This window comes from Labrenzia sp. 011 (assembly GCF_003075075.1).
Classification (GTDB): domain Bacteria; phylum Pseudomonadota; class Alphaproteobacteria; order Rhizobiales; family Stappiaceae; genus Roseibium.
Genome location: NZ_QCYM01000022.1, coordinates 1 through 57,671 on the forward strand (window position 1 = coordinate 1; position 57,671 = coordinate 57,671).

A 57,671-nucleotide genomic window follows, 5' to 3' on the forward strand; every position below is an offset into this window, starting at 1 on the left:
AGATCAGCGTACCTGCGTAACCCTTACTTAAAAACCAAACTCCGAACACAAGTGCTCAAAGCCAAGCTTCCCGCAAGGCCAACGCCGCCTACGCTTCCCTTCCTTCAAAATCAAATTGTCAATGAACAGAGAAACAAAAATCTCTCTCGGGAAACGCCCCAACCCCGGCGAAAACCAGCCACCTCCGAACCTTGCAGCCCGGAACACGATGTCCGATTTTCAGGAATTTAGGACGAAAAACCCTCTCGCCAGCGACGTTGCCGCCGTCGATGAGCCGCGTTATACGCAGCACACTCCACACCGTCAACTCCTGAAATGAATTTTCTTGAGAAAAAAAGCGTCCTGCCTGCAGCAGTGGATATTAACCATTCGCAAACCCGAGCAGGACCCTGCGTTTATCCGATCGGAGAATTGCCGAAGCCCATCAGACGCTGGCCTGCATCCACGACCAGCGTATGCCCGGTCACCTGTTTCGCACCGACCAGATAGCGCACCGCGGCAACGATATCTTCCGGGCCGAGGCCGGGCCCGAGCGGCGTGAGTTTCTGTCGGCTGTCGAAATTTTCCTGGCTCTGGCCGCTGGGAAGCACCAGCCCCGGCGCGACCGCATTCACCCGGATACCCTTCGGCCCCAGCTCGAAGGCAGCCAGCCGCGTCGCCCCCTCCAGGGCGAACTTGCCGCAGAAATAGCTGAAGCGCTCCGGCGACGCCGAGGCCATCTGGGTATCGAGCAGATTCACGATGGCGCAGCCTTCCGGCAGCGGGTCCTGATCGGCGAAGGCCTTCATCAGAAAGACGGGGGCGGCGGCATTCACGTTCATGAGGAACTGCCATGTGTCCCAGGTCATGTCGGCAAGACTGTCCGTATCGAACGCCGAGGCCGAATTGACCAGCACAGAAACCGGGCCGCCCAGGGCCTCCGACGCCTCCCGGATCAGCGCCCCGGCCGTCTCCGGCCGGCTGAGATCCTTCTGCAGAAGCACCGCCCTGCCACCGGAGGCAAGAATCTCGTCATGAAGATCCTGCGCGCCCCCCGCCGAGGAATTGTAATGCAGGGCAAGCGCATGACCCTCCTCCGCAAGACCGCGGGCGATGGCCTTGCCGACCCGTTTTCCCGCTCCCGTCACCAGGGCAATCCGGGCAGCTGTCATGTCTTTTCTCCCCAAGGGCTTTCCGTCAAAAGAACGAAAGCCACGTTTCTCCGGCACATCGTCCCCGTGACGTCAGGCATAGTCCTGCAGGTTCAGCACCGGCTGGACCCGCGGCACCTCGTGGCTGCGCACCAGATTGGCCTTCGACATCACCGCCAGCGTCGCCGCGCTGGTCTGCGCGACCCGGACTTCGTCGCGGAACAGATAGACGGCCCCGGTCAGTTGCACCGTCACCGGCCAGCCCAATTCGCGCAGACGGAAGGATTGCAGGATACTGTCGGTCTGATAGCGGATCCTGTCCGGCCCGTCCGGCAGATGAAGGGCAAACCCGAAACCGGGATCGACCCACAGGCGCTCCACTCCGGCGTCGGTCGCAAGGGCGATCCGCTCCCTGAAAAAGGCAAGCTGATGATCGAAGATCTCCGTCACCGGCGGCAGGGTGTCCTTCGAGCGGGCGTTTTCGCCCGGCGTATAACACATCACCACGCCGGCCTGATGCGAGGCCACCGCCTCGAAAAACGCCCGGTCGTCGACCCGGCCCGTCAGATTGACCACCCCGGCCCCCGCCTCCAGCAGCGCGATCCCGACCTCCGGATAATAGGTCTCGACCGAGACCAAGATCCCCTCCTCCGCAAGCGCCCGCACAACGGGGCGCATGCGGTCGATCTGCCTTTCCGCCGCAACGAGATCCGCGGCTTCGCCTGTCGACTCCGCGCCGATATCCACCATCGCTGCCCCTTCGAGCGTCATCCGGCGGCCCCGGTACAGGGCTGCCTCGAAGGTATGGCAGACGGTCTCCCGATAACTGCTGTCCGCAGACAGGTTCAAGACCCCCATCTGATAGGTACGGTCCTCGAAACGGCGCCCGAATTTCGGAAACTCGAACGTCCGGATCGGCGCGTCCAGCGCATCCCGGTATTTGAGCCACAGCGGAAGGAGGCGGTCTGCGGATATCATGAAAGGCGGGACTCCTGGGACAGGTGCGGCGATCGGCACATTCGCGAAGAGGGGCCCCCGCGCGTCTTGCGCAGGTTCCCGAAAAGATAGGAAAGAGCAGCGGTCCGGCAAGGCCCACGGTCCCGGTGCTGACGGTTTGCGCTCAGACGGACCGCTTGCGACAGATCCGGATGCCCACGCCGGCCGCCTCGTCGAATATGTCCAGCTTGGTCACCTTGACCGTTACCCGGTCGGCGAGCGGATTGGTCAGGACGAACGCGGCAACGGCCTCGGCCCAGTCCTCGACCAGCTCCGTATGCCCGCCCGAGGCCGCCTTGTCCTGAATGAATTCCACCGTATCGGCATAGGATACGAAGGTACCGGTCTCGCGCACGATCCTGCGGTAGCCCGGCACGGTGCGGATCTCCACATCGAAGCAGACCGACTGGGTCCGCCCCTTTTCGCTCTCGAAAACGCCGATCTCCGCGGGAACGAGCAGACCTTCGATCAGGATGAGGTCCTGGCCGTCCTCCGTCAGGGCGGTCTCGTCGTGCGGGTTGCCGGCGTGGCCGGCCGAAGGTCTGGAGGACATGGATCTATCCTGTTGCCTGACAAACGGTTGCATTCCGATAGACGGGTGTAACGACATCCCGCGAAGGGTCAAGACGTCTTGACGGCCGCCCCGGTCTCCGCCTGTCAGAAATCCCCTCGGGCCACGGAAGGCCGGAGAGGGCTCTCCGCGGCATGGCGCGCGGTCCGGAGCTGCCGCCCGCAAGGGCAGCCTTCCCGGTGGCCTTGCTGACATGGATCTGCCGGCAGCTATCAGGTCCGTCACCTCCCGTCAGTCCAGGTGAAACACGGTTTCGAGCGGCACTGTGACCGGCTCGTTGCCGGGCTGGGTCACCATGAGGTCGGCCATATGGGCCCACCACCTGCGCATGACCGGATGCGCGGGCAGGTCGTCCATTCCATGCCCGTCCCGCCGCCAGAGCACCGCGAACAGGATATGGGTCTCCCGGTCCAGATGGATGGAATAATCGCTGATACCGGCCTCCTTCAGAAGGCCCGTCAGCTCCGGCCAGATCTCCTCGTGGCGTTTCCTGTATTCCGCTTCCATGCCCGGATGCAGCATCATCTTGAAGGCGATCTTTTCCATGGTGTCACACCTGTATTCCTTGTCCGTGTTGGTGGTGCTGACGGAAAGACGAGAGAATGACGACCGGCAGCATGTGTTCGGCTATCGCCGGATCGGCGGACCATGAGGCTGACGGTGCCGCTCAATCTCTGCGGAGTCCTGGCAGAACTGAGCCATGGACTCACCGCTATCGCCCGCATCGGCACTCACTCCTCGAAATGGTCGGAGTTTTCCGCGCGGATCCGGCCGAGAATGTTCTCGATCCGGCCGAGATGTATCGTCAGCCGGTCAGCGGCGCCCGTGCCGTCCCGGTCGCGAATGGCGGCGAGGAGCAAGACATGATCGTCAAGGGCGGTCTGCGCACTCGAGGCGAGCGAGAGGAAGCGCACCCGGTCCATATGGGCCTTCTGCTCGCGGATCAGGGCCCAGACATAGGCATGGCCGGAGATTTCGCAGATCCGGCGATGAAAATCGTCGTCCAGCCTGTGAAACACCTGGCGCTCGTTCGCCGAGACCGCCGCCTGCTGCTCCTTGATGAGCTTTTCCAGATCCTTGATATCGTCGTTCGTCGCGACCTCCGCAGCGACCCGCAGGCAGGCGATTTCCAGCGCCGTGCGGACGAAGCGCGCCCGCAGCACCGCCGTTTCCGAGATCTTGGTGATCACCGTGGCGCGCTGTGGCCGGATCATCAGGAAACCGAGCTGCGACAGACGATAGAAGGCATCCCGCACAGGTTGACGGGAAACGCCGAATGCCCTGGCGACCTCAACTTCCGACACACGGGTGCCCGGCGCGAGTTCCAGCGAAAGAATCTGCTGATGCAATTCCTCGAAGACCGCATCGGCCACCGAAGGGATCCTTATCGGTTCCAGCGCCTTCAGGGCGCTTGATGCTGTCATCTGGTTTCTCTCTTCGTTGACTCAACTACTCAACTAGCATATCAGTTGACCAGTCGCAACACGGACCTGCCGTAAGGTCCACCGGGGGAGAGAAAGATGGCATTGGGGAGGGAAGACGCACCGGGAGCTTCACGGAACGGACTTGATCCGCATCGCCTTCTTCCGGCCGATCCCGCCTCGCGCACCCTGGCCCTGAGCCTGTACGCTTCGGTAAAGGACCTGCCGATCGTCAGCCCGCACGGCCATACGGACCCGCGCTGGTATGCTGAAAACGAGGCCTTTCCGGACCCCGCACAGCTGATCATTGTTCCCGACCACTATGTCTTCCGCATGCTCTTTTCCCAGGGCATCGATCTTTCCGCGCTCGGCGTGCCGAGGGTTGACGGCGGCTGGACGGAAAGCGACAGCCGCAAGATCTGGCGGACGTTCGCCGAAAACTACCACCTTTTCCGCGCGACCCCGTCGCGCATGTGGCTGGATCACTCCTTTCAGGAGGTCTTCGGCTGGACAAAGCGGATCAGCGCGGCAACCGCCGACGAATCCTACGATCACATCGCCGATTGCCTGACACGGCCGGAATTCCGGCCGCGCGCGCTTTTCGAGCGCTTCAACATAGAAGTCATCGCGACGACGGAATCGCCTCTGGACGATCTGCAATGGCACCGGCAGATCCGCGACAGCGGCTGGAGCGGACGCGTCGTGACCGCCTACCGGCCCGATGCCGTGGTCGATCCCGAGTTTGAAGGCTTTCGCGACAACATCGAAAAATTCGGCGCGCTGACCGGTGAGAACACCGGGACCTGGCAGGGCTATCTGAATGCGCACCGGGCCCGGCGCGCCTTTTTCAGGTCTTTCGGCGCCACCTCCTCCGATCACGGTCACCCGACGGCGCGAACGGAAAACCTGTCTGCTGCGCAGGCCGACACGCTGTTCCAGAAAGCGATGAAGGGCGATTGCACGGCCGAGGAAGCCGATGCCTTCCGCGGCCACATGCTGACCGAAATGGCGCGCATGAGCCTGGAGGACGGTCTTGTCCTGCAGATCCATCCGGGCAGCCACCGGAACCATTCCAAGGCGATCATGCAGTCCTTCGGTCGCGACAAGGGCTTCGATATCCCGACCCGGACCAATTACGTCGATGCGCTCAAGCCGCTTCTGGACGCGGTCGGCCTGGAAAGGAACCTGAGTGTCATTCTCTTCACCCTGGACGAAACCGCATATGCCCGGGAACTGGCGCCGCTGGCCGGGGCCTATCCGGTCCTGAAGCTGGGGCCCGCCTGGTGGTTCCACGACAGTCCCGAAGGAATGCGCAGGTTCCGCGAAATGACCACGGAAACCGCCGGTTTCTACAACACCGTCGGCTTCAACGACGACACAAGGGCGTTTTGCTCGATCCCCGCCCGCCACGATGTGGCCCGCAGGGTCGACAGTGCATACCTCGCATCACTCGTCACATCCGGGAGGCTGGACGAGGACGAGGCATTTGAGGTCGCACAGGACCTCACCTACAGGCTTGTGAAGCAGGCCTACCGGCTCTGAGGAGCGAATTCTGGGAGGAATATCATGGACGTTCACGTCATGCCCTCCGGCATCTTCGTCGGCAGGATGACTGCGCCCCGTGCCAATACGGCCCGGGCGCCTTGCGTTGCGCTCTATGGCCCATCCGGACCGGCCTCATCGACGGCGCCGGGAAGACCGTGCGGGCCTGCGCGTCCCCGGGCCTCGCGAAGGCAGGCAACGGCGTCCTTTTCCTGTCACCTGCCTGCATTCCGGCATTCTCACCCTGCCTGCCGTCCCTGTTCCACCGAGGCTGAATAGCATGTTCGTAAAATCCTTCCCCGAAGTCGCCGCCGATCCCGGCGTTCGCCGCCAGGTGCTGTCCGACAGTCCCGAGCTGATGGTTGTTGCCTTCCGGTTCCGGGAAACCGGCGCGCAAGGCAAGCTGCACAACCACCCGCACGCGCAATCCACCTACGTCGAGAGCGGCAGGTTCCGTTTCAGCATCGACGGACAGGAATTCGAGGTCGGCCCCGGCGACAGCTTCGTCATTCCCTCCCGGGCCATGCATGGCTGCGTGTGCATCGAGCCGGGCACGCTGATCGACACCTTCACGCCCCGCCGCGACGATTTTCTTTAAGAACCGCCCAATACCGTAGGACTTTTGCCATGATCAATGTTGAGACCCGATACGCGATCGACCCGGAGACAGCCAGAAAGCTGGACACCCAGGGCCTGCGCGATCACTTCCATGCCTCCGGCCTGTTCGTCGAGGGTGAAATCAATCTGGTCTACACCCACTACGACCGCCTGATCCTCGGTGGCGCCGTTCCCGGGGCCGGCGAACTGGTGCTTGACCACGTCAAGGAAGCTGGTACCGCGACCCTGCTCGAGCGCCGCGAACTCGGCATTCTCAACATCGGCGACACGGGAACCGTCAAGGCCGGCGGTCAGAGCTACGAGGTGGGCCGCGGCGATGTGCTTTATATCGGCATGGGCTCCGGACCGGTCTCCTTTTCCGGTCCCGGCCGTTTCTACATCCTCTCCGCTCCCGCGCACCGGACCTGCCCGTCCAGACTGATCAAGGTGGGGGACGCGCGCCGGGTCGAACTGGGCTCCGCAGAAACCTCCAACGAACGCGTCATCCTGCAGTTCCTGCATCCGGAGGTAGCCGAAAGCTGCCAGCTTCTGATGGGCTACACCCAGTTCGCGCCCGGTTCGGTCTGGAACACCATGCCGGCCCACGTGCACGACCGGCGCATGGAAGCCTATCTCTATTTCGAGCTCGACGCCGATCAGCGCGTCTTCCACTTCATGGGCAAGCCCGAGGAAACCCGCCATCTCGTCATGGCCAATGAGGAAGCGGTCGTTTCGCCGCCCTGGTCCATCCACTGCGGCGCGGGCACCGGTGCCTACACCTTCTGCTGGGCGATGGCCGGTGACAATGTGGACTTCACCGACATGGACATGGTTGCCATGGGAGATCTGCGGTGAATTCCTTCTCTCTTGAAGGCCGGCGCGCCCTGGTGACCGGCGCCAACACCGGCATCGGCCAGGCGATCGCCATTGCCATGGGTGCAGCCGGCGCGGAGGTGCTGTGCGCCGCCCGCCGCGACTGCGACGAAACCCTGTCGAAGATCGAAAAGGGACGCCACGTGGCGGTGGACTTCGCCGACCCGTTGGCGGCCGTGCCCCTGTTCGAGAACGAGGCGATCGACATCCTCGTCAACAATGCCGGGATCATCCGGCGCGCCGATTCCGTCGACTTCACGGAAGCCGACTGGGACGACGTGATCGATGTGAACCTGAAAGCCGTCTTCTTCACCTGCCAGGCCTTCGGCAGGGCCGCCCTTGCGGCGGGACGCTCCGGGGCCATCGTGAACATCGCCTCGCTGCTCTCCTTCCAGGGCGGCATCCGGGTGCCCTCCTACACTGCCTCCAAACACGGCGTTGCCGGCATCACCAAGCTGCTGGCCAACGAATGGGCCGCCAAGGGCATCAACGTCAATGCCATTGCGCCCGGCTATATCTCCACCAACAACACGGAAGCCCTGCGCAATGATCCGGAGCGCAACCGCCAGATCCTGGAACGAATTCCCGCCGGTCGCTGGGGAGAGGCCAGCGACATCGGCGATGCCGCCGTGTTCCTCGCCTCTCCCGCGGCGAAATACATTCACGGAACCGTGCTGAGTGTCGATGGGGGCTGGCTTGCGCGTTAGCCGGCAGAGGGGCCCCGCCCCGAAGGCGGGCATCGTGCATCTGGGGCTGGGAGCGTTTTTCCGCGCCTTCGGGGCCGTTTACATCGAAGAGGCGACGGAAAAATCCGGCGGCGACTGGGGCATCATCGGCGTCAGCCTGCAGAGCCCGACGACCCGCGACCTGCTGGCGCCGCAGGATTTCGTCTATACGGCGCAGGAACTGGGGCCGGACGGATCCCGTCTCCGCCAGATCGAGATCCTTCGCGATGTCCTGGTCGCCCCTGAGTCGCCGGAGGCCGTTCTGGCCGCGATGGCCGATCCCGCCATCAGGATCGTCACGCTGACGGTCACCGAAAAGGGTTATTGCCACGACCCGGCGTCCGGAACGCTCAATATGGAGCATCCCGCCATCCGGCATGACCTGACCGGCGACCTGCCGCAGTCGGCGCCGGGATATCTGGTCCGGGCCCTGCAGAGACGCAAGGCAGCGGGCCTGCCACCCTTCACGGTGCTGACCTGCGACAATCTTCCCGACAACGGCCGCCTGGTAAAGGGCATCGTCCTGGAGCTGGCCCGCAGGATCGATCCCGACCTGGCCGACTGGCTTGAAACGGAGGGCCGCTTTCCCGCCACCATGGTCGACCGGATCGTGCCGGCGACAAAGCCGGAAGACGTCGAGGCACTGGCCGCAAGGACCGGATACCTCGACGCCGCCCCGGTCATGCATGAACCCTTCCGGCAGTGGGTGGTGGAGGACGATTTCGTCCCGGCCTACGGCAAGGATGCCTGCCCGGATCTCGGTGCCGTCGGTGTCGAGCTGGTCGACAATGTGACCGCCCATGAGCACATGAAGCTGCGGATGCTCAACGGCACCCATTCCCCCCTCGCCTATCTGGGATATCTCGCCGGACACGAGACCATCGCCGAAACGGTCGCCGATCCGGTGCTCGCCGCCTATGTCAAACGGCTGTGGACGGACGAGATCATTCCTTCGTTCACCGCCCCGCCCGGCGTCAACATGGCAGCCTATGCCGACGCCCTGTTCAACCGCTATGCCAACCCCGGCATCCGCCACCGCACCTGGCAGATCGCCATGGACGGCAGCCAGAAGCTGCCGCAGCGGATCCTGGGAACCCTGCGCGACAACCTCGCGCAAGACCGCGCCTGCCCGGGCCTCCTCACCGCCATCGCGGCGTGGATGATCTATGTGGGCGGCACGGATCTCGACGGCCGGCCCATCGATGTGCGCGACCCGCTCGCCGACCGGCTCAGGACCCTTTCCGACGGCGCCTCCGATGCACAAGGCAGGGTCGCCGCGCTTCTGGGCGTGCGTGACATCTTCGATGCCGGCCTGGCAGACGCCATACGGCCGGAAGTAACAGCCGCTTATGAACGCCTGGCCACCGGCGGCGTTCATCGAACTCTTGAGGCACTCACATGATCGAGGGATGGCGCTGGTACGGCGCACTGGACCGCATTTCCCTGCCTGAAATCGCGCAGACCGGGGCATGCTCCATTGTCACTGCCCTGCACGAGATCCCCTATGGCGAGGTCTGGCAGCGCGAGACGGTCGCCGCCCGCAAGGCGCAGATCCGCGACGCCGGTTTCGACTGGACGGTCGTGGAAAGCCTGCCCGTCCACGAGGCGATCAAGCGCGGAGAGGGCGACCTGACACGGCTTTTCGCCAATTACCGGCAGTCCATGGCCAATCTCGCCGCCGAAGGCATCCGGGTGATCTGCTACAATTTCATGCCCCTCCTCGACTGGACCCGCACCGATCTGACCGCCCCGGCAAGACGCGGCGGCTCCTGCCTGCGGTTCTCGATCGAGAAGATGGCCGCCTTCGAGCTGTTCATGATCGGGCGGCCCGGCGCGGAACGCGATTACACGGCAGAGAACATCGCCGCCGCGAAACGCTGGTACGACAGCACGACACCGCAGGATCACGACATTCTCGTCACCGCCATCATGTCCGGCCTTCCGGGAGCCTATGACCGCTACGACGTTCAGGGACTGCGGCAGGCGCTGGCGCCCTATGCCGGTCTCGACCGAGACGCCCTGCGCACGAACTTCAGGCGCTTCCTCGACGAGGTCGTTCCGGCGGCCGAAGAACTGGGACTGAGCTTTGCCGTTCATCCGGACGACCCGCCACGCGACCTGCTCGGGCTGCCGCGCATTGTCTCCAATGCCGCCGACATCGACTGGATCCTGTCCGCCCATGACAGCCCGTCCAACGGGCTGACGCTATGTGCCGGATCCCTGGGCGCCAACCCGGCAAACGACGTTCCGGCCATCGCGAAACAATTTGCCGGCAAAATTCATTTTGCCCATCTGCGCAACGTGGCAAGGGAGCCGGACGGCTCCTTCGAGGAGGCCCCCCATCTCGAGGGAGATACCGACATGCCGGCGCTCGTCGAGGTACTGATGCGCGAGGAGCAGCGCCGCAGGAGCGAAAACCGGACGGACTGCGACATCGTCTTCAGGCCCGACCATGGCCATGAACTTCTGGGCGACGCGCAGAAGGGAACCCATCCCGGCTATCCGCTCATCGGTCGCATGCGCGGCCTCGCGGAGCTGCGCGGCATCATTGCCGGCCTGCAGCACGCGGCCTGACCCGCGGTTCAAGGAACGCGTGGCGCGCCCGCCCCAACGGCGGGAACCTGCTCAGCAAATCTGAGGGGGCCGAATGGTGACACGATGGTCCGGGAATTGATTTCCCCAACCTCCAGATCGACGGATCACTGCAGACCGTCCCGCTCCACAGAATCAAAGCGCGTCCCTGAGCCCCGGCCGTGATTTGAGCCGTTCGAGCAGCGAGGCGGACAGCGGCTCCGGACGGGCGCCCGCAATCGTCTCCAGCACGCCCCGCTCGCCGGTCCGCAACTGCTTCCCTACCAGCGCATTCGTGTAGATATTCAGCGCGATTTCCGGTCCGAAGACCTCCCAGTCGATTTCTTCCACCGTTCGCCCGCCGGCAGCTTCCTCAACCAGCGTGCGGACACTGTCTCCGCCTGGAGCCGCAACCGCCATCTCGGGCTGCGGGCCCGCCGCACCCAGATCGAAATCAGCGGCAAGAAGGGCGGCCGCGTCGACGATGCCGGCACCAAACGTCCGGGAATTCCACCCGGGCACCTGCCGGGCGGTCGCGCAGGCAAGCCGGGTGAAACTCTGCTGCAGCGTCTCACCCCGCGCAGCCGCTTTCCGGACAAGCGTGTCCCGTCCGTGATGGGCAAGCCAGCAGGCCGCGACGCCGGCGGTCAGCGCCACCGCGAAGCTGGTTCCCTGGCCTTGCCCGGTCGAGAAGTGCACCTCTTCATCGACCCGTTCCGCCCGTGCCCTGTAGACATTTTCCGCCGGCGCGCTCAGGGCCACCGAAGGTCCCCGGCAGGCACCGCGCCAGGGCTGATCGTCTATATTCGTTCCCGCAACCGCCATGCAGTCGTCGTATCGCGCCGGATAGACCACCTGCCGCACGCAGTTGCCCGAGGCGGCCAGAACGATGATGTTGTTGCGCACGGCCCTGCGAACCGCCGCCCGCAGAAAGAAGGACGGCAGCCCGCCGAGACTCATGGTGATCACATGCGCGCCATTGCGCACCGCATGGTTGATGGCTTCGGCGATACTGAGCTGCGACGTGCGCACGACGCTGCGGATGGCGCGGATCGGCATAAGGACGGCTTTCGGTGCAGACCCGAGCACATCCCCCGACGCCTTGCTGACCACGACACTGGCCGTGGCCGTCCCATGTCCGTTGTTGCCGAACCAGGCGGTCAGCGGATCCGCCGGATCGGCATCTCCCTGAATGAGGTCAATGGGATCCTTGATCTGAATGTCCCGCAATTCGGTATGGCTGGTCAGGCCGGTGTCGGGTTGCGCGATGACGATCCCCGCGCCCTGGTCACGGCCCGCCGGGGACATGTTCCAGGCTTCCCGGATCCGAATGGCCCGCAGCGCCCATTGCTTGTCGGCCTCCACCCTGGGTTCGGGCGGCGCCCAGCAGCCCATGGGCAACTCGACGGCAAGTTCTTCCAGTCGCGACGGACCACCCAGGTCCGGCTCGGTGAAAATGCCCGTCAGGATTTCCGGCTCCGCGTTGGCCAGCCCAAACGCGTCGATCAGCCGGTAGGCGGCCTCGAAGCACAGATGAGGGCTGTCGAAAAAGCTCCGCCCAGTCAGGGTCAGAAGGAGCAGTTCCGGCTCGTCCGCCCGCAGGGGCTGTTCGACCGTCACCCCGAGCCGTCCCTCGAAGGCCCGGGCGATCGCCTCCATGGATCGGGCAGCCTCCTCACCCCGGTTCAGCAGCAGCGCGAACCTGGCCGATGGCAGCGGCTGGCCGGCCTCGATCCCGAAGGTCGCCTGCTGCAATGTGTTCAGGACCTGTTCGAATGCATCCTTGTCGAAAACCATTGTAGACACCTCCCGATTTCACGTCCGGCGCAGTCCGCCGGTCTCAGTTGCCGGTCTCCGCGTCCCAGAGCGCATCGTGGTTGCGATGGCACTCCGTGACCCCGTTCCGGAAAAATTTCTCGTAGTAGGGCAGCTCGACGTGGTGCACCTGCAGCCAGACGCCGGGCACATGGATGGCTTCGCAATGGGCCGGGAAGCGGCCATGGGTGTCATGGATGTAGCTGCAGATATCCCTGACGCAACTGATGACATCCTCGTTGTATTGCGCCGCCTCTTTCAGATAGCGTTCGCCGTAGTCGTCCCTGTAGATCCGGCGGAAGGTGTCCGCGTCCCTGTAAACGCCCCCCGATCCGAACTTCTGTTCGACAACCGCATCCACCGCCTCGCCCATGTCGGCATAGTTCGGCGGGCATTTGGCCTTGATCAGGTCTTCCCCCTGATGCCGCAGGGCCACCGGATGGGAACGGACATCGGCAAAGCGCGGCAAGGGCACGTGCCATCTCAGGATGTCCATCAGCCGCCATTTGGGCACCACATGGTCGAACCCCAGCATCGGGCCGTAGCGGTCGCGGAACTTGGGATCGCCCGTCAGCACCGGCGGACTGATGGTGGCGTGGATCCAGGCGCCCAGCCCCATGGCCTCGGCGACCAGAAAGAGATTCTGCAACAGCAGCGGCGCCTCCAGCTGGGTGCGCAACGATCCGACAACGCCGAGGGGGACCTTGATGTCGTCATTCAGGAAGCCCTTGCGGACCCAGTCCCTGACCCCGGCGGACATGTAGAAATTCCGGTCATCCACCAATGCCGGACGGGCCCCGTCCGGCTGGGTCAGCAGATACATCAGCCCGTTGATATACTGGTGCGAGAGATCGACGACCGGAAGCAGGATCGTCGTGCCCGGCAGATTGGACAAAAGCCGGTTGGAGTCCAGATAGGCGGGGAAATTCCGTCCGCCCGTCTCCACGTCGAGGCGCCTGTCCAGCAGCCGGACCTTGGCCTCCTGCGCCCGCCGGATCAACGCCTCGGCGGAGAAGGCCTCTTCGCTTGCCGGCAGGTGACGCAGGAAATAGGTGCCCGTGTCGTTGATCAGGAAGAAATAGGTGCCCTGCGCATTGTCGGGACTTCCCGCCGTCCGCCCCGTCATGGTCAGATTCGGCTTGGCCATGACCAGACGGCCCGTATCGGGATCCTGGAACGGCCGGTCGGGCATGGTCAGGCCGGTCGCGCCGGTCATGGCGATCAGCAGGGCCTCCTCCAGCTCCGACAGGGGTTTGGGCTCCTGCTGCGACCGGTAGGTCATCGACCCGGCGGCGACTTCCCGAACGCCCCTGGACACCCGGTGGGTTCTGCGCTGCCAGATCGTCTCCAACAGCGGCCGCGTCAGCAGGTCGGCAAGCCCGGGGGGGATCTTTCCCTTGTTGTCCATGTCAGGCCTCCATCCTTGCGTCCGGCACCTGGACAATCGCCCGGACCAGCGCACCGGCAGCCAGAAGTCCGGCAAAGACAAACCCGAGGATCTGGATGGTCCCGCCTCTCAGGACGACCAGGGTCACGGCGAAGATCAGGAATGCCAGCAGCCGCGTGATCAGCTGGACCCAGAAGGACTGGAATCGTGCCGGCAGCAGCCAGATCATCAGGACATCGATCGTCCAGACCGTCAGCAGGAGAAAATTCCCCCCCGCGATGAGCGGGCCCTGTTGCACGAAGGTGTCCGGGATGCCGTTGAAAATGATGAAGATCGCCCAATAGGCATGCAGCGCGAACACCACCCAGGCACCGGTCCAGAAGAGATAGGAGAGATTGGCCACCGCCTGGCTTCGCGTCCGGAACAGCCAGAAGCCGAGCCCCGGAACGAGCAGAAAGGTCGTTGCCCAGATCGTCAGCCGCGTCCGGCCGAGCTCCAGGTCTCCACCGAGTTCGGGCGCCAGCATGGCCCACAGGATCAGCAACGCAGTCGGCACGCTCATGGCGGTGAATTGCGCGAGCGTGATCGCTTCGGGTTTGTCATGCTTCATGGCGGACCTCACAGGGTTTTCAGATAGGCGAGCAGATCGGCAAGGGCGGCCGGATCGCGCTCCGGGTCGTCGATTGCCCACGGATAGTCATGACCGGTGTTTGCGTTGCCCGGCGCGGATGTGTCGAAGCGGAAATAACGCAAGCCGTCCCTGCGCGGCGGACTGGCAAGTCCGGCGCGATCGGTGTCATAGAGATTCCAGCCGCGATAGAACTGCCCCCGCCGCGGTTCCAGGTTGATCAGCTCCGCCAGGGTCAGGACACTGGCATTATGCAGGTAGGGCGCCCGCAGGAAGGCCCCGTCGATCGGTCCGGCCACATAGCCCCGGATGTCGAGATTTCCGGCGTCTTCCGGCTGCGGGAAAATCTCGCTCCGGTCGAGCGCGAAAGGATGCTCCCGGGGAAAATACCGGTACAGAGCATCGGGCATTTCACCGTAGTGACGGAACATCACCCGCTGCAGGTCAGTGCCGATTTCCGCCACCGGAATCACCTCATGGGTCCGCGCGCCCGGTTCCCAGCCCTGGCCGGAGCGGTCCCCGTGACAGGCCAGACAATGCTCCCGGTAGACCGCCTGCCCCCGGCGCACCGCCTCCGGGTCCGGCAGGTCCGCATCGGGAAAGACTTCCTCGAAGCGCGGCGGCGCAAGGGAGATCGTGTATTCGATCGCCTTGCGGATGTTGTGCACGATCTCCGGATTGGCCAGATTGATATCCGTTGCCCCGGCGGCGACCGCCGCCAGGGAGCTGCGGGCTTCCCGACCGGAAATAGATCCGTCGAACTGTGCCCGTTCACGCCAGCCCTGATTGTAGATGGTGGCGATCTTGGAATGGATCGGCAGATCGTTTGCCGGGTAATGCATCACGTTGCGCAGCAGGGTGCGGAAGGCCAGCGTCCGGGTCGGCCCCGTCGGCGTGACGTCTTCATCGCGCGAGCGCCCGTTTCCGTAAGGTTCGTCGAAGCGGGCAATATTGCCTTCCAGACGGTCGCGGATCTGGCCGAGCCACATGCCGATCATGATCCGCTGCATCAGGCCAAGGCTGTCGCCTGTCCTGTCCTCATAGTCGGCGGTTATCGCCTCGACGGTCAGCGTGAAGGGCGCATCCGTCTTCGCCCTGCCCGCCGGCACAGGTTGTCGTTCGAGCAGGGAAGCCTGGAAGGCGTCCAGCCAGGCGAAGAGATTGATCGAGACACTTCCCGGCCCCAGAACCCGGACAGGCGTCCCGCCATCGGACGTGCGCAATTCGCTCGTGTGGCACAGGGCACAGGTCAGGGCGACGAAACGGACCGGCGAGGGCGCGGCGGACAGGGGACGGTAATTGGTGGCGGTAAAGCCGACGGGAAGCCCGTCCGGATTTTCCGGATCGTCCAGAAATCCGAATTGCTCCACCCAGCTCCCGGCCTCCTGGCCGCCGGGCTGGAAATGATGCGGAAACAGATCCGGCAGCACCAGTGCGACCGGCAGAGGCATCACTTCCGTTCCGATGGTACCGTGCCGGAACGCTTCAGGCGCGTCCCGGAAGACCGGCGTGGCCCAACGTCCTTCGAGGTAGACAAGCAGGCCGGTCAGGCCCAGCGCGACCAGCAGGACCGCGTTGCAGGCCCACAGGGCCGTCCGCCAGACATAATTGAGGCGGTGACGGGAGACTGGCATGGCACATGCTCCTCAATTCTGCCGCCGACGCCACGGGGCGAACGCGCTTTGGCCTGTCGGAAGGACCGAGGCAAAGTCGGGGAAATGCCGCAGAATGATGCTGCCCATGGTGTTTTCCTGCACCCAGGCGATTCCGAGCGGCGAATAGATTTCCGGCCGGAAGTCGACGGTCAGGAAACGGTCCGACTGAAGCCGGCGGGTCGCCATCAGGATGAAGATGCGGAACGCCGTATCGGAAAAGCCGAACCCCGGCGGCGGCGTTTCCGCGAACAGGCCGACCATCGTGTCCACATCGTCGATGGACTTGTAGACCTCTCTGAGCAGACGCACGTCTTCGCTGTCGGCGGTGATATCCTCCCAGCGCCGGACCGGGGGCTTGTGCAGGCCCTGGCGGAACTTGTTGTAGCGGGGAATGCCGCGCGAACGCTCCCGCACCAGATCGACCACCGACAGATCGATGATCTCGGACTTGCCGTCCGCCGAGGTGCGGGTGAAACTTTGCAGCGATCTGGGATAATTGTGCAGCGTGATCGCGCCCGGATGGGCGATCCCCATGGAATAGAGAACGCTGGAAAGACCGATGCGCCGCATCGCCTCGTCCGTGCGGATGCCCTGCACCGCATTGAAATCGAGGGTCTCCCGAAAGACGCCGGTCTGCGCATCGTGGATGCGGTAGTCGTCCGGCAGCAGAGGATGCAGCCTGTAGACAGTGACGAAATCTTCGGTCAGGCAGTATCTGGCATTGTGATGGTCGGGCAGGGTTTCGGGAATGCCGCGCAGGGCATGAGCTTCCTGGAGCCACAGTCCCATCCGCGTGAAGGCGCCCGCAGGTCCCGACCAGTTGGCGTTGAGAGCAACATCGATTTCCGGCGTCGCCAGAATGGCCGGCGTCCATTCAACGGTGTGGATCTTGGCGATCAGCGCGGAAATGATCAGCCGGGCCGTCTGGTAGACCCGTTCGTCGCTCCAATCCCTGTATTCCCTTTGCAGCGCATCGCAGACCGCATTGTGCTCGCGCGCGAACATCGTGTGCAGCGCCGACAGGCCGAGCCACCAGCTTTCGTTGAAACCGGTCACTTCCATGCCGAGATTGTTCTCCGGCAGGTAACCGTCCTCCAGCCGCAGCCGGGGTCCGCTGCCGTCCCGCAGGCGTTCGGCTTTCTGCAGGCTGCTGCCGTAAATCTCCGAACCGTCCCACCAGTGGGATACGATATTTCCGAAAACCGGATTCATCTCGTCGCCGGCCCCCAGCGGGCGATCGCCGGCGATCCGCATGACGCTTTCCGGTTTGCCGCGCGGGCTGTTTTTCCATGTCATCCAGCCGGGCATGGGAACTTCGATGTCCTTCACGCCTGGCGGAAACCGGCTGTGCTGCACCCAGTCATGCACCTGGAACTGGATCCATGCCGCCGCAAGCACGTTGAGCGACGATGCGGGGATGAAGTGTTTGCGATACAGCAGGTCCCGGCTGACCAGGACCGGATTGGGCTTGCCGATATCGCCCGGACGCGGGTCCGGCGTCAGGTTGCGGCCGAAGGCGGCCCCCTCCCGCCCCATGTCGGGCACGCTCAGGTCGTTGTGCCCTCCGTCGAAGCTTCTGCTATCCCTGAAGAGTTCCGGCACTGCAGGTTCCGGCTGCATCGCCTGCGGGTTCGGCTCCACGGGCTCCCGGTCGATGAGATTTTCCTTGCGCAGCTGATGACGCAGCAGCGACAGGTTCAACAGGGCCACGAGATGCGGCAGCCTGTACCAGGGAAGGCGGCGGTTGAGCAGCGCGAACGCGGGCGTGAAACAGGCCGTCACGACCCGGTTACGCAGGGGCACCGGCTCATGGAAACGCCGGCGCAGACGATGCGCGGCGCTGGCCGCATAAACCGCCTTTCTGGCCCGGTTGAGATTGCCGAGCGGCCGGAACTCCGGCGTCGTGTTCCAGGGGTTGAACGAGAGCCCGTCGATCTCGGCGGTCTTTGCCTGCGCCTCCAGCGTCGTGATGTCCTGCTGCGGGACTGTCAGCATCGCCACCACGATTGGCTCCGCAAGATCCTCCGGCCAGGCGGCGGCGGCGTCTTCGACCGGTGTGATCTTTTCGCTGATGAACCGCTGGATGCAGAACTCCCAGCTGACATCGCCCTTCGCAAGCAGTTCCGCCATTCCGGCGCGCAGATAGTTCGGATTGTCCGGCGGCGGCCAGTCCCCGCCCTCCTCCTGTGCGGCGGCTGCCGGAGACGGACGCAGAAAGAACCGGACCGGACCTGCGCTCTCGCCCCACAGAATCGCGCCCCGGCTCCAGAAGCTTTCGCCGGCCAGCGACCGGACCGGGCGGCCGGTTCCGCCGGCCACGTTGCGCAGCATGCGGATGGCTTCCCCGGGCCCGACGGCCAGGACCAGCCTGGCGATGCCGAGGAGACGGTTGCCCGCCATGGCCGAGGCGAAAGCGATGAACTGTTCGGCATCGCGGGCATGCGGGACCGGAAAATTGGTCATCAGCAGGTCCTGCACCGCAGACCCCGTATCGATCCGCAACGCCGCACCGCGCAGGTCGCGCTGGCTGTCCGCCTGGTGCACGCCGCTGGCGTTCGACAGGCGCAGGATGACCGGAAACTCCACGCCCGCCCGCCATGGCCCGACCGCCAGTTCTTCCGGCAGATCGTCCGCGATCCTGAGTTTTGCATTGTCGACGGCAAGCAACGCCTTGGCGTGTTGCGCACGGTCTATGCGCTGCCCGCCGGATCGGCGCCGCACCATATCCTGGATTTTCAGTATCTGGGTTGCAAAACGCTCGAAATCACGGCGCTCGCTTTCCGCGCCGCCATCCGCGTCCTTGTAATATTCCCACCGCGTGATCTTTTCGTAGCCACGATCAATATCGTGTTCGGCATCGCCGTCCGGAGCCAGCATCCGCGCCTCCAATTACAACTTAAAATAGAATTTAGTTAAATCAAAATCAAATAAACGTCAGTAGAATGAGAAGATCATAGTTGCTCTGGTTGCATTTATCAATACACAAACCCGCGACCAGCCGCTCAAGTCCGGTAAAGTACTGGACGGACGGGCCTTGTCCGCGGCTCGGGAGCCATCCGGCATTGCCGGGACCGGAGACGGGGCCACCGTGCCTGAGCCGCGGAAAATCGCGCATCAGAACTGCGCAAACCTGCAAGGAGCCCCCCCGTTCAACCGGCAGGCCTGCCCGTCCCGTATCGATGTGTGAGCTGCCGCGACCGCAAACCCTGTGTCCGGGACCCGGTCAATTTTGCCACCAGAACAGCCTGTCCGGCCGCCGGGAGAGGGCCATCCACCATCATTTGGGCACAAACAGGCGATTTCGGCTTGAATCCGGCACAAAAGTGATTAGGTCGTGATGGTTCTGATCGGGTGTTCCCTGGACCGGGTCCTGTGGAGTCCGATCCGAATATCCGCTCTCATGGGATAGACTTTCCCATTCTCCGATGCTGGTATTGAGCTTGCTTCAGCTTATCTGTCAGCTCGGGAAACCGAAATGCAGTCGATGCCCTCGGCGACCGTCCCTGCACGGCGGTCCCGGGGTCGTCGCAATTCGTTGGTTGACATTGAAAATGAGGCTGATTGATCGTTGAAGGACCGGTCGGATTTTATCCGGCCAGATCGCGGACCTGCCGCAGGATCCCACGACCGGTCCGCTTCTTGCCCCGCCGTTGCGCCGGGGTGCGCAGACCGCTTGCCTTCGAGCTGTGCCCCCGCTGGAGAACTGATTAATGATTGGGAATAAGAGCGTCTTGCTGGCGTGCATACTTGCTTTCGCCGGATTGTCATCCTCCGCGGTTCTGGCACAGCAGAAGACACCGCCGCCGCCAGCCGTGACTGTCGTCACCCTTGAGGCCCAGGATGTCACCCTGCGCGCCGACATGCCCGGTCGGGTCGTTGCCTATGGGGTTGCGGAAGTCCGGCCGCAGGTTTCCGGCATCATCGTCGAGCGCCTGTTTGAAGAAGGCGCAAGGGTCAAGAAAGGCGATCCGTTGTATCGGATCGACAAGGCGGTCTATGCCGCCACCGTCCAGCAGGCCAAGGCAGTTGTTGCTCAGGCCGAGGCTGCGCTGACCGCAGCCGACAAGGACCTGAAACGCGCCAAACAGCTTCTGGAACGCGAGGTGGCAAGCCAGCAGGTCGTCGACGATGCGACCGCCGAACGGGATGCGGCACAGGCCGGCCTTCTCCTGGCGAAGGCCCAGCTGCTTTCGGCGGAAATCAACCTGGATTACACCACCATCAGCGCGCCGCTGTCCGGCATTGTCGGCCGTACGCTCACAACCCAGGGGGCGCTGGTCACTGCCCAGCAGGCCGAACCGCTCGCCGTCATTCGCCAGATTGACAAGGTCTATGTCGATGTGGCCGCCTCGACCTCCGACATCCTTCGCTACAACCGCTCCAAACTGGCCCACCCCTCCTCGGACGACACCGGTGGCCTCGACCCGAAGGTCACGCTGACGCTGGCGGATGGAACGACCTATGACCAGACCGGCACCATGCGCGCGGCCGAGCCCCAGATCGACCCGCAAACGGGCGTGGCCGTCCTGCGGCTGGAATTCCCCAATCCCGAGCAACTTCTGCTTCCCGGCCTGTACGTGAAGGCACATCTGCCGGTGGAATTGGCGAAGAATGTGGTGCTGGCGCCCCAGCAGGGCATCAGCCGGGATCGCCGCGGCCAGCCGACGGCCCTGATCGTCAATGATGAAAACATTGTCGAGCCGAGGACTCTCACGGTCCGCGGCACCCAGGGCTCCGACTGGATCGTGTCCGATGGGCTCAAGGCCGGTGACCGGTTGATTGTCGCCGGTTTTCAGAAGATCGCGCCCGGCGCAACCGTCACCCCGCAGGAACAGTCGGCCCCCGACACCGTAGCGCAAAACTGAGACACACGGCCCGGGCTCCCATTCGGGGCCCGCGGTATCAAGAAGGTTTCCGATGGCTCGTTTCTTTACCGACCGCCCGGTGTTCGCCTGGGTGATTTCGATCCTGCTGATGGGGGTCGGACTTCTGGCGATCACCGTGCTGCCTGTGGCCCAGTATCCGCAGATTGCCCCTCCCACCGTCAATGTCAGTGCAACCTATTCCGGTGCATCCGCGGAGACGGTCAACAATACGGTCACCCAGGTGATCGAGGAACAGATGACCGGTCTGGACGGGCTGCGGTACATCGAGTCCTCGTCAACGTCGACGGGCACCTCTTCCGTCAAGCTCACCTTCGAAACCGGCACCGATCCGGACATCGCCCAGGTGCAGGTCCAGAACAAGCTGAGCCAGGCCAGCCCGCTGCTGCCGGAAACCGTCCAGCGACAGGGTGTCACCGTCGAGAAATCCTCCGCCGGCTTCCTCATGGTTGCTGCCCTGGTCTCCACGGACGGGCGGCTCAATGCGGTCGACCTGTCCGACTACCTCGTCTCGAACATGGTGGACCAGTTCAGCCGCCTGCAGGGCGTCGGCAGCATCCAGGTCTTTGGAGCGCAATATGCAATCCGCATCTGGCTGAATCCCGACCAGCTCGCGGCCTTCGAGCTCACGGCCTCCGACATCGTTCAGGCCGTCTCGGAAGAAAACGCCCAGGTCTCCGCCGGGTCCTTCGGCTCCCTTCCCGCCATTGAGGGACAGGCGCTGAATGCCACGATCACCGCGCAGTCGCTGTTGTCCACACCGGAGGATTTCGAGCAGATCGTCGTGCGGGCGGAAACCGATGGCGGCCTCGTGCTGCTTCGCGATGTTGCCCGGGTGGAAATCGGCGCCGAGAGTTACACCACCGCCGCGCGCTACAACGGCAAGCCGACCGCGGGCATGGCCATTCAGCTCGCCACCGGCGCCAATGCCCTCGATACGGCCGAACGCGTCAAGGCAAAGCTCGAGGAAGTCTCCGCCTTCTTCCCTGAAGGGGTTGAATATGTGGTGCCCTACGACACCACGCCTTTCGTCAAGATATCGATCGAGGAAGTGGTCACCACCCTGATCGAGGCCATCGTTCTCGTCTTCCTCGTGATGTTCCTGTTCCTGCAGAACCTGCGGGCCACCCTGATCCCCACCCTGGCGGTCCCGGTCGTGCTGCTGGGCACCTTCGGCATCATCGCCCTCTTCGGCTTCTCCATCAACACGTTGACCATGCTCGCGATGGTGCTGGCAATCGGCCTTCTGGTGGATGACGCCATCGTCGTGGTGGAAAACGTCGAGCGCATCATGGAGGAGGAAGGCCTGTCGCCTTACGAAGCCACCCGCAAGTCCATGGGTCAGATCACCGGCGCACTGGTCGGCATCGCCCTGGTGCTGTCGGCGGTGTTCGTCCCCATGGCCTTCTTTCCCGGCTCCACCGGCGTGATCTATCAGCAGTTCTCGATCACCATCGTCTCGGCCATGATGCTCTCGGTCGTGGTGGCGCTGACGCTGACCCCGGCCCTGTGCGCCACCCTGCTGCGCAAACCCGGACACGACGCCGGCAAACGTGGCCCGTTCGGCCTGTTCAACCGCAATTTCGAACGGCTGACACGCGGCTATGCCTCCTCTGTCGGATACATCATCCGCCGCCCAGTGCGCATCGGCATCGTCTATCTGCTGATCGGAGCGGGAATGGTCTACCTGTTCGAGCGCACGCCCACCGGCTTCCTGCCGGACGAGGATCAGGGAATCCTGTTCACCATCGTGCAGGGTCCCACCGGCACCACCGCGGAAGCCACCGAGGAGGTTCTGAAAAAGATCGAACGCCACTATCTGGAAAACGAGAAAGACAATGTCGCCTCCCTCTTCACCGTGCGCGGCTTCAGCTTCGCCGGTCAGGGACAGAACATGGGTCTGGCCTTCGTCAGCCTGAAGGACTGGGACGAGCGCACCACGCCCGACCGCAGCGCGCAGGCCATCGCGGGGCGCGCCTTCGGCGCCTTCTCCCAGATCAGGGAAGCCCTCGTCTTCCCGATCGTCCCGCCGGCCGTGATCGAACTCGGCAACGTCAGCGGCTTCGATTTCTATCTGCAGGCCCGCGACGGGCAGAGCCACGAGCAGCTGATCGAGGCCCGCAACCAGCTCATGGGTCTTGCCACCAAGAGCAGCCTGATCGGTCAGATCCGGCCCAACGGGCTGGAGGACGCCACCCAGTTCAATCTCGATCTGGACTGGAGCGCCGCCGGTGCGATGGGCCTGTCGGCCACAGACGTCGGCAACATGCTGTCCATCGCCTGGGCCGGCCGCTACGTCAACGACTTCCTCGACCGTGGCCGCATCAAGCGGGTTTACGTTCAGGGCGATGCCCCGTATCGCATGGTGCCGGAGGATATCGAGCAATGGCGTGTGCGCAATGACACCGGCGGCCTGGTGCCCCTGTCGAATTTCTCCACCGCCAGCTGGAAATTCGGCCCACAGGGGCTCTACCGCTACAACGGCGTCGCCTCGGTGCAGCTTCAGGGCAGCCCCGCTGCCGGAGTGACCACGGGCGAGGCCATGGCCGAGATGGAGGCCTTGGCGAAGCAACTGCCATCGGGCTACCAGATCGCCTGGACCGGCCTGTCGCTGGAGGAACGGGAGTCGGGCGACCAGGCGGGGCTGCTGTATGCCCTGTCCCTTGCCGCCGTCTTCCTCTGCCTGGCGGCGCTCTATGAAAGCTGGTCCATCCCCTTCGCCGTCATGCTGGCCATGCCCATCGGCATCGCCGGCGCCCTTGCAGGCGCCTGGGTCGGCGGGTTCGAGAACGGAGTCTACTTCCAGGTGGCCCTTCTGACCGTCATCGGACTGACCGGCAAGAACGCCATCCTGATCGTGGAATTCGCCCGGGACAAGATGAATGCCGGCGAAACGCTCTTCGAAGGGGTGGTCGATGCCGCTCAGCAGCGCTTCCGGCCGATCCTGATGACGTCCCTGGCCTTCACGCTGGGTGTCTTGCCGCTGGTTCTGTCGACAGGCGCCGGCTCCGGCGGACGAACGGCCATGGGCTCCGGCGTCATGGGCGGGGTCCTCTCCGCCACGTTCCTCGGCGTCCTGTTCGTGCCGCTGTTCTTCGTGGTCATCTACCGCCTTGCCAACGGCTGGCGCAAGACGCGGATGCCGAAAGACACCTGACCGGCCCGAAAGGCCGCCCGCCCCCCCAATGGCCGCATCGTGAGGTTTTCGGCACCTTCACGGTGCGGCTTTCGTCCGGATAGGCCTCTTGCCCGCCGAAAAATCGGCCGGCGGGATGACCCGGACGGGCTTACAATGTGACGATGGCCTTGATCAGGGCTTCCCGGTCCTTTGCCAGCTCGCCGATCCTGGTCTGGAGATCTTCAAGGGCAACGGTCAGCGTGCACAGCGCATCCGTGTCGATCCGGGCGTCGCGGATCGCCGACATGACCGTTTCGAAATCCTGTCTGGTCGCGTTTCGACTGCCGATGATCTGGGTTTCCCGCTTGTGGAACTCCGGATCGCTGAAGCAGATGGTCTCCTTGACCACGCTCACCAGCACATAGCGGCTGCCGTGGGCCAGCAGGGGAAAACCGGCTTCGATGGCTTGCGCATTGCCGGTCGCGTCGAAAACCACGTCGAACCCCTCCTGCAGCGAACCGGAGAGGATGTCGGAGCCGACAAGATGGGTGTCCGTGAAGCCGAATTTTTCCGCCGCCTGGTCCAGCCGTGTCCGGCTCACATCCAGAAGATGGACCTCGGCGCCCGAAAGCCGGGCGAAGAGAGCCGTTCCTATGCCGATCGGACCGGCCCCGGTGACCAGGACCCTGTCCTCGCCGGAGAGCGATGCACGGCGCACGGCGTGTGCTCCGATTGCCAGGAACTCCACCATCGCCGCCTGAATGTCCGTAAGACCCGTTGCCGGGTAGATATTCTCCTGCGGAACGGCGATACGGGCACACATCCCCCCGTCCCGGTGAACGCCGAGCACTTCGATATTGCTGCAGCAATTCGGCTTGCCCCGCCTGCAGGCCCGGCAGTCATTGCAGGACAGATACGGATTGACCACCACAAGCTCGCCTGCGGACCACTTGCCGGAGCCCTGCGCGATCCTGCCGCTCAACTCGTGGCCGATGACCCGGGGGTAGTTCAGGAAAGGGTGCTTACCTTCCAGGATGTGATAATCGGTGCCGCAGATTCCGACGGCCTGGATGTCCAGCAGGACCCAGCCGTCAGGTGCCCTGTCGGGCACGTCCCGCGTTTCAATCCTGAACACGCCCGGCTCGACGACAATGCCGCACGCCATTGTTCCTTCTGCCGCCGGGGATACGGTGTTTTCGATGGTCATTGAACGGCTTTCCGGCTCCGCGGAGCCCAGTCATGGGGAAGTTCCCCCTTGATGATGAGGCTCAGGACATCGTCCTTGGTCACGTCCTCGATACGATGCGAGCCGACCTTCCGGCCCTTGTTCATGACGACAACCCGGTCGCACAGTTCGAACACGTCATGCATGTCGTGGCTGACCAGCAGGATACCGATCCCGTCGTTGCTCAGCTGTTTGATCAGGGAGCCGACCATGGCTGTCTCGGAAGGCCCCAGCGCGGCGGTCGGTTCGTCCATGATCAGGATCTTCACGTCAAAATAGATCGCTCTGGCGATGGCGACAACCTGCCGCTGACCGCCCGACAGGCTGGAGACCGGATCGCTCAGGTTCTTGAAATTCGGATTGAGCCTTTTCACGACACGGACGGCTTCGGCCATCATTCGGGCATCGTCCAGATTGCCGAACCGCGTCTTCAGTTCCCGTCCGAGAAAAAGATTGGCCGGCGCATTCAGATGGTCGGCGAGAGCCAGGGTCTGGTAAATGGTCTCGATGCCCAGGTCGCGGGCGTCATGCGGCGTCTGGATCTGCGCGACTTCACCGTTCACCTTGATGGTCCCCTCATTGGGGATCATCGCGCCGGAGAGTATCCGCATCAGGCACGACTTGCCGGCTCCGTTGTGCCCGAGAACGCCGACGACTTCGCCGGGATAGAGGTCAAGGGAGACGCCGTTCACGGCCTTGATGCCGCCGAAATGCTTTTCGATTGCCTCCATCTGCACCAGCGGTGCCGCTGACTGAGCATCTGGTTTCATGTTCCGTGTCCCGATCGCGGTTGAGAGGACCGGAAGCCTGTGAACCCTGGCTTCCGGTCGCGTTTCCTGGTGTTAGTAGAGGACGTTCTGGACGCTCGGCTGATCGATGTTGTCCTTGGTCGCCAGCACGACACCGGTGTCAATGAAGTTCGGCACCGTTTCGCCGTTGAGCAGTTTCAGAAGCGTCTGGACACCGATTTCACCCATCTGGAACGATCCCTGGACGGCGGTTGCCGCCAGAGTTCCGTCGCGAACGAAATCCTGAAGGTCCGCGTTGCCGTCAAAACCGATCGCCGTGACCTTGCCAGCCTTGCCGGACTGAACCAGAGCCCGGCCCATGCCGATGGCCGTCGGTTCGTTGGCACCGAATATTCCGACGAGGTCCGGATTTGCGGCTAGGATATCGGTTGTCTGGTTCAGGGCCGTTGCCATCTGGGACTGGGAGTAATACGGGCCGACGATCTCGATCGTCGACTTGTCCTGGATCTGCTTCACGAAGCAGCCGACGCGGCCGACTTCGGAGCCGACACCTGCGACATAGGACATCACGGCAACCTTGCCTTCACCGCCGACTTCGGAAATCATCTTGTCAGCCACGAGCTGGCCGGCGGCGCAATTGTCCGTCGACAGGAAGGCCTGGTAATACTCCTTGCCGTTTTCGGCGAGAGCGGAGTCGATGATGACGACAGGAATTTCGGATTCATAGGCTTTCTTGACCGCCGGGATCAGCGCTTCCGGGTCGGACGGAGCAAGAACAATTCCCGACACGCCGCGATTGATCGCGTTTTCAACCAGGCTGACCTGATCGGCGACCGCCGATTCCGACGCCGGTCCGTTGAACGTCATCGTATGGTCCTTCTGACCTTCGATGGCCGCACTCGCCCCCTTGTTCACGTTCTGCCAGAAGTTGGAATTGGTCGTCTTGACGATAACCGCGATTTCTCCGGCCTGCGCCGCCGCCGCTGACAGCACGAGCGCACTCGCCATCATTGCCGTTGTGAAAAGCTTCCTCATTTCATTCTCCTCCATCTGAAGTTGCTCAGGTAAACGACCGGCTTTTCAGCGCCGGTTTCTGATCTGATCGACATAGACCGCCAGAATGACGATGACACCGATCACGATTTGCTGGACGAAGGCCGAGACACCGGCCATGTTGAGACCGTTCCGCAGAACGCCGATGATCGCCGCTCCGATCATCGTTCCGGAGATATTGCCGACACCTCCCATGAGCGACGCTCCGCCTATGACGGCAGCCGCGATCGCGTCGAGTTCGTACATCACACCTTCATTGGGCTGGACCGTCACCAGGCGGGACATCAGCACGTTGCCCGCGAGCCCGGCCAGGGCGCCCGACAGTCCGTAAGCGAAGATCTTGGTGCGATCGACCAGAACTCCGGAGAGGCGGGCGGCCTCCTCGTTGGACCCGGTGGCATAGATATGCCGGCCGATCTGGCGGCGCCTCAGAAGGTAGGCGGCGGCAAGCGCCACGACCGCGAGAAGAATGACCGGATAGGGAATCCCCGGGAAAACGACCTTGGGAAAGATACCGCCGGTCTTCTCGACAATGCGGAACAGGGACCCATTGCCCAGCAGCCCGAAGCTCTCGCCCAGCCTCGAAATGGGGGCGGCTCCGGTCAGCTGCAGGGCAACCCCGCGCGCAATCAGCATCATCCCGAGCGTTGCCACGAAAGGCGTGATGCGCATCTTGGTGATGACAAAACCGTTGATGACCCCGCAGAACGCCCCGGCCATGACACCGATGGCCATTGCCGGCGCCACCGGGATGCCCGCCTTGACGCTCAGCCCGGTGATGGTTCCCGAAAGGGCCAGAACGGACCCGACACTGAGGTCGATGCCACCGGTGATGATGACCAGTGTCATTCCCACCCCGAGCAGACCGATAACGGAGGTCTGCAGCAGAACCGTCAAGCCGTTGTTGATCGAGAAAAAGGCCGCGTTTCCGAAGGAGAACGCGAAGATCAGCAGCGCAAGCGTCAGGAGTGCGGACAGCTTGTGAAACGAACTGTCGGAAAATTTGAGCGTCCAGGACGCTGGCACCGTCCCTCGATCAAGATCCGCCATAAAACCTCCCGGGCCGGATTTTGAGTTTAATTATTAAAAACAATATGAGCGGAAGCGCCGCAGCCCGTCAACAGTTTTTTATTAATTAATACAAATTACGGGAATTGTTCAGCGTTTTGGATATGTTAGGTTGCGGTCATGGCAAGAACGGACGAACGATTCAGAAGCGCATACAACAGGCTGCTGGACATCTGCAGCAGCATGGATATCGGCGATCAGCTCCCCGCCGAAACCGTGCTGGCGGAGCGTATGGAAGTCAGCAGAACGATCGTGCGCAGCGCTCTTCAGAAACTGGACAGCGACAAACTCATTCAATGGGAAGGCCGGAACAAGACGCTGGTGCGCAAGCCTCAGTCGAAACACCGGCTGGAAGCGGCTGAAAGTGCACTGTCCACCGAGGAACTGGAGCACAGGTTCTTCGAGTGGATCCTGCGCTTCGACGTCCCGGCCGGGACATCTCTCAACGTGGCGCAACTGTCCCGCCAGTTCGGCGTTCCGGTTCACAATATCCAGGAGCTTCTGGCCGGATTGAGCCGTCTGGGTCTCGTGGAGCGGCGGCCCAGAGGCGGCTGGTCCCTGCTGGGCTTCACCTCCGAGTTCGCCGTAGAACTGTCCGAGTTCCGGATGCTCCTCGAGCTGAATGCGGTCAGACACCTGCTGACCCTGCCGCCCGAACACGAGATCTGGCAAAGACTCGAGGCATTGAAACGCGAACATGAGGAGCTGAAAGCGGTTCTCAAGGACCACTATCACGACTTTTCATTGCTCGACGAGAAGTTCCATTCGGCAATAAACAGCGTCGTCAGGAACCGGTTCGTCCTCGAGGCGCAGAAGCTCATCAAGCTGATCTTCAACTACCACTACATGTGGGACAAACGCGACGAGCTGGAACGCAATGCCGCCGCGATCGACGAACATCTGGAATGGATCGACGCCATGCTCGCCCGCGACGAGGTTCAGTCGGAGGCCGCCGCACTCCGGCATCTCAGACGGTCCAAGGAAACGCTTCTGCAGTCCCTGCGCGTTCACAAATTCGCTTAGGCTGCAAACAGCGCAGAACAGTCCGCGGGCAGCTCCCGCGCCAGGGCATCGAGGTTCCGCCTCAGGGAGGAGACCTTGGAGGTGCCCAGAAGAACCGAGGCAACTCCGGGGTAACTGTGGGCGAAATGCAGGGCCGCGCTCGCAAGCGGAACGCCCATTGCATCCGTACGCGCCTTGAGAGCGCTCACCCTTGCCAGGATCTCTGTGGACGCCGGCGCATAGTCGAACCACGCCCCCTCCACCGGCCCGGTCGCCAGTATGCCGGAGTTGAATATGCCGCCAAGGACCAGGCTGGTCTGCCGGGACCGGCACAGCCCGACAAGCCCCTCTTCGGCTTCCCGGTCCAGCAAGGTCAGCCGCCCGGCGAGCAGGATGACGTCGAGATCGATTTCCCTCATCAGCTCCAGGCAGATCCGCGTTTCGTTCACCCCGACCCCGAAGGCCCGGATCCTGCCCTGGTCTTTCAGCCGCTGCAGACGGTCCAGGCCGGTCGACAGGAAGGCCTGCATATGTGTGGCGTTTGCTGCGCCGTGGGTATAGGTGCCGATATCGTGGACATAGACGATATCGGCATGACGCACCTGAAGCCGCTCGAAACTGCCTTCGAGCGAGGCTTCTATCCCGTCGCCCGAGTAGTCGTAATGGACGGCGTTGGGCAACGGATCGATGAAACCGTCCGCCTCCTTCAGCGCCGGCCCCGGCGACAGCACCCGGCCGACCTTGGTGGACAGGACAAAGTCGTCCCGGGTCTTCGTCTTCAGGAAGCGGCCGAGCCGTTCTTCCGACCGACCGCGGCCGTAGTGCGGAGCGGTGTCGAAATACCGGATATCCGCATCCCAGGCATATTGGAGAACCTCCGCGGCATCCGCCTCGGCAACCGCCCTCCCCATGTTTCCGAGGCCGGACGCGCCAAAGGAAACATCCGTTACCCGGAGATCCGTCTTGCCGATCTGCCGGAGCCTTCTCATGCGTCTGCCGCCCTGGTTGCCTGTACCGCCGCATCGAGCCGGGGCATTTCAAGCGCCGGATCGGCTTTGCGCGCCCAGGACAGGAAGGACGCAATCCGCCGGTCTGTTTTTTCGCGGTGATTTTGCGCGATATCCGCGAGCCTGTGATCCAGAAACGGGTTCTTGAACCTGTCGATTGTCGTCACGGCATAGCGTTCCGCCTCCTGTTTCCGCCCATGCGCCGCAAACCCGGGTATGACTTCCTTCCGGTAGAGATCGACAAGGTCGGGACCGAAATCTGGACTGTCCATCAACTCGCGAACGAATTGCAGCGACGTGCGGCCCGCTGCCAGCCACCTGGCGACCAGATAGGTATGCCCGAGGTTGAGAATATAGAGTTTCAGGGTCTCGATCTGTTCCAGGTCTCCGACCACCTGCACGCTCGGATGCCTGCAGGGCAGGATGAGGCCGCGCTGATCCTCGATGGCCCACAGGGCATAGGGTTCGGCCACCGCACCGGCCGGCTCCAGCGGCTCCGAGACGATCCTGTCCACCAGGGAATTCACCCAGGTGACATGCGCGTCGAGCCATGCCGCGAATTCGGGCGGATAAAGCGCCGCAATCGCCAGAACAAGCTCTTTCAGCACCTTGCCATTCTCGGGGATCAGCTCGGCCGGCATGACCTGCACCGGGCGTGCGCCGCGGCTGAACCTTTGAAACAGAAACCACGCCAGCTTCGCCGGATAGGACATGTCGATCGAAAATTCGGTGCTTTCGTCGGCGGCCCGGGACTGAAAACCCGCATCGGCCGTGTTGGAAAGAATGATCCCGGCTTCTTCGGCCACGATTCTGGACACTTCGTCCAGATCGTCCGGCAGGGACAGCGCCCGCCGGATGCTGGTCACGGTCCTGCTCGTCTCCACCAGGCTGCCGTTCTCGATGCCCTTGATCCGCACCTCGTATCCGTCCGGTTTCGCCAGCGCCTTCAGGCGCTGTGCCCGGGACGGATCACCGCTGGTTTGAACGACGGCGATCGGCCCCACATCCTGCCCTTCGGCAATCGCCTCGGAGATGAAGAGGTCCACATGTGCCTGCAGGAAACGGCTCGTCCCGAATTGAATGATCGGTGTCGTCGGCATGAATTCCTCCCTGGTGAATATTTGTTTGTTATAATTAAGTACATTTCAAATCAAGCCGTTTTGCCGGACCTGCCGCAAGTTTCCTTCGGTGCCGGTCTCGTCGCACCAGGCGCCTTGCCCGATCAGACGGAACCGGGATCCGGTTCGCCCGGGAGGCCGCCTCAGCCGGCGACGAGAAGCAACTCGAAGGTGACGAGGATCGGCGCCTTGCCGGGCAGGATGGCGCCTTCGAAGAAGTTACCGGCCGGGTCGACGCAGAAGGTCGGCAGGAAGGGCCCCTTCGGTCCGCCGCCGCGGGCACCGTTCAGGAACAGGACTTCCGAAATCGGCGAGTCCATGGAAGGGCCCTCGCTGAAATCGGCCCCGATCAGACTGCCGATCCCAAGAACCACCGAATTGCCGAGCCCCAGTTCGCCGGAAAGTTCGGCAACCGCGGTCGGCAGGTCCTCATGGGGCGCAAGCGAGACAATGGCGGCATTTACGGCCCCGGTGTCTTTCAGCCTCCGGGGCCGGAAGAAGGAGAAATTCGTTTCCGCATCCGCCGTCACATCGAAGCAGCCCCCATCGAACCGGTACCCCCCGCCCGAATAACCCGCGCCGATCGTGACCTGATCAGGCAGAAGATGTCCGGCACGCCGGCCGTGTTGCGGATCCTCCCAGACGGCATGGCAATGGAGAAACCAGTCGCCGTTTCGCCTGCCGACGATCGCGGTCCCCTGGGTGACGATCGCCCGCTCCCCCGCATGGGTCTGGCTGTACCAGGCGACATGCTCCTCGTCCGGAGACGTGTCCGGCATGACGAACTTGTATGGTCCCATGGTCAGCCCGTCGAGACGGACCACCGCGCCGTCGCAGCCGACGGTGTCCATTGTCCGGGCAATGGCATCCATGAGCATTTCGTCCTTGCCAAGGCGGAAGGAAAGCGGCTCGGCAGCGCCCGTCACCACGTGCCGGCGCGGTACGGTCGGCGGACCTGGATGCCGGATCAGGTGAGACCGGCTCATGAGGCATCCTCCGGCACGGGCATCAGCCCACGGGCGGTCAGCTCCTCGCGAATGAGCTTCTTCGTGATCTTGCCGTAACCGGTTTTCGGCATGTCGGACAGAAAGACGAAATGGGTCGGCAGCTTGTATTTCGCCAGCCGGCCGTGCAGCGTGGCCAGCAGCGACATCTCGTCCAGCGCCTGCCCCTCTTCGGCAACACAGACCGCAAGCCCGGTCTCGCCCCATTTCGGATGGGGAATGCCGAGCACCGCCACTTCCTTCAGTCCGGGATGGGTCAGGAGAAGCTCCTCCACCTCGCGCGGATAGACGTTGGAGCCGCCGGAGATATACATGTCCGATGCCCGCCCGGTGATATAGAGGTAGCCCTCCCCATCCATGTGACCGAGATCCCCCGTGCGGAACCAGCCGTCGCGGAAGGCCTTCCTGTTGGCGTCCTCATCCCGATAATAGCCGGCACAGACGGCAGGACCGGTCACACAGATCTCGCCGCTGGCCATGGGCGGCAGGGGCCTGCCGTCATCGTCCTGAATGCTGATCTGAAGCCCCGTGCGTTCAATGCCGCAGGTACCGACCCTGGCCTGCGGACCGTCTTCCAGATGATGATCGTGCCGCGGCAGCACGGTGATCGCCCCGGTGACTTCGCCCAGGCCGAAATACTGGACAAGAACGTACCCCAGTTTGCGCAGGGCGTGTTTCTGATCCTCCCGGTACATCGGCGCACCGGCATAGATGACATACCGCAGGCTGTCGTGGTCATGCTCGTCGACAGACGGGTGCTCGACCAGCATCTTGACGATGGTCGGCACGGTGAACATGTTCGTCACCTTGTGACGCGCCACCAGCTCCCAGGCCACGGCCGGATCGAAACGGCCGGCCGGCAGCAGCACGCTGGCGGCGCCGGCGGCAAGCTGGGTCAGCTGATGCATTCCCGCGCCATGGGACAACGGCGCCACCACCAGGCTGACATCCTCCGGCGTCGTGGCCGGCATCAGGTCGTTGAGGTGATTGACGATGGTGAATGTCAGCTGTCCGTGTGTCAGAACCACAGCCTTGGGCCGTCCGGTGGAACCGGAGGTGAAGAACAGCCAGCAGGGCGCGTCGCGGTCGACATCCGCGTTGGGCATGTCCTTGCCGAGGTTCTTCGCAACCAGGGTCTCATAGGAGGGGCCGAAGTCCGCATCGCCGATGACAACCACCCCCGCCATGTCCGGCAGGGCCGTGCGGCAGGCCGAGGCATGCGCCGGGAACCCCTGTTCGCAGAACATCATCGCCGCACCGGCCTTCTGCGCCAGATAGGCGACTTCATCCGCGCCCTGACGGAAATTGGACGGCACCCAGACCGCCCCCAGCCGGAAACAGGCCAGCATGATCTCGGTGATCTGGTTGTTGTTCGGCGACTGAACGAGCACCCGGTCCCCGTGGCCTATGCCGAAGTCCTCGCGCATGGCGATTGCCAGCGCCGACACGCGGGCATCCAGCTCCCGCCATGTCCAGCGGTCGTCACCCCAGATGATCGCCGGCCGGTCTGCAAGACGGCGCGCGTTCCGGGACAGGAAATGCGCGATATTCGATGTGCGGGTCGACCACGGAAGGGCCGTGTCGCGACTGGCGGTCTCGCCCCTCATTTCACCCGCTCCAGAATGGACACGTAATTCGCGACGGCAGCACCGCCCATATTGAAGACACCGGCCAGCCCGACATCGGGCAGTTGCATGTCTCCGGCTTCGCCTGCCAGCTGCATCGCCGCCATCACATGCTGGGACACGCCCGTGGCGCCCAGCGGGTGGCCCCGGGATTTCAGCCCGCCGGAGGGATTGACCGGCAGCTTGCCGTCACGCGCGGTGATACCCTCGCGAACGACCCGCCCTCCCTGGCCGCGACCGGCCAGCCCCATGGCCTCATATTCCAGAAGTTCGGCGATGGTGAAACAGTCGTGGGTTTCGACCATGTCCAGATCGTCGAGGCTAAGGCCCGCCTCCTCCAGCGAGGCAGTCCATGCGCCCCGCGCTCCGGCGAATTCGGTCACGTCGCGGCGCGACAGCGCCAGAACATCATTCACCTGGTTACGGGCCCGGAAACCGATGGCCCGTTCCAGGGTCTCCGCCACCTCCGGTGCGGCAACGACAAGGGCTGCGGCGCCGTCGGAGATCAGCGAACAGTCGGTCCGCCTCAGGGGGCCGGCCACCAGCGGGTTCTTGTCGGTGACGGTGTTGCAGAAGGTCGCGTCCAGATTCTTGCGCATATGGGCGTAAGGGTTGCGAAGACCATTGCTGTGGTTCTTGGCCGCGATCATCGCCAGTTCCCGGGAATGGTCGCCGTTTTCCTGAAAATAGGTCTGGGCGATCTTGCCGAAAATGCCGGCAAATCCCGCTTCCACCCGGTCTTCCTCTTCCCGGTAGCAGCCACTGAGCATGATGTCCCCGGCCCGGGAGGTGGGAACAGCGGTCATTTTCTCCGCGCCGACGACCAGGGCGATCCTGCCGCGCCCTGCGGCGATGAAGTCCATTGCCGCATAAAGTGCGGCTGAGCCGGTCGCGCAGGCATTCTCCAGGCGTGTGGCCGGCACATTGCGCAGGTCGTCCAGCGCCATGCCGACCAGCGCGCCTTCGAACGCCTGGGCGGAAAACCCGTTGTTGAAGACACCGACGAAGATGCCGTCCACGTCCCTTGCACCGACACCGGCATGCTCGAGTGCGGCGGGCACGACTTCCGCCATCAACCCTTCCAGGCCGGGCGTGTCGGATTTTCCGAACTTGCTGTGGGCCCATCCCACAATCTGAGCGTGGTTCATTGAATTCCTCCCGGGGGTCCGGGCAGGCCCGTCAGGCCGTGCCCGGATTGTTGAAGTCCAGTTTCCTGTTCAGTTTCGCCTCTATCGTCCGCTTTTCACGCTTCAGAAGGTCGGCAATCTCGCGCTGGCGGTCGGGCTGCATGCGCGTGTCCAGCGCCGCCACCGACAGGGCGCCGATGGGCTCGCCGCTCGGAGCCATGAGCGCGATGCCTACCGCCCATGAATTCGGCAAATAGAGGCCGGGATTGACGGACCAGCCGCGCGCCCGGGTGTCCTTCACATGCGCGCGCAGAAGCTCCGGCGTGTAGCCCGGATATCCGCTCGCCAGGGTTTGCGCATTGTCGGCGATCACGTCGTCGACCTCCCGGTCGGAGAGGGCTGCCAGGATCGCCATCGCACCAGCGCCGACCCCCAGCGGATGCCTCTGCCCGGCCTGAAGCGCATAGGTACGGATCGGAAAGGGACCGTCTTCCCGGTGCAGGCAAACGGAATAGCATCCCCGCCGGATCGACAGGAAACAGGTGTCCTCGCTTTCCCGCGCCAGAGTGCCGAGGCTGTCGATTGCCAGGTCGAGCAGATCGAACCGCCGGTTCGCCATCAGACCGATTACATAACTTTCGGGTCCCAGGGCATAGGAGCGGCTGTCCTCGTCCTGTTCGACCATCCCGGCGCGAATGAGCGCCAGCAGCATGCGCCGGACGGTCGGACGGCTCAGACCGCTCTGCTCGACCAGAGTGTTGATCGACACGGCCTCTCCGCCGGCCCGGGCGATTGCCGACAGCAATCCGAGCGCCCGGTCGACACTCTGCGCCCCGGCCGGCTCGGCATCCCTTTGCTGCATTGCACTATCCATATTGTAGATACTTCCATCGCATCGCTTTCAGCATTCTCGCTTTCTTTTTCCAAAAATTCAACAGAACACAAATTTTGCCTTACATTTTTTCAAGCATGACGCTACGCTACGCTCAGCGACTTCATCCATGATATGGATACTGCCTGAAAATTGACGGCGGCTTTCCCGGAGATGAACGCGCAAACGGGAGGAAAATCCGATGAAGACTTTTGCACTTGCCGCTGCCGCGGCACTTTCGCTTTCAGCCGCCGCTCAGGCAGAGACGCTTGTCATGCAGAGCGTCTATCCCTCGTCGCTTCCCCTTCTGGGAGATAGCGGCATTCACCTGACCGAACAGGTGGAAGCCCTGACCGGCGGCGATCTGAAGATCGAGTTCAACGAGCCGGGCGCGATCGTCGGCGGCAACGAAATGTGGGATGCGATCTCCACCGGCGCCGTGGACGCGGGCTGGTACAGCCCGGGCTTCGCCCAGGGCATCATCCCCTCCGCGGCGATCTTTACCGCCGTTCCCTTCGGGCCGGACGTGCGCGCCTATACCGCCTGGTGGTATTATGGCGGCGGCAGCGAACTGTGGGCCGACATCACCGCTCCGTACAACATTCACACGGAGCTCTGCGCCATCCTGGTGCCGGAAGCCTCCGGCTGGTTCGCCAAGGAAATCAACACGCCGGAAGATCTCCAGGGCATCAAGATGCGCGTCTTCGGCCTTGGAGCCGCCGTCATGGGCAAGCTCGGCGTCGAAGCCCAGTCCATGCCGGTCGCCGACACGCTGACCGGCCTGCGCCTCGGCACCATCGACGCCGCCGAGGTCTCGTTCCCGCTGATCGACAAGGCGGTCGCCATGAACGAGTATGCCTCTCACTACTATTTCCCGGGATGGCACCAGCAGACGTCGCTGATCACCTTCATCATCAATCAGGATGTCTGGGACGGCCTGTCCGACCAGCAGCGCACCGTCATCCAGACGGCCTGTCAGGCCAATGTCGCCATGACCGCCGCCGAAGGGGAAGCCAAGCAGCTGCAGCCGCTGGAAGACCTGAAAGCCGCCGGCGTGCAGGTGCATCAGTGGAACGACGAAATGATGGCCGCCTTCAGCCAGTCCTGGGACGAGGTCGTCGTCGAGCAGTCCGAAGCCGATCCGGATTTCAAGCGCGCCTGGGAGAGCCTGTCCGAGTTCCGCAAGAACTTCCAGAACTGGTCCGATCTGGCCTACCTGAAATAGTCCGAAGTGCCGGGCGCGCCGCGCCCGGCTCCCTCGCCAGACCCGAGACCAGACCAAGGTACGTCTGATGAACACTCTTTTGCGGCTTTCCGATATGCTGGCACTCCCCTGCCGCCTGGCGGCAAGATTGTGCGGCTGGCTGTTGCTGGTTCTGGCGGCGGTCATTCTCTATGACGTTATCGGCAGGCGGTTCTTCTCCACCGGCTCCTTCAAGCTCCAGGAACTGGAGTGGCACATTCACGGCGCGATCGCCGTGCTCTGCTTCGGCTGGACCTATCTTGCCGACGCCCATGTGCGGATAGACATCTTCTCCACGAACATGCGCCAGGACACCCGGCTGCGGTTCGAGATCGTCGCCATCGTCGCCTTTCTCATTCCCTTCATGCTGCTGCTGACCTGGTTCGGATACGACTTCGTGCTGCGCTCCTTCGAGCGCGGCGAAGGCAGTTCCGGCGGCGTCGGCCTGCCGAACCGCTGGATCATCAAGTCAGTGATCCCGATCGGCGCCCTGCTGACCATTTCCGGCGGGCTCGCCGTTCTCTTCAAGGCCATTGTCGCCCTGCGCCGGCCCGACATCCTGCCAAGCCCCTGGGAGACCTGATCCATGATCGAGACGATCTCCGCGATCTTGCCGGGCGCCATGTTCCTGTCGCTGATCGTGCTGCTGTTCTCCGGAGCACCGGTGGCGATCATGCTGATGGGAACAAGCCTCGTCTTCGGGCTGCTCGCCATCTGGACCGGCGACATGCGCCTGGTCCATGCAACCCTGCTGCCCAACCGGATCTTTTCCGGAACCATCGACAATCCCATCCTGGTCGCGGCCCCCATGTTCATCTTCATGGGCCTGATCATGGAGAAGACCCGCATCGCCGAGGATCTTCTCCTGACCCTGCAGCGGCTGATGCGGGTCGTGCCCGGCGGCCTTGCCCTGGCGGTCGTCCTCATGGGCACGATCCTGGCCGCCGCCACCGGCATCATCGGCGCCTCCGTCATCATGCTGACCATGCTGGCCCTGCCCACCATGCTGGAAAACGGCTACGACAAGGGGCTTTCCGCCGGCACCGTCGCCTCCGCGGGCACCCTCGGCATTCTCATTCCCCCGTCGGTGATGCTGGTGTTCATGGGAGACCTTCTGTCGATTTCCCTGGGACGGCTGTTCATCGCGGCCCTCCTGCCCGGGCTCCTTCTGGCCACCTGCTATGTGATCTACATCGTCACCCGCTCGTTTCTCCAGCCGTCCCTCGCGCCCAAGGCGCCGCCGCTGACCGAGGCGGAAAGAGGCGGACTGTGGCTTGAAACCCTGAAATCCGTCCTTGCCCCCCTGCTGATGATCACCGCCGTGCTCGGCTCCATTCTCGGCGGCTTCGCCACACCGACCGAAGCCTCGGGTGTCGGCGTCGTGGCCGCCCTGCTCATCGGCCTGCTGCGCGGCCGGCTCAACCGGGTGACTTTGCGCGAATCCATGGACGGGTCGGTGACATCGCTGGGGATGCTGTTCTTCATCTTCGTCGGCGCCACGGCCTTCTCCTACATCTTCCGCAAGGTCGGCGGAGAGCATTTCATCGTCGACACCGCCCGCGCCCTGCCCTTCGGCGACTGGGGCCTGCTGATCTCCATCATGGCGATGATCTTCGTCATGGGGTTTTTCTTCGACTGGATCGAGATCACCCTGATCATGCTGCCGATCTTCGCGCCCATCGTTCCGCTGATGGATCTGGGCGATCATGTCGAAAAGTCGCAGATGATCTACTGGTTCGCCATTCTGGTATCGCTCAATCTGCAGACCAGCTTCCTGACCCCGCCATTCGGATTCGCCCTGTTCTACCTCAAGGGTGCTGCAGGCAACATGCTGGCCATGCGCGACATCTACCGGGGCATCATTCCCTTCGTGCTCGTTCAGCTTGTCCTGCTCGGCCTCGTCGTCGCCTTTCCGGAAATCGCCCTCTGGCTGCCTGACCTGGTGATGCAATGACCGACACAGCACAGACCGGCCGGGTCGCCGGCAAACGCGTCATCGTCATCGGCGGCGGCTCCGTCGGCCCCGGATGGGGCAACGGCAAGGCCGCTGCCGTCCTCTATGCCGGCGAGGGCGCGCGCGTCCTCGTCGTCGACCGCAGCGCGGCCGCGGCCGGCACCACCGTGGACCTGATCCGCGAGGCAGACGGAACCGCCGAGGCCTTCATCGGCGACATGACCGACCCCGAGGTTGCAGGGGCCGCCGTGGCCAAGGCCGTCGACACATTCGGCGGGCTCGACATCCTGCATTTCAACATCGGCATCAGCACCCGTGGCGGCATTGCCGACACGACGCCGGAGGACTGGCACAAGGTGTTTGCCGTCAATCTGGATGCCGCCTTCCATGTCACAAGGGCTGCCCTGCCGGCCCTTGAGGACGACGGCGGCGGCGCCATCGTCTACATCACCACGCTCGCGGCCCATCTGAACGGCCCTTACGCATATGTCGGCTACGAGACCTCCAAGGCCGCCCTCAGCCGGCTGTCCCGCAGCGTCGCGGCGGAATACGCCGCCCGGGGCGTGCGCGCCAACACCGTTGTGCCGGGCATGATCGACACCCCGCATGTGCAGGCCCATGTCGCCGCGTCCACCGATCGCCGGGCAGTGGCGCAGTCCCGCGCGGCCCAGGTGCCGATGAAACGCCAGGGCACCGCATGGGACGTGGCGGAAGCCGCCCTGTTCCTCGCATCCGACGCGGCCGGCTTCATCACCGGCGTCGACCTTCCGGTCGACGGCGGCATGTCGATCCTCATGGGCAACGCCGCCATCTGATTCTTCTGGGAGACTGACTTCAAATGACACAGAAACTCGCCCTCGTGACCGGCGCCGCCCGCGGCATAGGTCTTGCCACCACGAAGCTCTTCCTGCGTGACGGCTGGAACGTCGCCATGATCGACCGCGACGCCGAGACGCTCACGGACGTCTGCGGGGATCTTGAAGGTGCCCGGGCGTTTGTCTGTGACGTGTCGATCCCGGAGGCCGTCGATCAGCTCTACAAGGATGTTCTGGAGCAGTTCGGGCGGATCGACGCCCTCGTCAACAATGCGGGCGTGGCGGATTTCGGGCCGATCGAGGAGACCACCTTTGCGCGCTGGCGCAGGGTGATGGACACCAATCTTGACGGTGTCTTCCTGATGTCCCAGGCGGCGATTCCGGCCCTGCGCGAGACCCGTGGCGCCATCGTCAACATCGCCTCCATCTCGGGTCTGCGTGCCTCCACGCTCCGCGTCGCCTACGGCACGTCGAAAGCGGCCGTCATCCACATCACCAAGCAGCAGGCGGCGGAACTTGGCGAATACGGCATCCGCGCCAATTGCGTATGCCCGGGACCGGTACGGACCAAACTGGCCATGGCCGTCCACTCACCGGCCATCATTGCCGCCTATCACGATGCCATTCCGCTGAACCGCTACGGTTCGGAAGAGGAAATCGGAGAAGTCATCGCCTTTCTGTGCAGCGACAAGGCCAGCTATGTCACCGGCCAGATCGTCGCCAGCGACGGCGGCTTCGAAAGCACGGGCATCGGCTTGCCGGACCTGCGCGGCTGAGCCCGCACGCCCCGCCCTTGCCGAAGCCCCCCCTATAATCCAATGTTCCAATGCCAGGTCGCGGACATCTCCGGCACCGGACGTCCTGCAGCCTAGGCGATATCGTCAATGACGCTGACATGGGCGGCGACGACTTTCCAGCCGTCGGGGGTCTTGATCCATGTCTGCATCTGGCGACCGACCTTGTCCGGCGCGCTGTCGCGATAGAACAGCGTCGATGCGGTGGCGAAGGCGGTGCCATATGTGGTGATCACCGTCCGGTCGAGGCGACGGGAGAGGTCCTTGCCACTTCGGGCAGAGCGGAAGGCCGCAATCTCGTCGTAGCCGTAGAGATTTTCACCACCGCCGTAGCGGATGGTCGTCGGCGCCTCGAAGAACAACCGGTCGAGCGTGGCAACATCGTTGGTGACAAGGGCAAGTTCATAGACGGCGAAGGCCTCTTCGACCTCCGCCCTGACCGCCGGAATGTTGATTTCCATCAGTTGATGCTTCCTGTCCTGGGGTTTGACCTCATCAATGAAGATGACATGGTCTTTATCAAGGAGCGAAAACGCAGGAAATGGGAGTCATTTTCAAGCCTTTCGCGACGCAGAGGAGGACCAGGTCGGTCAATTCCGAAGAACAAGGAGATCGTGTCAAGCGACCGGGACGACGCCTGACGCGCAAAGCGCGCCAAGTCTCGGCTTCGGTCAGACGATATTGTGAGCGCACCGGGTACGCGGCCGGGGCATGTCCTTGGTGGGTCAGACAGGCGACGGCGGCTTTCCAAAAGCCGCTTTTGCCTCTTCTGCCGAGTAGCGGCCCAATCGCACATCCTCTTCGATCAGATCCTTCTCCCGCTCCTCCGGAGGTCCATAGCCACCGCCACCCGGAGTTCCGACCCGGACCCTGTCGCCGGGCTGAAGGGGAATGTCCTGCGCCTTGGAAAGATGCTCCGGCACCATGGCTTTCCCGTTCTGCCAGACCGTGACGGAATTTGGCTCGCCGTCCTGTCCGCCAAGAGCGCCTTGCGGCCCGAAGCGTCCATGGTCCATGACGAAGCTGGCGGTTGCATGCCCCCGCAGCAGCTCGATCTCGTAATCCAGTCCGAACCCGCCCCGATGCCGGCCTGCGCCTCCGGAGCCTTCCCGCAGGGCATAGCGATGATAGAGAACGGGAAACTGCTGTTCCATGATCTCCACCGGCGGAGCCTTGGAAATCCCGATCGTCGAGCAGCCATTGCTCAGCCCGTCGTGATCGGAGTTTCCTCCATACCCCCCGCCCGAGATCTGATACATCACGAACTCGCGCTCGCTTGCCGGGTCGAATCCGCCCAGCGCGAAGTTGCCGGAACTGCCCGCCGGTGCGGCCGTCACCCTGTCCGGCAATGCTTCCACGAGAGCGGCAAAGACGGCCTCGGCAACCCGCTGACTGACCTCCGCCGCACATCCGGACACCGGACGCGGATATTGCGCGTCGAGAAAAGTTCCTTCCGGGCGAAGCACCTTGAGCGGTTCGAAAGCCCCGGCACTGATGGGAACCTCGGGAAAGATGTGCCGCATGGCCAGATAGACCGAGGACAGTGTCGTCGCCAGGACGGAATTCATCGGCCCTCTGCAGGGACCGGAAGAACCGGAAAAATCGAACGTCAGCTCACCGTCGGCCGCTTCGATCGCCAGATTGATCACAAGCGGTTCGTTGACCACGCCATCGGAGTCCACATAGGCTTTGGAGCGGTAGATCCCGTTCGGGATCAGCCGCACATTTGCGCGCATCTGATCCGCCGCGCGCTGTCTGAGCTCCTCGATCGACTGCTTCACGACACCGTCGCCGTAGCGGTCGAGGATCCGCGTCAGGCGCTCCGCGCCAACCAGCAGCGCCGCAGCCTGGGCCTTGACGTCGCCTATCCGCTGATCCGCAACGCGGATATTCGAGCAAATGATGGAGTAGATTTCCCGATCGAGCTCACCCTGCTTGAACAGACGGACCGGCGGCAGCCGCAAACCTTCCTGCTCCACCGAAGTTGCGGATGCGGAAAAGCCGCCCGGAACCGCGCCGCCCGTGTCGGGCCAGTGTCCCGTGTTCGACAGCCAGCAGAAGATGTCACCGTCCCGGTAAAAGGGCATGGCAAACCGCACATCCATTAGGTGCGTGCCGCCCAGATAGGGATCGTTGACGATATAGATATCGCCCTCCACCGGAGCCGGGACTTCGCCCCGCCCGATCATTTCGATCAGGACCCGTGTCGAGTACTGCATAGTGCCGACAAAGACCGGCAGCCCTTGCGAGCCCTGCGCAATCAGGGATCCGTCCTGCGCGGAATAGATCCCGTCGGAGCGGTCATTCGCCTCCGCGATCACCGGTGAAAACGCCGCTCGGGAGAAACTGAGATCCATTTCGTCGCAGACCTGCTGCAGGCCGGACTGAATGACGCTGAGGGTGATCGGGTCAATGCTCATGCGCCGGCTCCCAGTTCAATGATGATATTGCCGTCCGGGTCCTGCACGGCCTTGTCGCCGGGATCGATGACGATCGTCGTGTCCATCTGTTCGATGATGGCAGGCCCGGTGATCTCCGCATCGAGCGGAAGATGATCGCGCCAGTAGATCGGCGTGTCCACCAGACTGTCGAACCACACATCGCGGCGACCGCTCATCGCGTCCTGGAGTGAAGCCTTCCGGCCGGCAGGGTCGATCAGCAGCGAAAGATCTATTTCGGACCTGCGGCCGATCACGGAGCAATTGACGTTGACGAGACTTGCCTTGATTTCCGGCAATTCCACGTGAAAACGGTTGAAATAGGACTTTTCGAAAAGGTCCTGCAGGTCGTCCAGGCTCGGGCGGGGCCCAGGCAACGGAACCCGCAGGAGGTGGGTCTGCCCGATGAACTGCATGTCGACGGAATAGATCTCGCGAAGCTCCTCGATCTGAACATTTTCCTTTTCGATAAGAGCCCTGCCTTCAGACGCCTGAGTGTCGAACAGCGAATGTACATCTTCGATATCCAGGACCGACAGCGCCTTGTTGACCGTGTTGACGAAATCATGACGCAGGTCGGCCACAACGCAGCCCAGCGCGTTGGTAATCCCGGGACGCGAGGGCACCAGGACACGGGGAACGCCGAGTTCCCTCGCGATGGACGTCGCGTGCAGCGGGCCGGCGCCACCGAAGGCGAACAGGGCATAGTCGCGCGGGTCCTCGCCAAGACTGACGGAAACCATACGCACCGCGTCGGCCATGCGCGTATTGGCTATTCTCAACACCGCCGCGGCGGCTTCCCGGGCGCTGATCCCCAGTGGCTTTCCAAGCTTTTCGGCAAAGACCTTCTCGACATCCGCCAGCGTCACCGTCGAGGACACGGAATTGAGTTTCTCGGGATTCATGCGGCCGAGGAGGATGTTGGCATCCGAAATGGTCGGCTCCGTGCCTCCCCGCCCGTAACAGACAGGCCCGGGCGTTGACCCGGCGCTCTCCGGACCGACCTGGAGCAGGCCCGCCTCCGTGATCCGGGCGATCGATCCGCCGCCGGCACCGACCGTGCGCACATCCACCATCGGAACATGGATCGGCATGGCATATTCGATCTCGATCTCGTTGGAGACCGCCGGCTCTGCGTTGCGGATCAGCGCAACGTCCGTGGAGGTTCCCCCCATGTCGTAAGTCAGTAGGTTCGGAATTCCGGCACGACGCCCGGTATAGGCGGCGGCCATGACGCCCGATGCCGGACCGGACATGACTGTCTTGGCCGCTTCAACGGCGACACGGCGCGCGGAAACCATCCCGCCGTTGCCATTCATGACCAGAACATCGTGCCGGTACCCTTTTTCGGAAAGCTGATCGGCCAGCCGCTCGATATAGCGGCGCAGCAAAGGTTGCACGGAAGCATTGATGGCGGCGGTCACGCCGCGTTCAAACTCCCGGCTTTCCGAAAGAAGTGCGTGGCCAAGGGTTATGTTTTCATTCGGCCAGATCTCGGCCGCGATTTGACCGGCCCGGATTTCATGCGCCGGATTGGCGTAGGCGTGGAGGAAATGCACCACCAGCGCCTCGCAGCCCTTTTCCAGCAGCTCCCGCAAGGCACTTTTGAAGGCCTCCTCGTCCAGGGGCCTGTACACTGTTCCGTCGGCCAGCAAACGCTCGGGCACTTCCAGCCGCAGATCCCGCGGGATCACAGGTCTGAACTCGCCTTTCATCCCGTAGGCCTGGGGGCGCGTGCGCCGTCCGAGCTCCAGAATGTCCCGGAACCCCTCCGTCGTGATCAGGCCGGTCCTGCAAAGGGTCCGCTCCAGCACCGCATTGGTCGTGGTCGTGGTGCCGTGAACGATCAGGTCCAGGCTGGAGAGATCGGCATCGGCGAGTTCCAGCGCCTTCAACACACCGAATGCCTGGTTGTTCAGCGTGGTCGGCGTCTTGGCCAGCCGGACCGACCTTGTCTCGGCGTCATACAGGACGAGATCCGTAAAGGTTCCGCCAACGTCGACACCGGCCACTCGGGAGGTGGCAGGGTTCCCGGCAGCTTGCGGATGCGAAGTGTCGGTAGCGCTTGATGGGGATGATTTCATTTATGGATCTATTCTTGATGTAGGATGCGCTTGTTGAAATTCATGCCCGCTTAACGGCCTTGATCGCGGCAAGAACCTTGTCCGGCGTCGCCGGCAGATGCGCGACACGCGCGCCGCACGCATCCTTGATTGCGTTCATGATCGCCGGTGCGGTCGGGATCAGACAGTGTTCACCCAGTCCCTTGGCACCGTAAGGGCCGTGCTCGTCACCGCTTTCCAGAATGAAGGTCTCGATGGGCGGTACATCGCCGATTGTCGGCATGAGGTAGTCGTGAAAGTTTTCCGTCCGCCCCGGCAGGAACTCCTCCATCAGCGCCATGCCTATTCCCTGCGCCACGCCACCTTGCACCTGCCCTTCCACCAGAAGCGGGTTGATCGCCTTGCCGACATCATGCGCGGCCGTGATCTTCAGGAGTTTCACCGTCCCGAGTTCGAGATCCACTTCGAGTTCGGCCATCTGGGCGGTGGTGCCGAACACCGCATAGGGAATGCCCTGGCCATTCTCGTCGAGAGGCTTGGTGGGAGGATCGTAGGTCCCGGCCACCTCCAGGACATATTCGGCAGAGTCCGGTTCCAGCGTCGCCAGCTTGATTTCCCGTTCGTCCCGGTCGTCCGAAACGCTGATGATACCATCGGCGAATTTCAGCTCGGCCTCGGCCGAAACATTCGCGAGACGCAAAATACGCGCCCTCAGGGCTTCGCCTGCCAGACGGGCCGCATTGCCGGTGATGAAGGTCTGACGACTGGCCGAGGTCTTGCCCGCATCCGGTGTCAGGTCCGTGTCCGGTCCGACGAGCTCGATTTGCTGGACCGGAGCCCCGAGCGCTGTCGCAAAGATCTGCGTTATGACCGTATTGGATCCCTGGCCGATATCGACCGCCCCCTGATGCAGCACGATCTGGCCACTGGCGGTCACCCCTGCCTTGATCGTGGACGGGTTCGACATGGATGTGTTGCCGCAGCCGTACCAGCCGCCTGCAATCCCGACGCCGCGACGCACGGGCCCGCCCCTGGCGTTGAAGTCGCGCGCCTCTTTCAGCGCCCGGGTCCAGGTCGGTTCCAGAGCATCGAAACAGTCGACAATGCCCATGCCCGTCTCGAAAACCTGCCCGGTCACGGTCGGGTCGCCGTTCTTCAGGGCATTTCTGCGCCGAAACTCCAGGCGGTCGATACCCAGGGCATTGGCAAGATCGTCGTAGAGCGGCTCCTGCGCGAGCGCCGATTGCGGCACGCCGAACCCGCGGAACGCACCGGCCGGCGTTGTATTGGTGTGAATTCCGGCGCTGCGGGCGGTATAATTCGGCGTCAGGTAGGGACCGGATGCATGGATGGGAACCCGGTTCGCCACCGTCGGGCCCCAGCTGGCATAGGCTCCGGTGTTGAAAGTTCCGTCGAACTCGACCGCGACGATGTTGCCTTCCCTGTCCGCGCCGATCTTCATTTCGATTTCGGACGGATGGCGCTTGGTGGAAGTCGTGATCGATTCAATCCGGCTGTAGGTGACACGCACCGGTTTGCGCAGGATCCAGGCCGCCAGCGCCACATAGGGCTGGGCCGTCAGGTCAAGTTTTGATCCGAACCCGCCACCGACCGCTGTCGGAATGACACGGACATCTTCCTTGCTCAATCCAAGCAGACCCGCCAGTCCCTCCTGGTTCATCACCGGCGCCTGCGTGCAGCACCGCACTTCGATCCGGTCACCGACACGCCGGGCGAATGCGGCTTCCGGTTCGATGTAGGCATGTTCGACAAAGCCCGTTGAAAACCGGCCTTCCACGACAACGTCAGCGGTCTCCATGGCCGCTGTCGCGTCTCCTTTTTGCACAAAGCCGCGGCACATGACGTTGTCGGCTCTTTCCTGGTGCAGGTCGTCAACGGCAGAGGCTTCGTCAGGTGTCAGGGCGTGGGGAAGAGCGGTGAATGTCACTGGAAAATGCGCCAATTCCAGCGCATTCACCAACTCCCCAGGGCCGACAAGGGCTGCGACGGCCTCATTCCTGAACCGGGTTTCCCCCTCGGCAAACATCGGCTGATCCTCGAAGCCCGGAATCACGCCAAAACAGTTTTTCCCCGGCACATCGGCCGCGGTCAGTATCAGGTCGAGGCCGTTTTCCAGCCGGTACGCCTCGAGGTCACCGAATGTGAAGCTTGCCCGGTGATGCGGGCATCGCACCACACGCAGAACCAGAGCGTCCGCGCTTGCGACATCGTCGCTGAAAAGCTCGCTGCCGGTCACCTTAGGCAGTCCGTCGACCCGGGCCATCGGCACACCGACACCACCGGACGGAGTGCCGTCCGAGATTTCACAATCCATCACGGCATCAATGATTTTCCGGTATCCGGTGCAGCGGCAAAGGACCCCGCCGAGGGCATCCTGAACGTCCGTCTCGTCCGGCGCCGCCTTCTTGCGCAACAAACCGACAGCGGCAACCATCATCCCCGGCGTGCAAATGCCGCATTGCGCGGCCTGATGCCGTTGAAAGGAATTGGCGAGAGCCTTGGCAATTCCGCTGTTCCGAACCAGCCCTGCCTGCGTTTCCACCCGCGCGCCATCAACCTGGCCCAGCGCCGTCGTACAGGCGCACACGGCCTCACCATCGACAAGAACGGTACAGGCTCCGCAGTCACCGGCATCGCAGCCCACCTTGACATCTGTCGCACCGGCCCGCTCCCGCAAGGCGAAGGAAAGCCGCTCTCCCGGAGGCCCGTCAAGCCGGATGGTGCGGCCATTCAGTTCCAGGGATACGCAGGATGACGGTTCATAATCCGCAATCGCCATGACCCTAAGTCTCCCCAGCTACAGCATGTTTGACGGCACGCGTGATCAATGTTCTCACCGCATCGAGGCGATAGGCTGCAGAAGCACGGACATCGTCAATCGGCGTCAACTCCGACAAGTCGGCGGCTTGAACGATGTGCGCGAGTTCGGCCGACCCCGGCACCGTCCCCGGCAATTGCTGCTCCAGGCCGCGCAGACGCCGGGCGACCGCAGAACAGGCCCCGACGGCAATTGAAATTTCCGTGACGCACCCGTCCCCGGACGTCGTCACATTGACCGCCACCATCGCAATCGAAATGACCAGATACCGCCTGGCGCCGAGCTTCAGGAAACAGGACCGGCCGTCAGGCTGTTTCGGAATATTGAGTGCGGTGACGAGCTCATCGGATTTCAGCTGTGTCCTGCGAACGCCAGTAATGAAATCGCACAAGGGCTCGGTCCGAATCCCCTTCGGTCCGGCGATTTCCACATCCGCATCAAGCGCGAGAAGTGGCGGAACCCCGTCGGCTGCCGGGGACGCATTGCAGATATTTCCTGCAATCGTACCGGCATTCTGGATCTGAAGAGACCCGACCTCGGCCGCCGCCTGCTGCAACGCCCTGAACTGGGCAGGCAACCGGGCGTCCCGGATATCTGACCAGGTCGTGGTCGCGCCGATGCGCCACACACCCGCCTCTTCGGAAATACCCCGCAAGGTGCCAATGGAACTCAGATCCAGGATCGGATCGCACGTTGTCTTCCCAGCAAGAGCCGGAAAGAAATCGGTGCCTCCGGCCAGCAGCCTGACCGGTTCGTTCGCCAGCACTTCAAGAGCGGCATCCAGAGAATCTGGTCGATGGAATTGCATCGGCAACCTCAGTGCATTTCGTTTGTATACTAACAAAATAAAACCCGACTGAATGGAAACTGTCAACCAGGCCCGCGCGAATTTATAGCTTAAATTTTACGCATGCATTTTTTATTTGCTTTTGCACTTATTTTCGTTTGTATACTAACGATAATAACGAACCTCACGGGCACGAAGCAAGCCAGGAGTCATCTCGTCATGTCTGAAGAGCTCGAAATCGAATTGCCGATTTTGCAAGGGAAACCCTCGCCTTTTCCCGTTCCGGGCGGATGCTACGCGCTCACCGTGAACGAGGTTGAGCATTATTCCGCCACCCTGTTCCGTTTTCGCGTCACCCGCCCCCGGCAGTTCCGGTTCCGGTCGGGTGAATTCGCCATGATCGGCCTGCCGAATGCAGAAAAACCGGTCTTCAGGGCCTATTCCGTCGCCAGCCCGGCCTGGGATGAGGAACTGGAATTCTATTCCATCAAGGTTCCCGACGGCCCGCTGACCGAACATCTGCAGAAAATCCAGCCCGGCGACACTGTCCTGATGCGCAAAAAGGCGACGGGAACACTCGTCAATGACGCGCTTCTTCCCGGCAAGCGCCTGTGGATGTTCTCGACGGGAACCGGCATAGCCCCCTTTGCCAGCCTCATTCGCGACCCGGAAACCTATGACAAGTTCGAGCAGGTGATCCTGACCCATGGCTGCCGGACGCGTGAGGAACTCAAATACGGCGAGGATCTTGTCGCCCGTCTGCGCGAAGATCCCCTGGTCGGCGAGCTCGTTCGGGACAACCTCCTGCACTACACCACAGTGACAAGAGAGGATTTCATCCGGCAGGGCCGCCTGACCGACCTGATTGTCAGCGGAAAACTCTTCGATGATCTCGGCTTGCCGAGGATGTCGCCCGAAGAAGACCGCGCCATGATCTGTGGCTCCATGGCCATGCTCAAGGACACAAAGGAGTTGTGCCTCAGCCACGGACTGACGGAGGGCGCGAACAACAAGCCATCCCAGTTTGTCGTGGAACGGGCATTTGTCGATTGAAGGTCCTGATGCGAATTCCGGCATTGCTGCACAGCAATTCAGCGTCAGGCGCGCGCAATCCGCATTGACACGTTTTTTGAAAACATGTTTGCATACTAACGAAATGCAGACGCCGCACGAAGGGAGTCAGGACGTTGACTGCTGCTGAAGGCAAGCCAGAAAAGATCCGTTGCGACGCCTGTCCGGTCATGTGCTACATCGCCGAGGGCCGCTCCGGCGCCTGCGACCGCTACGCCAACGACAACGGCCAACTGGTTCGCCTTGATCCCTTGAAAATCCTGGAACACACCGAAGCGTCCGGCGGAGATATCGTTCCCTTCCTGGAAAAGGAATGGGACGGCGAGATTGTGCCCGGAAAGGACGGCTTCATCACCGCTATCGGCGCGGGGACGACCTATCCCGACTACAAGCCCGCCCCGTTCATAGTTGCCTCTGAAGTCGACGGCATCGACATGATCACCGTCGTGACCGAAGGGATCTTCAGCTATTGCGGTGTCAAGCTGAAGATCGACACGGACCGCCACCTCGGAGAGGAATGCGCGCCCGTGCGATCGGGCGGAGAAGTGATCGGCCATGTGACAACATCGGAATATGGCAGCCAGATGCTCTCCATCGGCGGCGTACATCACCTTACCGGAGGGTCGAAGAAAGAAGGCCGTCTGACGTGTTCGACAATGCTCGCGCTGTGCAACGGGGAAGAGGTCGCGCTTGAAATCGATGGCGGCGCGAAGCTCCAGGTCCAGTCGGGCAAGGCCCCGATCATCAACGGAAACTCCGAAGAACGGATGCGGGTCGGTTGCGGGTCGGCAACCGTCGGCATGTTCGCCGCCCAATGGAAGGGCCTCGTCGATGAAGTGGTTGTTGTCGACGATCACATTACCGGCGTCATGTCCGAGCATCAGGCAGGCAAGGTCATCGGATGGGAACCGACAGGCATCAGGATCAACGGGCGCCGCTCCACGCCGGGGCGCTATTTCCAGGTTGCGGAACCGGGAACGGGATGGGGTGGAACCAACCTGCAGGACCCCCTGGCCATTCTCGGGACGTTCGACGCCAGGATCGCCAGACCCGGATTGAGCCTTCTGATGGTCTCCACGACGGGAGAACACGCAGCATATTTCGAACTCGATGAAGAGCTGCTGCCGGTTCAAAAGGAAATGCCCGACCGGCTCCTTCCTTCGGTGAAGCGGATCGAGGACAATTGCGAACCGGCCCTGACCTCGGTGCTTTTCATGGCGGGCGCCGGCGGGTCCTTGCGTTCCGGAGTAACGGAACATCCCGTCGGCCTGACCCGGTCCGTCCAGCAGTCCCTGACCTATGTGAGTTGTGGCGGTGCGCCGGTCTATATCTGGCCGGGCGGCGGCATAACCCTGATGGCGGATGTGACACGCATGCCGAAAAACGCCTTCGGCTATGTTCCAACACCCGCCCTTGTGGCACCGATCGAATTCACGATGCGCGCCGAAGACTATCGGGCGCTCGGCGGGCACATGGACTATGTCATGCCGCTGCAGGAAGCCTTGTCCGGCAAGACCGGCAAGCAAAACGATCACATCCTGACAGGCCGGCGTGGCGTTGCCACACCGTCCGACAGTCCCTGGCCGACAAGGGCGAACGCCTATCCGTGGAAAGGGACATCCTGATGAGCCGCCGGACCTGGTCGGAAACGCCGACGGCACAAATGCTTCCGGACGGGCGACGGCTTCATCTTCAGCATGGGCCGATCGACCTGGTGCTGGAGGCCTTCGGTGAACCGGAAGAGGTGCTCAAGGCCTATGCCCAGGTCCAGGCCGTTTTTCCCGCCATCCTCACCGGCCTGACGGAGGAATTGCCGCGCCTGCGTGCGGCCTCCGGCCCGCCCCCTGCGGGCCCGGTCGCCAAAACCATGTGGGCGGCAACCCGGCCTTTCGCGCCTGAATTCATCACGCCCATGGCGGCTGTTGCCGGCAGCGTGGCAGATTATGTCCTGAGCATCCTGCAGAGCGGCCGCACATTGACCCGGGCCTATGTGAACAACGGTGGTGACATTGCGCTGTTCGTCCGGGACGGGTCATTCAGGATCGGCATCTGTGACGATCCGGCAATCGGTCTGTCGGGAGGAACGGTGGAAATCGGTCCAAACGACGGCGTCGGAGGTCTGGCCACAAGCGGCTGGCGCGGCCGGTCGCATTCGCTCGGAATTGCAGACGCCGTGACAGTCCTTGCCCGAAGCGCGGCCGAAGCCGATGCTGCCGCAACGCTGATTGCCAACAAAGTGGACCTCCCGCTATCCCCCAAGATCACCCGCACACCGGCCTGCGAACTTTCCCCGGACAGCGATCTTGAAGACAGGCCGGTAACCACGAATGTTGCGGAACTGACACCGGGCGAAACTGACGCCGCGCTTCAGTGCGGTGTCGACGCAGCGCAACACCATCTCGCGACAGGCCGGATCCTGGCCGCCTATATCGCGTTGTCCGGCGAGCGCCGCGTCGTTTTTCCACAATTGCACATTACAACAAACGAAATGAGGGAGGCCGCCTGTGCCTGAACCAATACTGCGCAAAACGGCAGTGACACTGGAAGAAATCTATCATGAAGGCGGTCCCGCGTCCGAGCGCCCTCTCCGCCGCGTGGCCATGGTCAGCATCATCGAGAACCCCTTCGCGGGATCCTATGTCGAGGACATCGCGGGTTTCATGGACGATCTCAAACCGCTCGGTCTGCGCATGGCCGAAAGGATGGTGACCGTACTTGGCGGCGATGCGAGCGTCATTGAAGGCTACGGCAAGGGAGCCATCGTCGGAACGGCCGGGGAACTGGAACACGGCGCCCTCTGGCATGTTCCGGGAGGCTATTCCATGCGCGAAATCCTGCCCGCATCCAGTGCGATCGTCCCCTCGACGAAAAAGATCGGCGGGCCGGGCACCACGCTCGATGTTCCGATAACCCATTGCAACGCATCCTATGTGCGATCCCATTTCGATGCGATGGAGGTCGGTCTGGCTGACGGACCGAAAGCCAACGAAATCCTGCTGGCGCTGGTGATGACCACGGGCCCGCGCATTCATGCACGTGTCGGTGGCCTGAAAGCTTCCGAGATAAAGGGAGAAGACGGTCTGAGATGACGGCCCTGATCCGCAAAGTTGTCACCACACAGGAAACGGTCACTCGAGAGGCAGGCCGGCCTGTCGCGCCCGCTTCCGTGCGTGTGTGCTGCACGGCTGTCGTGACCAATCCGATAGCGGGCAGGTTTGCGGAAGATCTGTCCGAACTGATCGAAATCGGAGCGCAAATGGGGGATCTGCTCGCCAGAAAATGTCTCGAACTGAGCGGATTGCAGCCTTCGGACATTCAAAGTTTCGGCAAGGCCGCCCTGGTTGGAGAAGCCGGAGAACTCGAACATGCGGCCGCTGTTCTGCATCCCGCGCTCGGAGCCCCCTTGCGCGAAGTGATCGGCGGCGGCAAGGCTCTGGTCCCCTCCTCGAAAAAGATGGGCGGGCCGGGAGACACGCTTGACGTGCCGCTTGGCCACAAGGATGCGGCCTATGTCCGGTCCCATTTCGATGGAATGCCGGTGCGGATTCCCGACGCCCCCCGCGCAGACGAAATTCTGATTGCGATTGCCCTTTCATCCACGGGACGCCCGTTGCCGAGGGTCGGTGGACTGACCCACGGCGAAATCAAAGGAACCGACGGTTTGAGATAGCCGTAGACAGGAGGGAGAGCCATGGAATTTGTTCGCAACGCCTGGTACGTCGCAGCCTGGTCCTCCGAGATCGACGACGACCTCCGTCGTTTCACGATCCTGGATGAGCATATCGTCATGTACCGGAAGACGGACGGCACGATCGCCGCTCTGGAGGACCGTTGCCCTCACCGGCTTCTGCCTTTGTCGCTTGGCACGCGGAAGGGAGACGATATCCAGTGCGGCTATCACGGAATGACGTTTGACTGCGACGGCAAATGCGTTCGCATTCCGGGCCAGAGCAATCTGCCGAGTTCGGCTTACGTCGTGTCCTATCCCGTTCACGAACGCCACGGCATCGTCTGGATCTGGACAGGAGACAGGGAAAAGGCCGACCCGGACGATATCTTCGACATGCCGGAGTTTACGGATCCCGACTGGCTGGCCCATCACGGCGATGCGCTGCATCTGAAAGCAAATTACATGAACGTCGCCGAGAACCTCGTCGACCCGGCCCATGTGAGCTTTGTTCACCCGACCACCCTGGGAAACGCCGCCTCGGAGAACGTCCCGGTACATGTTTCAACCGAGGGGGAGACGATCGTCGCCTGGCGCTGGATCCGGGATGCGGAACCCATCGGTTTCTTCAGGAAATTCGGAGGCTTCACGGACAACGTCGACCGGTGGCACTACTACTATCTCCATACGCCTTCGATCGCAGTGATCGATTTCGGCAGCGCTCCCACCACAGACAATCTGGCGGAAGACGAGCGCAACAAAGGCAACAGAATCTTCGCGCTGCACTTTCTCACACCGGTTACCAGAGACCACACCATCGACCGCTGGATGCACATTCGAAACACGGCGATTGACGATGAGGCAGCCTCCGAAAGCATGGATGCCATGTTCAGGATCGCTTTTCAGGAAGACAAGGACGTGCTGGAGGCCATTCAGCAGGAAGAGGACCGGCCCGCCAAGCGCCGCCCCATCCGGATTGCCATCGACAAGGGACCGATGGTCTACCGAAAGCGCATCAGCGAACTCATAGAGAAGGAACGGACGCAGGATCTCGCATCCAGTCCGACCCCTGCTTACGTCTACCACGACTGATCTCCCGACAAGCGGGAAAACCCGCGGCGGATCAGGCAAAACGATAGAGAGCGACCGGAAAAGGCGCCGCAATCACCTACCAGAACGAGGGAAGTATAGAATGAGTTTAAAGACCTTAATAGCGGCAAGCGCCGCCTTGCTGGCGGCAACCTGTTCATCCTTTGCCGCGGACAGCATCAAGATCGGTGAAATCAACCACTACAAGAGACTGGCCGCCTTTGCCGAGCCCTACAAGAAGGGTATCGAACTCGCCCAGAAAGAAATCAACGATGCGGGCGGTGTCCTGGATCGGCCGCTGGAATTCATCTTCCGCGATGACAATGGCAAGCCTGGCGATGCGGTCAAGATTGCCGAGGAACTCATGACCCGGGAAGGCGCGGTCATGCTCACCGGGAGCATCCTTTCGAACGTCGGCCTCGCAATCGCGTCTCTTGCCGGCGAAAAGGGCTATATCTACCTGGCAGCGGAACCGCTGGCCGATGCACTGGTCTGGGAATCCGGCAACCCCTACACCTTCCGCCTGCGCACCTCCACCTATGTCCAGGCGGCCCTGCTGGCCGAAGAAGCCGCCAAGACAGATGCGATCCGCTATGCCACGATCGCTCCCAACTATGCATATGGCACCGCCGCGGTTGCGGCTTTCAAGGAAAACCTGAAGAAGCTCAAGCCGGAAGTGGAATTTGTTTCCGAACAGTGGCCCGCCCTGTTCAAGATCGACGCCGGTTCGGAAGTCCAGGCTATCGAAGCGGCAAAACCGGATGCAATTTACAACGTCACCTTCGGTCCGGATCTGCAGAAATTTGTTCGCGAAGGATCCCTCCGCGGCCTGTTCGATGACCGAAAGGTCTATGGACTGCTTACCGGTGAACCGGAATATCTCGACCCGCTGGGTGACGAGGCTCCGGAAGGCTGGTTTGTCACCGGTTATCCCTGGTACGGCTTCACGGAAGGCCCTGCCAAGGATTTCGTGGACGCCTATATGGCGGCTTACCCGGACGAAACACCCAAGATCGGCTCCCTTGTCGGCTACATGACCGTGAAAAGCATCGCAGCCGCCTTGAAAAAGGCCGGGTCGACAGAGACGCCTGCGCTCCTGGCGGCCTTCGAGGACCTCAAGGTCGACACGCCCATGGGCGAAATTGTCTATCGCGGCATCGACAACCAGTCGACCATGGGGGCTTACGTGGGAACCACAGCCCTGAAGGACGGCAAGGGCGTCATGGTTGACTGGTCCTACAAGGATCCGGTCCCCTACATGCCGAGCGATGAAGAAATCAAGGCAAAGCGTCCGGCTGAATAAGCCTGCACCTCATCAAGGACTTTCCCGGCGCGGGGGCTCTCCGCGCCGGCCCGTCTACTCATTGTGTAGGAATGATAACTCCCCATGGGTCTTTTTGTTGCTCAGATCCTGACAGGGCTCGCAAACGCCGCGGCTTTGTTTCTGGTGGCCTCCGGACTGTCACTGATCTTCGGGGTAACCCGGATCGTGAATTTCGCACACGGGTCGCTTTACATGCTCGGCGCCTATTTCGGGATCACCCTGATGAACACCTTGCCCGGCGCCTTCGGGTTCTGGAGCGCGATCCTGCTGTCGGGCCTGATCATCGGCCTCATCGGTGTCATCATCGAGATATGCGTCCTCAGACCGGTTTACCGCGCACCGGAGCTGTTCCAGCTGGTGGCGACCTTCGGTGTCATTCTGGTCATCCAGGATCTTGCGCTGATGATCTGGGGGGCGGAGGACCGCCTCGGCCCCCGGGCTCCCGGGCTGAAATCCGTTGTTCGCATCATGGGCGAACCCGTTCCGCAATATGATCTTGCGCTGATCGCGATCACGCCCTTCATCCTTTTGGGCCTGTGGTGGCTGATCACCAAAACGCGCATTGGCATTCTCGTCAGGGCCGCCACGCAGGACAGGGAAATGGTCGGGGCCCTCGGGGTCAATCAGTCATGGCTCTTTACCGGTGTGTTTTTCCTGGGGTCTGCACTGGCCGGACTCGGTGGTGCGATCCAGCTGCCGAAAGGCGGGGCCGATCTCCTGATGGACCTGAACATCATCTCCTCGGTTTTCGTGGTGGTTGTCATCGGGGGCATGGGATCGATTCCCGGTGCCTTCGTCGCCTCTGTCCTGATTTCTGTCCTCAACGTTTTCGGGGTCGCCTACCTTCCCCAGAGCACGCTTGTGCTGATGTATGTCGTGATGGCAGTCGTTCTGCTTCTGCGGCCATACGGACTCTTCGGACGCGAAGAAAAAGCAGGAGAGCACGGCCAGGCCGGCGAGCCCGACCGCCCCATCCGTCCGGCAGGCCTCTACGGCCGCATCGCGGTTGCCGCGCTTCTTGCCGTGCTTGCCCTGATCCCCGTCTTCAGCGGAAGTTTCACGCAGGTCCTGCTGACCGACATCATAATCTTCTGCCTGTTCGCAGCCTCGCTCCAGTTCATGCTCAGCACGGGCGGCCTGGTCAGCTTCGGTCATGCCGCCTACTTCGGCGGCGGTGCATATGCGGCTGCACTGCTGGTTTCCTACTCGGACACGCCGATGGAAATTGCGTTCATGTTTGCCCCGCTGGCCGCTGGCCTGCTGGCGATCCTCTTTGGCTGGTTCTGCATCCGGCTCAGCGGTGTCTATTTCGCCATGCTGACACTGGCCTTCTCCCAGCTGATCTGGTCTGCCGCCTTCCAGTGGTACGAAGTGACCGGTGGCGATGACGGACTTGTCAATATCTGGCCCGCCAAATGGCTTTCCGGAACAAACGCTTACTATTATTTCACCCTGATTGTCGGGGTTGGTGGCATCATCCTTCTGCGCCATCTGACCCACGCCCCCATCGGTTATGCCCTGCGCGGCACACGCGACAGCGCTCGCCAGGCGGAAGCGACAGGCATCAACGTCAAGCTGATCCAGTGGACGGCCTTCTCGATTGCCGGCGCCCTCGCCGGTCTGGCCGGAGGCCTTTTTGTCTTCTCCAAGGGCTCGATCTTTCCGAACGAACTGGAAATCGCCAAGAGTTTCGACGCCCTGATCGTGGTCTTTCTCGGTGGTGTGAAAACACTGTCCGGAGGCGTGGTGGGCGCAGGGTTCATGGAAGTGGCCAAGGACTGGCTCACACGCCTGGAATACTGGCGGCTGATTCTGGGCCTCGTGAT

At 62.7% G+C, this 57,671-nt stretch carries 47 protein-coding genes (1 of these 47 running past the window's edge); 22 read left to right on the forward strand and 25 right to left on the reverse strand.

The window, feature by feature from the left end:
* Positions 1-395: 395 nt before the first annotated feature.
* From DCO57_RS18715 to DCO57_RS18735, 5 genes are all read right to left on the reverse strand, one after another.
* Positions 396-1,151: an SDR family oxidoreductase gene (locus tag DCO57_RS18715; RefSeq protein ID WP_116700442.1), complete on the reverse strand. Its 756-nt coding sequence runs from the start codon at positions 1,149-1,151 to the stop codon at positions 396-398.
* Positions 1,152-1,223: 72 nt separating this feature from the next.
* Positions 1,224-2,108, reverse strand: coding sequence for a dihydropteroate synthase (locus DCO57_RS18720; protein ID WP_116700443.1), 885 nt, complete (start codon positions 2,106-2,108; stop codon positions 1,224-1,226).
* A gap of 142 nt (positions 2,109-2,250) precedes the next feature.
* Entirely contained in the window at positions 2,251-2,679 is a 429-nt protein-coding gene (locus DCO57_RS18725) for a dihydroneopterin aldolase (RefSeq protein WP_116700444.1), read from the reverse strand.
* Positions 2,680-2,928: 249 nt separating this feature from the next.
* Positions 2,929-3,243, reverse strand: a complete 315-nt coding sequence (gene rhaM, locus DCO57_RS18730) for an L-rhamnose mutarotase (protein ID WP_116700445.1) — start codon at positions 3,241-3,243, stop codon at positions 2,929-2,931.
* 185 nt (positions 3,244-3,428) lie between these two features.
* On the reverse strand, positions 3,429-4,121 hold the full coding sequence (locus tag DCO57_RS18735; protein ID WP_116700446.1) for a GntR family transcriptional regulator: 693 nt from the start codon (positions 4,119-4,121) through the stop codon (positions 3,429-3,431).
* Positions 4,122-4,217: 96 nt separating this feature from the next.
* Here DCO57_RS18735 and uxaC point away from each other — a divergent pair, with 96 nt between their 5' ends.
* From uxaC to uxuA, 6 genes are all read left to right on the forward strand, one after another.
* Positions 4,218-5,660 (forward strand): glucuronate isomerase, encoded by a 1,443-nt coding sequence (uxaC, locus tag DCO57_RS18740; RefSeq protein ID WP_116700447.1) that lies wholly within the window; start codon positions 4,218-4,220, stop codon positions 5,658-5,660.
* A 280-nt stretch (positions 5,661-5,940) separates the two neighbouring features.
* On the forward strand, positions 5,941-6,258 hold the full coding sequence (locus tag DCO57_RS18745; protein WP_116700448.1) for a cupin domain-containing protein: 318 nt from the start codon (positions 5,941-5,943) through the stop codon (positions 6,256-6,258).
* 29 nt (positions 6,259-6,287) lie between these two features.
* Positions 6,288-7,112 carry a 5-dehydro-4-deoxy-D-glucuronate isomerase gene (gene kduI / locus DCO57_RS18750; protein WP_116700449.1) on the forward strand — a complete coding sequence of 275 codons (825 nt, stop codon included), beginning with the start codon at positions 6,288-6,290 and terminating at the stop codon, positions 7,110-7,112.
* Positions 7,109-7,837 (forward strand): 2-dehydro-3-deoxy-D-gluconate 5-dehydrogenase KduD, encoded by a 729-nt coding sequence (gene kduD, locus DCO57_RS18755; RefSeq protein ID WP_116700450.1) that lies wholly within the window; start codon positions 7,109-7,111, stop codon positions 7,835-7,837. Before kduI ends, kduD begins: the two co-directional genes overlap by 4 nt.
* Complete coding sequence (locus DCO57_RS18760; RefSeq protein ID WP_244287974.1) at positions 7,827-9,257, forward strand: mannitol dehydrogenase family protein; 1,431 nt, start codon at positions 7,827-7,829, stop codon at positions 9,255-9,257. Before kduD ends, DCO57_RS18760 begins: the two co-directional genes overlap by 11 nt.
* Positions 9,254-10,429: a mannonate dehydratase gene (gene uxuA / locus DCO57_RS18765; protein ID WP_116700452.1), complete on the forward strand. Its 1,176-nt coding sequence runs from the start codon at positions 9,254-9,256 to the stop codon at positions 10,427-10,429. The genes DCO57_RS18760 and uxuA overlap by 4 nt, the downstream gene beginning before the upstream one ends.
* A gap of 153 nt (positions 10,430-10,582) precedes the next feature.
* Here uxuA and DCO57_RS18770 read toward each other — a convergent pair whose 3' ends face one another.
* The 5 genes from DCO57_RS18770 to DCO57_RS18790 are packed head-to-tail and all read right to left on the reverse strand — an operon-like array spanning position 10,583 to position 18,788.
* Complete coding sequence (locus DCO57_RS18770) at positions 10,583-12,223, reverse strand: S8 family serine peptidase (RefSeq protein ID WP_116700453.1); 1,641 nt, start codon at positions 12,221-12,223, stop codon at positions 10,583-10,585.
* 43 nt (positions 12,224-12,266) lie between these two features.
* Positions 12,267-13,649, reverse strand: coding sequence for a hypothetical protein (locus tag DCO57_RS18775; protein WP_116700454.1), 1,383 nt, complete (start codon positions 13,647-13,649; stop codon positions 12,267-12,269).
* Position 13,650: 1 nt separating this feature from the next.
* Positions 13,651-14,238: a hypothetical protein gene (locus tag DCO57_RS18780; RefSeq protein ID WP_133192709.1), complete on the reverse strand. Its 588-nt coding sequence runs from the start codon at positions 14,236-14,238 to the stop codon at positions 13,651-13,653.
* Positions 14,239-14,246: 8 nt separating this feature from the next.
* On the reverse strand, positions 14,247-15,890 hold the full coding sequence (locus DCO57_RS18785; RefSeq protein ID WP_116700456.1) for a cytochrome c: 1,644 nt from the start codon (positions 15,888-15,890) through the stop codon (positions 14,247-14,249).
* A 12-nt stretch (positions 15,891-15,902) separates the two neighbouring features.
* Positions 15,903-18,788 carry a peroxidase family protein gene (locus DCO57_RS18790; protein ID WP_116700457.1) on the reverse strand — a complete coding sequence of 962 codons (2,886 nt, stop codon included), beginning with the start codon at positions 18,786-18,788 and terminating at the stop codon, positions 15,903-15,905.
* A gap of 833 nt (positions 18,789-19,621) precedes the next feature.
* Between DCO57_RS18790 and DCO57_RS18795 the strand changes: the two genes are divergently transcribed.
* Both DCO57_RS18795 and DCO57_RS18800 read left to right on the forward strand, forming a co-directional pair.
* Positions 19,622-20,776 (forward strand): efflux RND transporter periplasmic adaptor subunit, encoded by a 1,155-nt coding sequence (locus DCO57_RS18795; protein WP_116700458.1) that lies wholly within the window; start codon positions 19,622-19,624, stop codon positions 20,774-20,776.
* Between the two features lie 52 nt (positions 20,777-20,828).
* A complete protein-coding gene (locus tag DCO57_RS18800) occupies positions 20,829-23,951 on the forward strand; it encodes an efflux RND transporter permease subunit (RefSeq protein ID WP_116700459.1) in 3,123 nt (1,040 codons plus the stop codon).
* A gap of 130 nt (positions 23,952-24,081) precedes the next feature.
* Here DCO57_RS18800 and DCO57_RS18805 read toward each other — a convergent pair whose 3' ends face one another.
* The 4 genes from DCO57_RS18805 to DCO57_RS18820 all read right to left on the reverse strand — a co-directional run bounded on the left by DCO57_RS18805 (position 24,082) and on the right by DCO57_RS18820 (position 27,989).
* A complete protein-coding gene (locus tag DCO57_RS18805; RefSeq protein ID WP_116700460.1) occupies positions 24,082-25,119 on the reverse strand; it encodes a zinc-binding alcohol dehydrogenase family protein in 1,038 nt (345 codons plus the stop codon).
* Positions 25,116-25,907, reverse strand: coding sequence for an ATP-binding cassette domain-containing protein (locus tag DCO57_RS18810; RefSeq protein ID WP_116700461.1), 792 nt, complete (start codon positions 25,905-25,907; stop codon positions 25,116-25,118). The genes DCO57_RS18805 and DCO57_RS18810 overlap by 4 nt, the downstream gene beginning before the upstream one ends.
* A gap of 72 nt (positions 25,908-25,979) precedes the next feature.
* Positions 25,980-26,921, reverse strand: coding sequence for an ABC transporter substrate-binding protein (locus tag DCO57_RS18815; RefSeq protein ID WP_116700493.1), 942 nt, complete (start codon positions 26,919-26,921; stop codon positions 25,980-25,982).
* A gap of 45 nt (positions 26,922-26,966) precedes the next feature.
* Complete coding sequence (locus DCO57_RS18820; protein WP_116700462.1) at positions 26,967-27,989, reverse strand: ABC transporter permease; 1,023 nt, start codon at positions 27,987-27,989, stop codon at positions 26,967-26,969.
* 138 nt (positions 27,990-28,127) lie between these two features.
* On the opposite strand from DCO57_RS18820, the gene DCO57_RS18825 reads away from it, so the two are divergent.
* A complete protein-coding gene (locus DCO57_RS18825; RefSeq protein WP_208978037.1) occupies positions 28,128-29,030 on the forward strand; it encodes a GntR family transcriptional regulator in 903 nt (300 codons plus the stop codon).
* On the opposite strand, the gene DCO57_RS18830 is transcribed toward DCO57_RS18825, so the two are convergent.
* The 6 genes from DCO57_RS18830 to DCO57_RS18855 form a co-directional block, all read right to left on the reverse strand.
* Complete coding sequence (locus DCO57_RS18830) at positions 29,027-29,998, reverse strand: aldo/keto reductase (protein WP_116700463.1); 972 nt, start codon at positions 29,996-29,998, stop codon at positions 29,027-29,029. The genes DCO57_RS18825 and DCO57_RS18830 overlap by 4 nt on opposite strands.
* Positions 29,995-31,116, reverse strand: coding sequence for a mannitol dehydrogenase family protein (locus tag DCO57_RS18835; RefSeq protein WP_116700464.1), 1,122 nt, complete (start codon positions 31,114-31,116; stop codon positions 29,995-29,997). The genes DCO57_RS18830 and DCO57_RS18835 overlap by 4 nt, the downstream gene beginning before the upstream one ends.
* A 161-nt stretch (positions 31,117-31,277) precedes the next feature.
* Entirely contained in the window at positions 31,278-32,120 is an 843-nt protein-coding gene (locus DCO57_RS18840; protein ID WP_116700465.1) for a hypothetical protein, read from the reverse strand.
* Positions 32,117-33,745, reverse strand: a complete 1,629-nt coding sequence (locus DCO57_RS18845; RefSeq protein ID WP_116700466.1) for an acyl-CoA synthetase — start codon at positions 33,743-33,745, stop codon at positions 32,117-32,119. Before DCO57_RS18845 ends, DCO57_RS18840 begins: the two co-directional genes overlap by 4 nt.
* Complete coding sequence (locus DCO57_RS18850; protein WP_116700467.1) at positions 33,742-34,911, reverse strand: acetyl-CoA acetyltransferase; 1,170 nt, start codon at positions 34,909-34,911, stop codon at positions 33,742-33,744. Before DCO57_RS18850 ends, DCO57_RS18845 begins: the two co-directional genes overlap by 4 nt.
* Positions 34,912-34,942: 31 nt before the next feature.
* Positions 34,943-35,752 (reverse strand): IclR family transcriptional regulator, encoded by an 810-nt coding sequence (locus tag DCO57_RS18855; RefSeq protein WP_205756219.1) that lies wholly within the window; start codon positions 35,750-35,752, stop codon positions 34,943-34,945.
* A 211-nt stretch (positions 35,753-35,963) separates the two neighbouring features.
* Here DCO57_RS18855 and DCO57_RS18860 point away from each other — a divergent pair, with 211 nt between their 5' ends.
* The 5 genes from DCO57_RS18860 to DCO57_RS18880 all read left to right on the forward strand — a co-directional run bounded on the left by DCO57_RS18860 (position 35,964) and on the right by DCO57_RS18880 (position 40,549).
* Positions 35,964-36,986, forward strand: coding sequence for a TRAP transporter substrate-binding protein (locus tag DCO57_RS18860; protein WP_208978038.1), 1,023 nt, complete (start codon positions 35,964-35,966; stop codon positions 36,984-36,986).
* Between the two features lie 67 nt (positions 36,987-37,053).
* The gene (locus DCO57_RS18865) at positions 37,054-37,587 is read left to right on the forward strand and encodes a TRAP transporter small permease subunit (protein WP_116700469.1); all 534 of its coding nucleotides are present in this window, start codon (positions 37,054-37,056) and stop codon (positions 37,585-37,587) included.
* Between the two features lie 3 nt (positions 37,588-37,590).
* Positions 37,591-38,958 (forward strand): TRAP transporter large permease subunit, encoded by a 1,368-nt coding sequence (locus DCO57_RS18870; protein ID WP_116700470.1) that lies wholly within the window; start codon positions 37,591-37,593, stop codon positions 38,956-38,958.
* The gene (locus DCO57_RS18875) at positions 38,955-39,773 is read left to right on the forward strand and encodes an SDR family NAD(P)-dependent oxidoreductase (RefSeq protein ID WP_116700471.1); all 819 of its coding nucleotides are present in this window, start codon (positions 38,955-38,957) and stop codon (positions 39,771-39,773) included. Before DCO57_RS18870 ends, DCO57_RS18875 begins: the two co-directional genes overlap by 4 nt.
* Before the next feature lie 23 nt (positions 39,774-39,796).
* On the forward strand, positions 39,797-40,549 hold the full coding sequence (locus tag DCO57_RS18880) for an SDR family oxidoreductase (protein ID WP_116700472.1): 753 nt from the start codon (positions 39,797-39,799) through the stop codon (positions 40,547-40,549).
* A 92-nt stretch (positions 40,550-40,641) separates the two neighbouring features.
* On the opposite strand, the gene hpxZ is transcribed toward DCO57_RS18880, so the two are convergent.
* From hpxZ to DCO57_RS18905, 5 genes are all read right to left on the reverse strand, one after another.
* The gene (gene hpxZ, locus DCO57_RS18885; RefSeq protein WP_116700473.1) at positions 40,642-41,028 is read right to left on the reverse strand and encodes an oxalurate catabolism protein HpxZ; all 387 of its coding nucleotides are present in this window, start codon (positions 41,026-41,028) and stop codon (positions 40,642-40,644) included.
* Positions 41,029-41,292: 264 nt separating this feature from the next.
* The gene (locus DCO57_RS18890; protein WP_116700474.1) at positions 41,293-42,987 is read right to left on the reverse strand and encodes a hydantoinase B/oxoprolinase family protein; all 1,695 of its coding nucleotides are present in this window, start codon (positions 42,985-42,987) and stop codon (positions 41,293-41,295) included.
* Entirely contained in the window at positions 42,984-45,089 is a 2,106-nt protein-coding gene (locus DCO57_RS18895; RefSeq protein ID WP_116700475.1) for a hydantoinase/oxoprolinase family protein, read from the reverse strand. The genes DCO57_RS18890 and DCO57_RS18895 overlap by 4 nt, the downstream gene beginning before the upstream one ends.
* Positions 45,090-45,129: 40 nt before the next feature.
* Positions 45,130-47,868, reverse strand: coding sequence for a molybdopterin cofactor-binding domain-containing protein (locus DCO57_RS18900; protein WP_116700476.1), 2,739 nt, complete (start codon positions 47,866-47,868; stop codon positions 45,130-45,132).
* A gap of 4 nt (positions 47,869-47,872) precedes the next feature.
* Complete coding sequence (locus DCO57_RS18905) at positions 47,873-48,715, reverse strand: xanthine dehydrogenase family protein subunit M (protein ID WP_116700477.1); 843 nt, start codon at positions 48,713-48,715, stop codon at positions 47,873-47,875.
* Between the two features lie 198 nt (positions 48,716-48,913).
* Between DCO57_RS18905 and DCO57_RS18910 the strand changes: the two genes are divergently transcribed.
* The 8 genes from DCO57_RS18910 to DCO57_RS18945 form a co-directional block, all read left to right on the forward strand.
* On the forward strand, positions 48,914-49,747 hold the full coding sequence (locus DCO57_RS18910) for a ferredoxin--NADP reductase (RefSeq protein ID WP_116700478.1): 834 nt from the start codon (positions 48,914-48,916) through the stop codon (positions 49,745-49,747).
* Positions 49,748-49,935: 188 nt separating this feature from the next.
* Entirely contained in the window at positions 49,936-51,390 is a 1,455-nt protein-coding gene (locus tag DCO57_RS18915) for a 6-hydroxynicotinate reductase (RefSeq protein WP_244287976.1), read from the forward strand.
* On the forward strand, positions 51,390-52,277 hold the full coding sequence (locus DCO57_RS18920; protein ID WP_116700480.1) for a UPF0280 family protein: 888 nt from the start codon (positions 51,390-51,392) through the stop codon (positions 52,275-52,277). Before DCO57_RS18915 ends, DCO57_RS18920 begins: the two co-directional genes overlap by 1 nt.
* Positions 52,270-52,854, forward strand: coding sequence for an amino acid synthesis family protein (locus DCO57_RS18925; RefSeq protein ID WP_116700481.1), 585 nt, complete (start codon positions 52,270-52,272; stop codon positions 52,852-52,854). The genes DCO57_RS18920 and DCO57_RS18925 overlap by 8 nt, the downstream gene beginning before the upstream one ends.
* Complete coding sequence (locus DCO57_RS18930) at positions 52,851-53,435, forward strand: amino acid synthesis family protein (protein WP_116700482.1); 585 nt, start codon at positions 52,851-52,853, stop codon at positions 53,433-53,435. Before DCO57_RS18925 ends, DCO57_RS18930 begins: the two co-directional genes overlap by 4 nt.
* A 21-nt stretch (positions 53,436-53,456) precedes the next feature.
* Positions 53,457-54,524 (forward strand): aromatic ring-hydroxylating dioxygenase subunit alpha, encoded by a 1,068-nt coding sequence (locus DCO57_RS18935; RefSeq protein WP_116700483.1) that lies wholly within the window; start codon positions 53,457-53,459, stop codon positions 54,522-54,524.
* Positions 54,525-54,624: 100 nt separating this feature from the next.
* Positions 54,625-55,824: an ABC transporter substrate-binding protein gene (locus tag DCO57_RS18940; protein ID WP_116700484.1), complete on the forward strand. Its 1,200-nt coding sequence runs from the start codon at positions 54,625-54,627 to the stop codon at positions 55,822-55,824.
* Positions 55,825-55,908: 84 nt separating this feature from the next.
* Positions 55,909-57,671 carry the 5' portion of an ABC transporter permease gene (locus tag DCO57_RS18945; RefSeq protein ID WP_116700485.1) on the forward strand. The gene runs 100 nt beyond the window's last position, so the window shows 1,763 of its 1,863 coding nt (coding positions 1-1,763); the start codon lies at positions 55,909-55,911; its stop codon lies off the right edge, out of view.

Excerpts from the sequence above, each read along its gene's own strand:
- DCO57_RS18715 (WP_116700442.1), bottom strand. The coding sequence starts at position 1,151 with ATGACAGCTGCCCGGATTGCCCTGGTGACGGGAGCGGGAAAACGGGTC.
- DCO57_RS18720 (WP_116700443.1), bottom strand. The coding sequence starts at position 2,108 with ATGATATCCGCAGACCGCCTCCTTCCGCTGTGGCTCAAATACCGGGAT.
- DCO57_RS18725 (WP_116700444.1), bottom strand. The coding sequence starts at position 2,679 with ATGTCCTCCAGACCTTCGGCCGGCCACGCCGGCAACCCGCACGACGAG.
- rhaM (WP_116700445.1), bottom strand. The coding sequence starts at position 3,243 with ATGGAAAAGATCGCCTTCAAGATGATGCTGCATCCGGGCATGGAAGCG.
- DCO57_RS18735 (WP_116700446.1), bottom strand. The coding sequence starts at position 4,121 with ATGACAGCATCAAGCGCCCTGAAGGCGCTGGAACCGATAAGGATCCCT.
- uxaC (WP_116700447.1), top strand. The coding sequence starts at position 4,218 with ATGGCATTGGGGAGGGAAGACGCACCGGGAGCTTCACGGAACGGACTT.
- DCO57_RS18745 (WP_116700448.1), top strand. The coding sequence starts at position 5,941 with ATGTTCGTAAAATCCTTCCCCGAAGTCGCCGCCGATCCCGGCGTTCGC.
- kduI (WP_116700449.1), top strand. The coding sequence starts at position 6,288 with ATGATCAATGTTGAGACCCGATACGCGATCGACCCGGAGACAGCCAGA.
- uxuA (WP_116700452.1), top strand. The coding sequence starts at position 9,254 with ATGATCGAGGGATGGCGCTGGTACGGCGCACTGGACCGCATTTCCCTG.
- DCO57_RS18770 (WP_116700453.1), bottom strand. The coding sequence starts at position 12,223 with ATGGTTTTCGACAAGGATGCATTCGAACAGGTCCTGAACACATTGCAG.
- DCO57_RS18775 (WP_116700454.1), bottom strand. The coding sequence starts at position 13,649 with ATGGACAACAAGGGAAAGATCCCCCCCGGGCTTGCCGACCTGCTGACG.
- DCO57_RS18780 (WP_133192709.1), bottom strand. The coding sequence starts at position 14,238 with ATGAAGCATGACAAACCCGAAGCGATCACGCTCGCGCAATTCACCGCC.
- DCO57_RS18785 (WP_116700456.1), bottom strand. The coding sequence starts at position 15,890 with ATGCCAGTCTCCCGTCACCGCCTCAATTATGTCTGGCGGACGGCCCTG.
- DCO57_RS18790 (WP_116700457.1), bottom strand. The coding sequence starts at position 18,788 with ATGCTGGCTCCGGACGGCGATGCCGAACACGATATTGATCGTGGCTAC.
- DCO57_RS18795 (WP_116700458.1), top strand. The coding sequence starts at position 19,622 with ATGATTGGGAATAAGAGCGTCTTGCTGGCGTGCATACTTGCTTTCGCC.
- DCO57_RS18800 (WP_116700459.1), top strand. The coding sequence starts at position 20,829 with ATGGCTCGTTTCTTTACCGACCGCCCGGTGTTCGCCTGGGTGATTTCG.
- DCO57_RS18805 (WP_116700460.1), bottom strand. The coding sequence starts at position 25,119 with ATGACCATCGAAAACACCGTATCCCCGGCGGCAGAAGGAACAATGGCG.
- DCO57_RS18810 (WP_116700461.1), bottom strand. The coding sequence starts at position 25,907 with ATGAAACCAGATGCTCAGTCAGCGGCACCGCTGGTGCAGATGGAGGCA.
- DCO57_RS18815 (WP_116700493.1), bottom strand. The coding sequence starts at position 26,921 with ATGAGGAAGCTTTTCACAACGGCAATGATGGCGAGTGCGCTCGTGCTG.
- DCO57_RS18820 (WP_116700462.1), bottom strand. The coding sequence starts at position 27,989 with ATGGCGGATCTTGATCGAGGGACGGTGCCAGCGTCCTGGACGCTCAAA.
- DCO57_RS18825 (WP_208978037.1), top strand. The coding sequence starts at position 28,128 with ATGGCAAGAACGGACGAACGATTCAGAAGCGCATACAACAGGCTGCTG.
- DCO57_RS18830 (WP_116700463.1), bottom strand. The coding sequence starts at position 29,998 with ATGAGAAGGCTCCGGCAGATCGGCAAGACGGATCTCCGGGTAACGGAT.
- DCO57_RS18835 (WP_116700464.1), bottom strand. The coding sequence starts at position 31,116 with ATGCCGACGACACCGATCATTCAATTCGGGACGAGCCGTTTCCTGCAG.
- DCO57_RS18840 (WP_116700465.1), bottom strand. The coding sequence starts at position 32,120 with ATGAGCCGGTCTCACCTGATCCGGCATCCAGGTCCGCCGACCGTACCG.
- DCO57_RS18845 (WP_116700466.1), bottom strand. The coding sequence starts at position 33,745 with ATGAGGGGCGAGACCGCCAGTCGCGACACGGCCCTTCCGTGGTCGACC.
- DCO57_RS18850 (WP_116700467.1), bottom strand. The coding sequence starts at position 34,911 with ATGAACCACGCTCAGATTGTGGGATGGGCCCACAGCAAGTTCGGAAAA.
- DCO57_RS18855 (WP_205756219.1), bottom strand. The coding sequence starts at position 35,752 with ATGCAGCAAAGGGATGCCGAGCCGGCCGGGGCGCAGAGTGTCGACCGG.
- DCO57_RS18860 (WP_208978038.1), top strand. The coding sequence starts at position 35,964 with ATGAAGACTTTTGCACTTGCCGCTGCCGCGGCACTTTCGCTTTCAGCC.
- DCO57_RS18865 (WP_116700469.1), top strand. The coding sequence starts at position 37,054 with ATGAACACTCTTTTGCGGCTTTCCGATATGCTGGCACTCCCCTGCCGC.
- DCO57_RS18870 (WP_116700470.1), top strand. The coding sequence starts at position 37,591 with ATGATCGAGACGATCTCCGCGATCTTGCCGGGCGCCATGTTCCTGTCG.
- DCO57_RS18875 (WP_116700471.1), top strand. The coding sequence starts at position 38,955 with ATGACCGACACAGCACAGACCGGCCGGGTCGCCGGCAAACGCGTCATC.
- DCO57_RS18880 (WP_116700472.1), top strand. The coding sequence starts at position 39,797 with ATGACACAGAAACTCGCCCTCGTGACCGGCGCCGCCCGCGGCATAGGT.
- hpxZ (WP_116700473.1), bottom strand. The coding sequence starts at position 41,028 with ATGGAAATCAACATTCCGGCGGTCAGGGCGGAGGTCGAAGAGGCCTTC.
- DCO57_RS18890 (WP_116700474.1), bottom strand. The coding sequence starts at position 42,987 with ATGAGCATTGACCCGATCACCCTCAGCGTCATTCAGTCCGGCCTGCAG.
- DCO57_RS18895 (WP_116700475.1), bottom strand. The coding sequence starts at position 45,089 with ATGAAATCATCCCCATCAAGCGCTACCGACACTTCGCATCCGCAAGCT.
- DCO57_RS18900 (WP_116700476.1), bottom strand. The coding sequence starts at position 47,868 with ATGGCGATTGCGGATTATGAACCGTCATCCTGCGTATCCCTGGAACTG.
- DCO57_RS18905 (WP_116700477.1), bottom strand. The coding sequence starts at position 48,715 with ATGCAATTCCATCGACCAGATTCTCTGGATGCCGCTCTTGAAGTGCTG.
- DCO57_RS18910 (WP_116700478.1), top strand. The coding sequence starts at position 48,914 with ATGTCTGAAGAGCTCGAAATCGAATTGCCGATTTTGCAAGGGAAACCC.
- DCO57_RS18915 (WP_244287976.1), top strand. The coding sequence starts at position 49,936 with ATGTGCTACATCGCCGAGGGCCGCTCCGGCGCCTGCGACCGCTACGCC.
- DCO57_RS18920 (WP_116700480.1), top strand. The coding sequence starts at position 51,390 with ATGAGCCGCCGGACCTGGTCGGAAACGCCGACGGCACAAATGCTTCCG.
- DCO57_RS18930 (WP_116700482.1), top strand. The coding sequence starts at position 52,851 with ATGACGGCCCTGATCCGCAAAGTTGTCACCACACAGGAAACGGTCACT.
- DCO57_RS18935 (WP_116700483.1), top strand. The coding sequence starts at position 53,457 with ATGGAATTTGTTCGCAACGCCTGGTACGTCGCAGCCTGGTCCTCCGAG.
- DCO57_RS18940 (WP_116700484.1), top strand. The coding sequence starts at position 54,625 with ATGAGTTTAAAGACCTTAATAGCGGCAAGCGCCGCCTTGCTGGCGGCA.